The sequence below is a fragment of the Methanolobus profundi genome (assembly GCF_900114835.1).
In the GTDB taxonomy this organism is placed as follows: Archaea; Halobacteriota; Methanosarcinia; order Methanosarcinales; family Methanosarcinaceae; genus Methanolobus; species Methanolobus profundi.
Map to the genome: position 1 here is coordinate 346029 of NZ_FOUJ01000003.1, position 57671 is coordinate 403699.

The following is a 57671-nucleotide window of genomic DNA, read 5'->3' on the forward strand; positions in this document are numbered from 1 at the left end:
TCAAACGCATTACGCATCTGCAGAGGAGCCACTATAAGATGTTTATAGTCATAGATCTTGTAATTGTGACTGAAGAAATCAAAGACCTTTTCCACCTCGTTGGTGATATCCCTGTCACATGTCATGAGCATATGGTCACAATAGAGCTTTGCCGTGGATTCGTTGAAGTTACCGGTACCTATACAGGAATAGTGTACGGTCTTGTCACCTTCTGTCCTTGTAATATGACATAGCTTGGAATGTACTTTCAGACCCGGCACACCATCGATTATCCTTGCTCCTGCATCCTCAAGCTTCTGGGTCCAGTAGATATTGGACTCTTCATCGAACCTTGCCTGAAGCTCGATAACTACCGTGACACTTTTACCATTCGTTATCGCATTGATGAGAGCATTGATAACATTGGAATTCCTTGCGACCCTGTAGAGGGTCACCTTTATGCTCGATACATTGGGATCGATAGCTGCCTCTCTTAACAGATCTATAAAATAATCGAACGATTGATACGGATAATGTAGAAGTATATCATTTTCCCTGATAGCTGCAAATATACTTTTATGGGTCACAAGGTCCTTATGAGGTAAAGGATTTTTCTTTTCATAATAGAATGAATCAGGGCCTACATCCGGGAAACCCATGAAATCCTTTGCATTATGATATTTCCCTCCTGGAACAAGATTCTCGAACTTCTGGATACCAAGTCTTGTCAATGCAAAATCAAGAAGGTAGTAGGGCATTTCCCTGTCATACACAAAACGGACCGGCTGGCCTTTCTTCCTCTCTTCCAGACTCTCGGATACCTTTTCAAAGAAGCTTTTTGTGACATCATCATCAATATCAAGCTCAGCATCTCTTGTGAGCTTAATAGTGTATGCACCGATCGAATCATAGTCAAAGGTGGAGAATATATCATCAAGACCGAAACGGATCACATCATCCAGCATGATAACACATTTTTTATCACCGGAATCAGGAAGCATTATAAAACGTGGAAGGACATCCGCCGGGACCTCTATAAGAGCGAATTTTGATGCCTGAGGGTTCCATTTCTTCCGGACATCGATCAGTAGATAGATAACCTGGTTCTTCAGGTATGGAAAATCAGGAATATCCTTGAGCATCACAGGAATAAGACGTGGACGTACCTTTGTCTGGAAATATACTTTGAGGAAGGACTTCTGAGCATCATCAAGCTGTGTCTCATCAACTATGAAGATATTATGCTTTTCAAGTTCCTGTGTCACTTCTGTGAAAGCCTTGTCAAAATCATCACGTAACCTCAGCACATTGCTATGTACCTGTTTCATGACCTTTTTTGGGGAAACACCGACCATGACCTTTGATCGTACACCGGCATCTATCATACGCTGCAGAGTACCGACCCTTACGCTGAAGAACTCATCAAGATTGGAAGAGAAGATACCAAGGAACTTCAAACGTTCAAGTAAAGGGACCTTATCGTCCTTTGCTTCCTGTAGCACTCTTTCATTGAATGAGAGCCAGCTTATTTCCCTGTTAATATAATCGTCTACTTCTCTTGACATAAGACTCATTTTTTTCAATTTTAATGACGTAAGAAGATTTCCGTATGCGGATGAAAGTAAAGCCATTCTGATATTTAAGACTTCATATAGATTCATATATAGTTGTATATAGCACAATATAGTTTCATATGGTCGATACAGACCCCCAAAATACAACAATATCAGGAATTATAGATACCTGCTATTGCCCGTGAGAAACTGACACTGAAATCAGGTTCGATGACCCTTGACCAGGCCTCCGGGAAACCATCCACAAGATCCTGTAGTTCCTGCTTCCTATATTCTATATAGGCATCCACCCCCGGATGATGGCGAAGTCCTGTGGAAGAGCTGACCTGCTTCTTGTTCTCTTTACCCCACCTGCCATATTTCTCGAAATTCTCAAGAAGGTCCAGTGCTACAACCGTGTCATGCATATCTCCAAGATTATCCTGAAGGGCTTTCAGGTCCTTTATCAATCCTTTTGATTCCTGACCGAGTACCTCCTTGAAGAACTCCAGTGTGTAGCGTAATATCTTCACATCGATCCTGAGCTGATGATATTTTTCAAGATGGGGATCCATTGCCTCGTTTGCAATGATCTCATTATATGACCTGACAGTTGCTAACTGTGTGTATAACAAAGCCGGAAGGATATCGACAACCCTGCATGGAACCGGTTCACCATTCTTCTTTACAGACCTCATCTTCCATGACTTTTTGCTCAGCAGATGGTCAGCAAAATTATTCTTGAACTTGTTGTATTTCACATCGTCCAGATATACAAGCATATTTCCACGCTGTTTTGCCCTTTCTATCATTAGAGCATCAGTCAGCGGATCCATACCTATCCTAGTCCCCATTGGTTTATCCTCAAGATAACGATCGATGACCTCAAGGAAAACATCCAGATCACGTACCGAACCAAGTACCCTTCTTGTCATTTTGATGTTCCTGTAATGAGGATACATCTTCTTCATGTCTATGTGATCCTCCAGGACTTCCACAATAGAACGCATCCGCATTGCAGCAACCCGCATATCGTGAAGTTCTTCAATATCCCTGCCTACTTTGGTACCTCGCTCATGTTCTATCATTACTCCAAAATGGAACATGAGGATCTTACGGGCAGCCTCACGCATTGTATCCGTTGCCTTGACATCGGTCTTTTTCATGGAACGGAACTCAGAGAATGGAAGAGGTTGTTCCGCGGCAGACAGTTCACTGGTCTCTGTAGAGGAAGCTACCATTACATCCTGATCATCATTTGATGTATCATCGAATATTTCAGTATCATCAGTTTCCGGAACATCGACTATTTCAGGGAATTGTGTTGTTTCCATCGCAGTGGGTTCTGCAGGAATCTCTTTTTCCTGGCAGTCATCCATTTCTATAATTTCATCACTAGTTGCAAGGGGTATAGTAGTTCTCCCGGTCGTTTCCATTATTTGCGACTCCGAATGTTTTTCTTCAGAAGCAGTATCAGTTAGAATAAAGGTATCATCGCTCCCATTAGTACTTGTCAAAAAAGAAGGTTCGTATGAACCAGCAGTTATGTTCGTCATCATTATACCTGCAAATGTTGCAAGCATAGAGTGATCATTGTGACCTTCCGGCCTTTCATTACTATTTATGCTCTGTTCACAGACAACAGTTCCCAGATCACCTGATCCTGAAGATGCCTGCAGGAAATAGTTAACGAATATATTGATCAATAAAAGGAATATACCCAGGGAATAGAACACGATCACATAGGATACTCTTGGATACAACCAGTTGTCAGGGAATGAGAAAGCAAATACAAGAAGTCCAATTGAGGATAACAGCATTCCTGCTATGAACGAATAACTACGTGAGAGCTGCTGGCGTATCCCTGCAATGTTGATACCTGCAAGTATGAGCAATATACCGGCACCCAGCAGGAAACATACGGTCAGTATCACCTCTGAACCGGAACCACGGTTAAGCCTGCTAATAATAGCAAAGAGCAGGCCTGTCATGCAAAACACCAGACCTGCCAGGAAACCAATAGATGCTATAAGAGAATATTTCTTCACTAGCATATTCGACAACACCGGCTCCCCCTCACAATATGATCATAATTTCAAACGTTTCAATTCCTTCATCATTCCCCGAAGGACCTGCTGCTCTCTTTTAAGTTGACGCATTCTGCTTCTGATCACTCTTTTTTTGGCTTTTTTATTCTTACTATCAGAAAGAGAATCCTTTACATCATTCATATTTGATGATATCAGGAATCTGACAACTTCCCTGTCCTTAAGAATGGCCTTTACCGGACAGATCTTTATGCATTTCCCACAATTTATGCACTTATCCTCTTCTATCACGGCTTTTCCCTTTACCATTTCAATGGCATCTACAGGGCACTTTTTGACACATTTCTTACAGGATACACATTTGCTCTTGTTTACCAATGGCATATTCCTGTCCTCATTACTAATAATGGGTCACGCAGATATAAAAGTATATACAGTGAACAATAATATACTATAATAACTTTCATTTAAAACCTGTACTGACCAGACAAATTATTTCTACACGAGGTGAGACCATTATCCAGGCTATCCAGTGGGGTATCGACCCTTTACATATAATATTGCTCGAAAAGATAATACTCTCTTTGATGATAGGGATACTTGTTGGTCTGGAAAGAGAACACTGGCGACTGGATAAGAAAATATTCGCTGGTGTCAGGACATTTGCAATAACCTGTATGACAGGGACCATTGCCACCATACTTACAGACTATACAGGAACATGGATACTGGTAGTTGCAACCCTGTTAGTGGCATTTGCTGCAGCAGCCATCATATATGCGGTCAACGTCCTCAAAGGAAAATCAGGACTCACAACCGCCATAGCACTCTTCTGCACATATCTGATAGGAATACTCGTTGCGTTCGAACTGTACCTTGTAGCTATAGTTTCGGCACTTATCCTGACATTCCTTCTGATAGAGAAGAGACCTCTGCATCTGTTTGCTGAACATCTTTCCGAAAGTGACATCAGCAGTGCCCTCAAATTCCTTGCAGTTGCATTCGTACTTTATCCTATCATGCCGGAAGAACCTGTTTACGGTATCCTTCGACTCAAATCTGCGATACTTATAGTGGTGCTTGTATCACTTATTACCTTTATCAGCTACCTGTCACTGAAAAAAATGGGACCACATGGCGGGATACCATATTCAGGACTTTTTGGTGGTTTCATAAGCAGTGAAGCCACAATTGCCGCACTTTCCGGGATCTCAAAGAAAAGACCGATACTCAAGGACTCCATCCACATCGGTGCAATGCTCTCTGTAGTATCCATGATAATAAGCAATACGATAATAGCGCTCATTGCTGACCCCAGCACAAAGACCGCCATGATGATGGCACCGCCTTTCATCATAATGGGACTTATTGCCCTCACCGTTGTAGCTCTTAAATGGAAAAAGACACTGAACCTGGAAGAAAGCATAGAGATCGGATCTCCTTTTGCACTTGGTCCTGCATTCAAGTTCGGTGCGGTCTTCACAATACTTCTTGTAATTGCCAACTTCGCAAATGAATATGCAGGAGCAGGAGGAGCATACGCAACAGCCCTTGGAGGAATTGTAAGCAGCTCGGCCGTGACAGCTTCCGTTGCAGCACTGGCATTCTCAGGCAACCTCTCAGTAGAAACAGCTGCAGAGACCGCTATTCTTGCAGGAATTGTTAGCACCATCAGTAAACCGTTCTACATAAAGATAAGCGGCTCACCGGAACTGTTCAAAATTTCACTTTATTCATTCATTGCAATAGTTGTTGCTGGTGCTCTGAGCCTTATTATATGGAGCTTTTACATACGCACACATATTGCCTGACATTGTGGTCTCTATAACTATATATATAGACCAGCACTATTTTTATTGATGATATATGCTTGAAAATGTGGACCTCACTAAAAAGATGAGTAAAGAGGAGTATGACAACGTCATCGAGGAGCTCACGATAAATATAGGAGAACTGCAGAGAAAAGCATGGAAAATGGGCATACCAATAATGATAGTCTTTGAAGGATGGCATGCTTCTGGAATGACAGACATCATTAACAGATTCCTTTTGACCCTTAATCCTATGGGATGTGACCTGTACACTACAGGCAAACCCTGTTATCAGGAAGAGCTTAAACCTCTTCTGTGGCGTTTCTGGACAAAGATACCTAATGCAGGAAGGATCGCCATATTTGACAGAAGCTGGTATCGAAGGGCCATAATAGAACATAACAGCAAGGGCAGGGCAGACAAGGATATGTCAAAATGCCTTGATGGGCTTACATATTTTGAAAGGCAACTTACCGACGGAGGTTATCTGCTGATCAAGTTCTTCCTGCACATAAGCAAAGAAGAACAGAACAAAAGATACACGTCCCTGAAGAAAAAGGGAATACCGCTTTTCATAGTAGAAGAAGAGGAACAGGAATATATTAACGACTATGCCCGGTATCTTCCCCTGATAGAAGGTATACTTGAAAGAACAGACAGAGCCTCTGCACCCTGGAGTATCGTGGAATCTGATGACATGAACTTCTCAACTATCAAGATCCTTGCCAAAACAATAGAGTCTATTGAGAACAAGATCAGTGATGTTGAGAATGAAAGGAAACTTGCTTCAGGGAAACATAATGAGAGTTGTGTTATCCCGAACATAGATTCATCGATACTTGGAAAGGTAGATCTGGATAAGAGCCTTACTTACAAGGAGTATAAGAAAGAAAAGAAGGCCTGTCAGAAGAAAATAGCTCAGCTCCAGTATGAGCTTTTCAAGAACCGTATTCCCCTTGTCATAGTATTCGAAGGATGGGATGCCTCTGGAAAAGGTGGAAGTATACGAAGACTTGCACAGAAACTTAATCCCAGACTTTACAGGGTAACACCAATAGGAGTTCCCACAAGGTCCGAACTTGCACATCATTACCTGTGGAGGTTCTATAATGAGATACCTGAAGCAGGTCACATAGGCATATATGACAGGAGCTGGTACGGAAGGGTCCTTGTGGAAAGGGTCGAAGACCTCTGTAACATGCATGAATGGAAACGTGCCTATAGAGAGATCAACGAGTTCGAGGAAACACTGGCAAATTACGGAACCATAGTTATCAAATTCTGGACCCATATTGACAGGGAAGAACAATTAAAGAGGTTCAAACAGCGTGAAGCCACACCCCACAAACAATGGAAGATCACATCTGACGACTGGCGGAACCGCGATAAATGGAAACTGTACCTTGAAGCAGCGGATGAGATGCTCCAGAAGACAAGCACCTCATGGGCACCATGGACAATTGTGGAAGCGAACGATAAATACTACGCAAGGATAAGGATACTCAAGACCGTTATTGAACGTATAGAAGAAGAGTTAAAGGAGAGAGGACTTCAGTAGTCTTCTCTGAAATATATATCCTTTTCAAATATCAGGCGCCAAAGGTCGGCCTTTGTGTCAGCACGGTCAGCATCAATAGCAGCAGCAGAACCCCGTACCTTGATCACAATATCTTCTTTTTCAAGGTCAACATCAACTATTGTACTGTTCTTCCTGCTAATGTCCAGTCCATCTGCTATCCGCAAGATCGATGCCATTTTAATAATGTCGTCCTGCATCTGTAATGAAAATCTGGAGAACTTCTTCTTCTGGGATAGTTTGAATAATTTATTTCGGTCCATTCTTTTCTTGTGAAGGAAAGTGGTCCATGGCAGGAACATGCATAGAGGTTGAGGCAATTCCTCCGGACACAGTTCCAGCAGGATATCCCGTCCAACCTTGTGATGGGTCTTCATATCGGTCATCACACCGATATCATGTACAAGAGCTGCAAACCTCATTGTCTGCCGAAGCCTTCTGTCCAGATGATGGACAGGTTCAAGAGCATCGAACAACTGCAGGGCATTCTCAGTTACCTTCCGGGCATGGTCCTGTTCTATATTATATTCATCTAACATCTCCATAAGGGGGAGAGAAATACCTTCCCCTGATCTGGGAATAGTTCCTGCATAAAGAGTACTGGCATCTGTCCTGATATTTTCCATATAGAGTTTGAACCCGTTATCGAACTTTGAACTGCTTCCTACTGCAAGACCGATCTCATCCCTGAAAAATTCTGCTATCCTGTGGATGTCTGCCTCAGTACCTTCACCCATAAGCTCTACCTCCAGCTCAAGATAGCTTTTCTTATTATCGTCACAAACAATGGAAACATCATCAAAACTTAATTCTGCTATGTGTTTCTCTCCACTGTATATCTGAAGGTCGGTCCTCTGGTGCTCCACTGTAAAAAGAGGATATAGCTCACCTGACCCTATGAATCCCAATACTCTTTTCCTGAGTATACAGTTGTCCCATTCCCTTACAGGAAGCTTCTCTGACATACTGAACTCTGTCTCTTCCCTCATGTGGATAAGTGAACCGGAACCTTTGAGGGACTTAAGAGTATAAACGACCTTGTCCTTTTTCTCCCTGCATCTGAATGAAAAGCCAGCCCCGTAGATAGCCATATCCACAGTATCAAGATAAGTATCCACGAACTCTTTGAGCACTGCATCCCGAACATCAAGATCACCAATCTTATCGATATTCATAAGACTGTCAAAGAGGATACGGTCCGATACAATGAACTTAGCTTCTATTTCCATAAAGAAAGATACTAAGTTATAAGTTAAAAGTTTTCTATTCAGGAACAGCGCATTTCACTGTTGAATATAAAGGATCCATCACCATTATCAAAAAAGCCCATCTTCTGCCAGAAACCCACTGCTGTTGGTCTGACCCTGTCTGCAACTATGACATTGAAACTTTCTTTGAAGACTTCGATGGTCTTGCGACCATATTTCCTTCTCTCGAACTCAGGGAAAATTGTAATTGAATGGATCACAAGGATATTTCCGTTGACCTTTCCCCTTACCTTTCCAACTCTGATACCATTCCTGTCGATGTTCAACCACCTGTGTTCAGAACCCTGTACAGGAGGAAGCAGATTGAATGTCAAGTCATCTGGCATGTTAAGGACATCCGTTTTTCATTTAACGTAGCTCAGGCTACTTTTCGATATAATTGTGCGTTGGCCACTACCGGTTCAAAATGATCCTGTAGCTCGCCAGGTATCTTCTGGGTCTGTTCGGTAGCAAAGTAACCACCGTCAAGTGAATCATGGAACATACGAAGGACCTCTACCCTTTCTTCTTCCTTGAAGTGCAGGAGAACGTTCTTACAAAGGATCAGGTTCAGTCCGGTCCTTACAGGGTTCATGTCAAGAAGATCATGCTTTGTGAATTCAACGCACTTCCTGATCTCATTAGCTATCACATAGTGGTCAGGTTCATCTGCCGGAGAGAAATATTTCTCGAATATAGGCTTTGGTATCCTCTGGACCATTTCCCTGGGATATATACCTTCCTTGATAATATCACCAAAGAGATTACTATTATCGATATCTGTTGCATGTATCCTTACATTCCTGAAGGTCATACCCATATTCTCCCGAAGTACCATAGCAAGGGAGTACGGTTCCGGACCCATGGCACAACCTGCATCCCATATATGTATATACCTTCGACTTCTGAGCTCAGGGATAACGTAATCCCTTATCATCTCCAGTGTTTGAAGATCCCTGAAAAAATAAGTAAAAGCCATAATTCATCTCTCCTACATTAAAATAATTGCATGTTCATAAATATATATATGATGTTCAAGAGATAGCTGGCCAGCGCCAAACCTGTAAATAAACCATAGCGGACCAGACCCATCAAAACAAAGCTAAGACCGGGCACATATAAATACTAAAAAAAAAGAAAAGATCGCCTGAATATCAGGCAAGCTTAGCTATATCATCTACTTCCTTCTTGCCCATGACCTTGCCAAGGTCAAGAAGGATCAGAAGACGGTCATCCATTTTACCTACACCTGTAATGTATTCCTTACTTACGTTTGACATTACAAGTTCAGGTGCCGGATCAACGCTGGAAGCAGGTATCCTTAATACCTCGTTCACAGAATCTACGATCATACCCACCACGTGATCACCGATCTCGACCACGATGATACGTGAGTGTTCGTCCTCTTCCTTGGATACTAGATTGAATCTCTTATCAAGGTTGATAACTACAATGATCCTGCCACGAAGATTTATGACACCTTCTACAAATTCAGGAGATTGTGGGATCTGAGTGATCTCAGGCATCCTTATGATCTCCTGTACTTTCATGATCTCTACACCGAATTCCTCGCCTCCGAGCTGGAAGACGACCATCTGTAATAATTCGTCTGTAGATCCTTTCTCTGATATTGAAACATCATCCATATTTTATCATCTCATTAAACAAGAGCATGCTCTGTCTTTACATCACTTGCCGGTTTTTCCGGACTGTCAGCCCTATCACTGGATATTGACTTTGGGTCCAGTATGAACTTGTCAACAACCATCTTCATGTCACCAGCAAGTCCTGAAAGATCTTGTGCAGACCTTGAAAGCTCCTGCATTGTAGCAGTCTGCTCCTGCACTGCTGCAGATGCTTCTTCAGTTCCTGCTGCAGATTCCTCTGAAATAGCACTGACCTCTTCGATAGATGATGTAACCTCTTCGATAGAAGCAGACTGTTCCTGTGAAGCAGCTGCAATATCCTGGACCATATTTGCGATCTGATTACCTGCAGCAACCACGTCTTCAATTACGTTAGCTACTTCATTGATAGCAGATGCACCGGTCTCAACTTCCTCAGAGCCCTGCTGCATGGAAGTGACCGCATTCTGCGTACCTTCCTGTATCTCACCGATAAGTGTTGAGATCTGTTTGGCTGCATTACCTGAATCCTCAGCAAGTTTCCTTACCTCATCTGCAACAACCGCAAATCCACGACCATGTTCACCAGCACGTGCTGCTTCAATAGCTGCATTGAGTGCAAGCAGGTTGGTCTGGTCTGCAATGTTGGTGATCAGATTGACGATCTCACCGATCTGCTTGGACTTTCCATCCAGTTCCATTATGACACCGGAAGATGATGAGGTCGCAGTCCTGATGGAATCCATCTTGACAAGAAGGTCCTTTGCAATTACACCAAGGTTGTTGATCAGCTCATTGGACTCCTTTGCATTCTCAGCTGCTCTCTGTGAATTCGTGGCAACTTCCTGCACGGTCATGGTCATATCGACCATTGCACGTGAAACCTCTTCGGTCTTTGATGCCTGGCTCTGTGCACCTCTTGAGATCTCTGAAACCGTATCAGCTACCTGATAGGATGAAGAGGACATCTGTTCAACAGAAGCTGACATCTCTTCGGCTGTTGATGCAACATTCCTTGAACTGTCATGTACCATGGAGACCACATTGTTCAATGATCTTCTGGTATTCTCAACATTATCTGTCAGTAATTTGAACTCACCTACTCCCTGGACTGAAACTGCCTGACTCAGGTCATTGTTTGCAATTGATTCCAGTACATGGGAAGAATCAGCTATAATTGCCTGAAGGCTATTTCCAAAAGAGTCGACCGTATCAGCGAATACCTTGAAGTCACCTTCTGTCTCAAAGCTGAATCTTGCATCCAGTTGACCCTCTGAGAATTCATTCACTATACGCATTGCTTCGTTCATAGGCGTAATAAGTGCATCTATAGCACCGGTCACAGCGTCCATTGAATCCTTGAATGCACCTTCGAATTGAGCAGAATCAGCTCTGTAATCAAGATTTCCGCTCTTTGCAGCATTACCAAGTTGGACGAATTCAAGACCCAGATTCTCGATGTTGCTCATCATTGAGATGTAACATGGAATAAGTTCATCGTTCTCTGAACGTTTACCGATCTTCTTGAGTCCCTCAAGAGCACTGAGATCACCAACAGCGATCATCTTGTTCACACCCATGGTGGTCAGGATCCTGTCACGAACACCGTTGGTAGCTGATGCCACTTCAGCAAAGATACCCTGATAGTCTCCTTCAACTTTTCTTGTATGGTCATTGTCAACCATAAGCTGCAGGATCTCATTGGACTCTACAAGGCCACCAAGACCATCAACACAGCTGTTGATGTTGTTCTTAAGGATATTGAAGTCACCATTATATTCATCAGTGATCTTTTCAGGTATCTCACCCTTGGAGATCTGCGCAACGTAATCTGCGGCTACATTGAGAGGATCGATAACTGCATCAAGAGTATTATTAAAGCCTTCTATGATAGTCTTATAATCTCCCATATGCTTGGATGCATCTGCTCTTGTTTCCAATCTTCCTTCTACAGCAGCTTTTGCAAGCATATCTGCATCTTCGATCATCTCACCAACTGCTGATTTGACCTTGGTCAGGTTGTCGTTGATCTTCACGAAATTGGCTTTTGCCTCTGCTGTATTTTCATTAGCAACCCCGACATTCAGATTCATGTCAAGGTTACCTTTTGCCAGCAGGTCAAGATTTGCTGATAAGCGGTCTACTTCTACTTTAGTATAGTCGCTGTTCTCAAGGATCGCTGTGAGATCGGTCACTGTCTCAACATAACCGATCTTTTCACCCTTTCTATTTTTGAGGAAAGCGGTATCCTGTTTACATCTTAATCCACACCAGTCGAAGTAACTCTCGGAAACTCCCTTCTGTAACTGTTTGATACCACAGCCTTCTTTGTTACAGATATTCGCATTTGCACTACTACATGGCATTCCTTTTGCCTGGGTCCTCTCATTGACAACTCCCTGGTCCACCATTAGAGCTTCAAATGCCTTGTTCAGGAATACCCAGTTCATATCATTATCAATTACATGTATTGGGAATGGTACTGCATCGATAATTGCTTCATACCAATCGGTCTTGTCAACCACTGTATCAAGGGTTCTGTTCACACCATTAACGACCTTACGGAAGTCACCATTATGCCTGGTCTCATCAGCACGAACATCGAACTGCTCATTGATAGCAGCTTCTGCAAGCATCTCAGAATCTTCTATCAAAGCCTGGACCGCATCGATACACTGATTGAGATTATCTTTTATAGCGTTGAAATCACCATTATATTCCGCTGTGATCTTTTCAGGTATGTCACCTTTGGAGATACTGGCAACATAATCAGCAGTCATATTGAGCGGATCAATAAGTGCATCAAATGCACCATTTACTGTACCAACAGCTTCCTGGAAAAGACCATTGAACTTTGTAGGATCGACCCTGTAATCAAGCTTTCCTGCTTCAGCAGCATGTCCAAGTTCAATGAACTCATCGGCCATTCCTTTGACGGTTTCCATGAGGCCGACTGTGTATGGTAAAAGCTTATCGTTCTCAGAGCGTTTACCAGCCTGTTTATATCTTGGAAGGTCACTGAAGTCACCTCTTGCCATGAACTCGAATGTACGCTGTATGTTGAGCAATCTGTTACGAACCTCGTTCACAGCATAGGAATTGTCCTTGAAGATGCCGTTATATTCACCTTCGACACCGGTCTCAAAGTCATTGACAGCCAGTTTAAGAAGGATATCTGTACTTTCATTCAGTGGTTTTGCAATTGAATCAAGAGTATTATTAAGGTTCTCTATGATAGTCCTGAACTCACCGCCATGACGTGTTGCGTCGGCGCGCATGTCCACTCTGCCTTCGGAACCTGCTATTGCAATACTTTCTGAATCCTCAAGAAGAGCATTGATAGCATCAACACAGATGTTCAGATTGTTCTTGAAATCATTATAGTCGCCCTTGAATTCCTTTGTGATCTTAGGTGGGATATCTCCCTTTGAAAGACGATCCACATATTTAGAAGCTGCAGTGAACGGTCTGATAATAGAATCAAGCATTTTGTTGATCCCCAGAACAAGGTCTTTGAAATCACCTTCGAATTTCTCAGGGTCAGCACGAACATCAAGCTTACCTACAATAGCAGAATCGACAAGTATATTGATCTGATCTGAAAGCTTTTTCTGTTCATCTACCTCATTCTTCCATCCGGTAGCCTTGTCCAAAAAAGCATTAAAAGCAACTGATACTTCCTTTTCTGTTCCACTGGAAGCAAGGCTGAGCCGTGACCCCGCATTCCCAGACTCGATCGATCTTAAGACATCAAGCATTTCATTATAAAATTTCTGGTTTTTCCCTAACATGTTTTCACCCTACAACATCAAAATTGACGGTTTAGTAAGTTTAACATTTGCACACATAACCACATTAAATTACACTCAAGCATACAATTCAGTATAATTATAATTAGGCAGAGTTAAAGATGCATTTAATTATATAAAAATATATCATTGGAAAATATATGAAGTTTTTCATCATAATATTTTCTATAAATATCATACAAATGAAAAATGAGAGGCTGATAAAAAAAGTAAATGGAAACGGAAGGATAATGAACTAAGATCACTCCTTCCTGATAGCCATATACCACAATGAAAAACTGCCATCCTTACACAAGAACAGCGCTCATCTCCTCGTTCTCTTCCTCGGTACTATCCTGGTCCACCTGATCAGTTGATACCGAACATTTGTCCAGTATGAACTCATCATAAACACAGATATGGTCCATAAGTCCATGTAGTTCTGTAAAATTATGGTTTCAATTATTTGGAGTGACCTGAATGCATACAGAAAGATTGTCAGTTTCTTCCACATAAAAGGCCATTTGGAACTTACATTCAAACGTGACTGACGAGGGTCAAATTGTCATGATGAACAGAATAATTTTAAAAATATGAAAATGCCCCATGTCTGGGGCACAAACAAAAAGCTCTTTGCAGTTTTCTTATCTGCTACATTGAGCATCAAGAAAGAGATTTTATCATATCAGCGCTGCCTTATCAATATCATTGATCATTGAAGGTCCATTTATATCAGAACCACTGATCATTCTATAATCAGCACCTGACTGAGTACACATATTCTCTTCGACCCTGAACTTGTCCACGAGTGATTTCATCTCCTTTGCAATATCAGCCAGGCTATCTGCAGAGTTTGCAAGTTCATGCAATGAAGATGTCTGTTCCTGAACCGCTGCAGATGTTTCCTCTGTACCTGCTGCTGTCTCTTCGGATATTGATGCAACCTCTTCAACAGAAGACGCGATCTCTTCCATTGCTGCAGACTGCTCTTCAGAAGCTGCTGCAATATCTGTGACCATCTTTGTTATGCTATCAACAGAAACGATTATGTTCTCGATCTCACTGACAGCCGTGTTCAGGGACTCTGCTCCCTTTGAAACTTCTTCGGTGCCCATTTCCATGGCAGTGACAGCTTCACCGGTACCGGATTGTATCTCCTGTATCAGATCAGCGATCTGTTTTGCAGCATTACCTGAATCTTCGGCAAGCTTTCTTACCTCATCTGCAACAACAGCGAAACCACGTCCATGCTCACCGGCCCTTGCAGCTTCTATCGCTGCATTGAGAGCAAGAAGATTTGTCTGGTCTGCAATGTTGGTAATAAGGTTCACGATCTCATCGATCCTTCTGGATTTATCTTCAAGGTTATTGATCGAACTTGCTGACTTTGAAACAGCCAGACTGATCCCTTCCATCTTATTCAGAAGATCAGTGGTGACCCCTCCAAGATCTGCCATTTTCTTGTTAGATTCACTGGCATAGTCTGCAGCACTCTGTGAGTTACTTGCAACTTCCTGTATCGTCTGTGTCATGTGCTGCATGGTACGTGATACTTCTTCAGTCTTTACAGACTGTTCCTGCGAGCCTCGTGATATCTCTTCAACAGTACCGGAAACCTCTGCTGCTGAGGTCGTTACCTGTGTGGTGGCTGCAGACATACTGGCAGCAGTGTTCACGACCATATCGGACACCCTCTTTACATGGCATACTATATCATTTAATGAGGATCTTGCATTTTCAATACCATCAGTGAGCTGGCCGAACTCTCCAACACCCTGTACAGATACACAACGTGTAAGGTTATCATTTGCTATTTCCCCAAGGACCATACTGCTATCTTTAATTAGAGCCTGAAGATCGTCTCCGAAAGAATTCAACTTATTTGCAACATTATTGAACTCCCCATGCATTTCTGAGGTGATCCTGAAACCAAGGTTACCTTCTGAAAAGGCGTCTATAACAGTACATGCTTCCTCGAACGGATCAACAATAGCATCAAGTGTCCTGTTCACACCATCAACGATCCTGTAGAAATCACCACCATGCTTTGAAGCATCTGCCCTCACGGATAACTGACCATTGATACCAGCTTCTGCAAGCATCTGTGAATCATCCACAAGTGCATTGATAGCATCGATACAGAGGTTGATATTATTCTTGATCTCGTTGAAATCACCATAGTAGGCGTCAGTGATATGTGCAGGAATATCTCCTTTTGAGATCCTGTCTATGTACTCTGCAGCTACATTCAGCGGAGAGATGACGGAGTCAAAAGCTGTATTCACATCCACAATAACCTCTTCATACGCACCTTCAAATCCTGATGGATCTGCTCTCTGGTCAAGCTTACCTTCTTCCACTGCTGCACCAAGTTCAACGAACTGGTCCACAAGACCCTGTATGCTTTCCATCATCCTGGTGTATGCAGGCATGAACTCATCGTTATCAGATCTCTTACCTATGCCCCTGTATACATCGAGCATCTGCAAATCACCTGCAGCTATCTGCTTAGTAGTGTTCTGAATAACTACATTATGATCAAGAGACTCATTGGTGGCCCTTGTGATCTCCCCGAATATGCCCTGGTATTCATTCTCGACCCGGACAGTAAAATCATTGACACTCATATTCTGAAGTACATCGTTACACTCTACAAGTGCACCCAGACCATCGATACAATGATTGAGGTTGTTCTTGATCTCATTGAAGTCACCTCTGTACTCATCAGTTATCCTGTCAGGTATCTCACCCTTGGATATCCTGTCAACATATTCTGCTGCAACGTTCAAAGGACCGATGAAAGCATCAAGGGTTGCGTTTATTGCATCGACTATATCCCTTGGGTTCCCTTCGAACTTACTTGCATCTGCACGTGCATCGAGCTTTCCATTGACTGCTGCATCTGAGAGCTGAAGTACTTCTTTGGTAACATTCACTTCAGAGGTCATGTCCATGACATATTCAAGACCTCCGATTATCTCTCCTTCACTGTTCTTTAAAGGAGTTGCAGTGTAACGGATAGGCAGTTCACCAGAAGGAAGATGGGCTACAGTATCTGCAGAGGAGATACTACCATCTTTCATAGCCCTTGCAACACGACATTCCTCTGTGTTACAGTGAGGAGTATTGAACAGGTCATAACACTTCATACCAGTACATTCAGCAGTTGACTTGCCTACCGCATTTGCACCTGCCGGATTGATGAAAGATACATTGAACTCTTTGTCCACGGCCATGACAGGTGCAGGTATCCTGTTAAGGAGCTCGACCTTTGAACCTGAATCATCAAGAGCATTCTTTATCTCGGTCTGGTCCATGAATATCTCAAGGGAACCTATGACCTTGCCTTCTCTGTCCTTCAGTGGAACACCACTACAATTGATAGAAACATCCTGTCCAAGATCAGCAACCGCTTCCCCGTGTTCTATATTCTGCGTGATCATTGACCTTGTACATACACAATTATCAGTCTTGCAGACATTTGTCTTGTAGTGATCATAACATTTTGTTCCCAGCATGACATTTGATGCAAGACCTGCAGCTTCTGCAGCCTTGCTGTTGACATAATTGACATTGTAGTCCCTGTCGATGATCATGAAAGGAACGGGGATACTATCTATATGTCCCACAAGTGTGGCGACAACATCATTCATACCTTCCACAAGCCTGGCGTATTCCCCACTGAACTTGGCGGTGTTGCCTCTTGTACTAAGCTTACCTTCTATTGCCGCATCTGTTAGGAACTCGGCCTCTTCCAATAAGGAATTGATAGAATCGATACAAAGATTGAGGTTGTTCTTGATCTCATTGAAATCACCACTGTATGAGTCAGTGATCTTTGGAGGAATGTCTCCCTTTGAGATGCGGTCGATGTATTCGGCAGCTACGTTCAATGGACCTATGAAAGCGTCAAGACAACTGTTCACACCTTCCACTACTTTTCTGAAATCACCACTATGCCTGCCGGAATCTGCACGAGTGTCCAGACGTCCCTCAACACCAGCCTGTGCGAGCATCACAGCATCATCAACAAGTGAATTGATAGCATCGATACACATGTTAAGATTGTTCTTGATCTCATTGAAATCCCCTTTGTATTCATCTGTGATCTTCTCAGGAATGTCTCCTTTGGAGATACGGTCGATGTATTCGGCAGAAACGTTCAATGGACCCATTACAGCATCAAGAAGTTGATTTATGCCACCAAGCACTCTGTTACAGTGACCGGTATATCCGGAGACATCACCACGAATGTCAAGTTTACCTTCAACTACCGCATCGATAAGTTTGAGCACTTCACTGGCAAGTTGCTGATTCTGAACTTCTTCATCTTCTTTTTGAGTAAGTATCTCATTTTTTTGAGCTAATTCATTTTTCAATGATATGTATTCGTCAAGTAAACCATTAAAGGATTGAGCGACTTTTCCATTAAAAGTACCATCCTTTGCAGACAACCTGGCATCTACATCTCCATTTTTCACAGTATCAATAACAGCAATAATTTCAGATCCGATCCTATCATTCATTCCTAGCATAATTTCACCCACCGTTGTAGTGAGCTGCTTCAAACACAAAATGTGAGGTTATTGCACGGGCATCACATATATGAGTGGCAGCTTTGCATTGCAAAAGGATATTATAGAGTTTAATTATATAAATATATCTACAATATAAAATTATCTAGCCACTTTCGTACTATTGAATGAACAAATGGACAATATTAGTTATGTATTTGCAAATGGTCTACATACCACTATCAACAGGTCCGTTAACTATATATGATCCCCAACGATATGAAGTATATAAATGGAAATATATAACGAGGAAACCACCAGAATAAAAGAAGTCCTCAGATCAAATCCCAGAGGGCTCAGTGTCACTGATATTTCCAGAAGTATAGGGACTAATAGAAATACAGTAGCAAAATACCTTGAGATACTCAGGATCAGCGGACACGTTGAGATGGATTCCATAGGGACCGCAAAAGTATATTTCCTCTCTCAGAGAGTTCCCGTTTCTACTTTACTTGACTTTTCCTCGGACTACATTATAGTAATAGATAGTGAACGTAGAGTAGTCCAGACAAATGATAAATTTGCAGAGATCATCGGGCTCCCTAAAGATGAGATTATCCGAAGGCTTATAGATGACATCCTTCCCCCAATGATATCAAATAAAACATTGCTTGAAAAGATAGATAATGCCATGAAGGGAGAAGAAACAGTTGAAATGGCTGATATCATAATAAATAATGAGCTCTGGTTCCTGAAAACAAAACTTATACCTTCCACATTTGATGATGGAGGATCTGGTGTAACACTTATAATGGAGAACATAACCGAAGAGATCAACAACCAGAATTCACTGAGAGAGCAACAAAAAAAGCTGGAAGAACTTGTTTCCAAAAGAACAGCTGATCTCGAAAGAACCAATAAGATGCTCCAAAATGAAATTATTGAAAGAAAAAAGATGGAAGAAAAACTTCAGGAAGAATATTCAAAGACCCAGAACTATCTGGATGTTGCCGGAGTACTTATTATAGTGCTGGACGAAAATGGAAAGTGCACACTTATAAATAAGAAAGGAACTGAGATCATTGGTTGCAAGAGCGAAGATGTGATCGGGAAAGACTTTATTGATACTTTCATAGAGGAAGGACAAAAGAAAAAAGTACAGCAAAAATGTCAGGAGCTACTGAAGGATGATATAGAGATCAACTGTGAAAGCACTATAGTCACACCTTCTGGAGAAAAGAAACTGATCAGCTGGACGAACGTATCTTTAAAGGACAAAAATGGAAAGGTCATAGGATTTATTGCATCCGGTAAGAACATCACTGAACAAAGAGAGATCGAAGAGAAACTTAAGGAAAGCGAGAAGAAATACAGACTCCTTGCAGACAACACACTTGACAGCATATGGAAAATGGATGAGAATCTTGTTTTCACTTATGCAAATCCGGCTACAATAAATATAATAGACATTGGATCGGAAGACCTGGTTGGAACAAGACTTAGTGACCATTTCCCCATGTCAGAGACTGAGAAAATGCTGATGATCATGGGTCCCAAGATCAAGAACGGTGAGAACAAAGAATTCACACGAATGGAAACTGCCATGTATGACAGGAAAAAGAACCTTGTACCCATAGAGATCTACGCAAAGGTAATTTTTGATGAGAATGGAAAGTTTCAGGGATTACAGGGAACTACAAGAAGAATATCAAATAAAGAGAGAACAAACAAATGAACATGTTGCTTTGCTCAAAATAAGAAAACTTACCTTTAACATTTAAATTTAAATTATATTTAGCCTCTTGATCACTTTTTTAAATAGAGTTCTTTTAACTGTAGTTGCTATATAAACGCTCACCAGAAACTACATAAAAGAACATGATATATAGAATACAATTCCATCTGACACGGAGTTAGATGATTCTCTATTATAATAATCATTCATGATCATACAGATTCCCGGAGGATTCCCATGAAAGTAAAAATAACCGAAACTATTCTTCGAGATGCGCATCAATCTCTCATTGCTACCAGAATGCGCACCCGCAACATGCTTCCTATTGTTGATAAGCTTGACGAAGTAGGATATTATTCTCTTGAGATGTGGGGCGGTGCAACATTTGACAGTTCCATCAGATACCTCAATGAGGATCCATGGGAAAGACTGAGAGAACTTAAAAAACATATGAAAGAGACCCCTGCACAGATGCTTCTCAGGGGACAGAACCTGGTAGGGTACAGGCACTATTCCGATGATGTTGTAGAAAAGTTCGTGAAGAAAGCCTACGAGAACGGAATTGATATCTTCAGGGTCTTCGATGCTGTAAACGATGTTCGTAACATGGAAAAGGCCATCACAGTGGCAAAGAAGGAAGGGGCACATGTACAGGGTACCATCGCATACACCATCAGTCCTGTTCACACTATTGACAAATATGTCGAGCTTGCAACCAGTCTTGCAGAACTTGAATGTGATTCGATCTGCATCAAGGATATGGCAGGTCTTATCTCACCACAACAGGCATACGACCTGGTAAAAGCACTTAAAGCAGAGGTCAATCTCCCTGTGGACCTGCATGCACACTGTACATCAGGAATGGCACCAATGAGCTACACTGCAGCATGCAGAGCAGGTGTTGACATTCTTGACACAGCACTTTCCCCATTCGCATGGGGAACATCACAGCCACCAACAGAATCTATTGTGGCTTCACTTGCAGAGACAAAACGTTCTACAGGACTTGACCTTGAGCTTATCTCTGAGATATCACAGTATTTCAAGGAGATCAAGGAACAATACCGCTGCATACTCGACCCGATCTCAGAACAGATCGACACCAATGTATTGCTCTACCAGATACCAGGAGGTATGCTCTCAAACCTTGTGTCCCAGCTCAAGGAGCAGGATGCACTCGATAAGTTCGATGAGGTCCTCAAGGAAATGCCACAGGTACGCAAAGAGCTTGGATATCCACCACTTGTCACACCTACAAGTCAGATAGTAGGTACACAGGCAGTGCTCAATGTGCTGATGGGCGAAAGATACAAGGTAATTCCAAAGGAAGTCAAGGACTATGTTCGCGGACTTTACGGAAGACCACCACAGGCGATCAGCGCCGAGATAATCGCAAAGATAATCGGTGACGAAGAGCCTATCACCTGCAGACCTGCAGACCTTATCCAGCCGGAATATGAGAAGGCTAAGAAGGAAGCAGAGGAAATGGGGATCGTGAGCAAGGAAGAGGATATCCTTACATATGCACTTTATCCTGCAATAGCACCTGCATTCCTCAAGGGTGAGCTTGAAGAAGAGGAACTTACTCCGATAATGGAGAAGAAAAACCCATGTGCTACCCCTGACCTCTCTGGCATACCAACTGATTATGAGGTTGAGATCGATGGAGAGGTATTTGCTGTGAAGGTGAACCCTGTAGGCGGATCTGTCAAAGTAGTGTCAGCAGAAGAGAAGCCTTCCGCAGACTCAGTGGCAGGAGCTGTAACAAGTCACATGCAGGGAATGGTACTTTCCATTAAAGCGAAGATAGGAGACACCATCGAAGAAGGCGACACTGTCTGTGTCATCGAGGCCATGAAGATGGAGAATGCTATCCATGCACCACATGGCGGAACCGTGAAAGCTATACTTATAGCTGAAGGGGATGCAGTAAAGTCCGGCGATGTACTGATGAGTATAGAGTAGGTGAGCCTGCATGTTCAAGAAAGTACTAATAGCCAACAGGGGTGAGATAGCCATACGCGCAATGCGTGCATGTCGTGAACTTGGCGTCCAGACCGTGGCAGTGTACTCTGAAGCCGATAAGAATGCTCTCTTTGCAAAATATGCAGATGAAGCATACCTTATAGGTCCTGCACCTTCAAGCCAGAGTTACCTGAACGGTGACAAGATAATAGAAATCGCACTTGAATGCGGAGCAGAAGGTATCCACCCAGGATACGGTTTCCTCTCCGAGAACAGTAAGTTCGCCCGCAAGTGCGAGGAAGTAGGTATCACATTCATAGGTCCATCAAGCAAAGCTATAGAGCAGATGGGAAGCAAGATCGCTGCAAGGAACACAATGATAGAGGCAGGTGTTCCAGTAGTACCCGGTATCAATGAAGCTATATCTGACCCGGATAAAGCAACAGATATTGCTGACGAGATCGGCTACCCGGTCATCATCAAGGCATCTGCCGGTGGTGGCGGAATAGGAATGAAGATAGTTCATTCCAGGGATGAGTTCAAAGGTGCACTTATTTCGATCCAGTCTGTAGCAGAATCTGCATTTGGAGATTCTACCGTATTCATAGAGAAATATGTGGAAGAACCAAGGCACATAGAGTTCCAGATACTTGCCGATAAATACGGTGATGCGGTCTACGTTATGGAAAGAGAATGTTCCATACAGCGCAGACACCAGAAACTCATCGAAGAAGCACCGTCCCCTGTGATCACACCTGAGCTTCGTAAGAAGATGGGTGAGACCGCGGTGAAGGCTGCAAAGGCTATCGGATACGAAAATGCAGGAACTGTCGAGTTCCTCTATTCTAAAGGAGATTTCTATTTCCTTGAAGTGAACACCAGACTCCAGGTAGAACACACCATCAGTGAGATGATCACAGGTATCGACCTGGCAAAGCAGCAGCTCCATATCGCATGCGGAGAGAGATTACCATTCAAGCAGGAAGATATCAGCATCAGGGGATGGGCTATCGAATGCCGTATCAATGCTGAGGACCCTCTCAATGATTTCGCACCATCACCAGGCAAGATCAGAAGATACAGATCTGCCGGAGGACCAGGGATCAGGGTCGACAGTGGAGTCCACATGGGATATACCATCTCCCCCTATTATGATTCCATGATCTCAAAGCTCTGTGCCTGGGGAAGTGACAGGAATGAAGCTATTGACAGAATGCAGCGTGCACTTTACGAGTACGTTGTAGTAGGTGTTACAACAAATATCCCATTCCACAAGGCAGTCCTCAGACATCCTGCGTTCAGGGAAGGAAAGCTCACTACCCACTTCATAGATGATCACAATATCATAGAGGAAGTGAAGAAGGTAGTAGAGGAAGATTCCGAAAGGGGCTCCACACTCGCATCCGCACTTGACACAAAGGACAAAAAAATAGCTGCTGCAACTGCTGCAGTTGGTTCTTATGTGAATGCTGCCAAAAAACAGACAAAGTAATAAACCTTTGGCTACAATAGATTACATAGGTATGTACGGAACTTTCGTATGGTGGAATGCCTGTGAATGACAACAAGAAAGAGATCATAAGGTTGCTTAGGGGATCAGAAGGAAATCCGGTCTCTGGTCAGGAGATAGGAGAGAAACTTGGTATTACCAGAGCAATGGTCTGGAAATACATAAGGGGCCTTCGAAGAGAAGGATATGATATCCGCTCTTCCCCTAAAACAGGATATATACTTGATGCATGTCCGGACATAATTGATCCTGTGGAATTGAAAGGACTCCTGAAGACGAGCCTTGTAGGTAGTGAGATCAATTACTATTCTGTATTGGAATCAACCAATAACACCGCCAGAGAGATCGCCCAAAAGGCACCTGAAGGCACTGTCATCATTGCTGAGAAACAAAATAAAGGACGTGGGCGCCTGGGGACCGAATGGCAATCAGCATCAGGAGGAATCTGGATGTCCCTTATATTAAAACCTTCCATTCCGCTTGAGAATGTATCGAGGGTCACACTTGTTGCAGGTATTGCTGTCACCAATGCCTTGAGGAACATGGACATTGACGCACATATCAAATGGCCTAATGACGTGCTTATCAGAGGCAAGAAGATATGCGGAATATTAACAGAAGTAAGTGCTGAAGTGCAGAAAGTAGACCATGTCATACTTGGCATCGGCATCAATGCGAATGTTAAGTTGTCTGACCTCAGTGAAGATATCAGAAGGAACTCCACCAGCATATCCAATGAGATGGGAAAAGTGATCGATAGGAATCGTTTTGTTGCCTCGCTCCTCTATGAGCTGGAACAACAATACATCATATTCAAAACAAAAAAATTCATTGACATTGTGGATGAATGGATCAACCTCTCTGATACCATTGGCAGAAATGTCAGGGTCACAACACCTAATAGAATAATAGAAGGTAAGGCAGTAGGGATCACTGAAAAGGGAGCACTTGTCATCCTTGATGGGAACCATGAACGGCACGAGATCATCGCAGGTAACTGCCGTTACATCAACTGACCGGTGAAGTGATCATTGTATGCCATCCTTAAAAGGAAATTGCAAGATAATCATTGCATTCCTGCTTTTTTTTTCGTTGATGGGTATTGCACTTGCAGAACCTACGATCATTAGGAGCTATAGTGAACATCTTGTTGTAAGAGATGCGGATACATTGCTAATAAACGGAACAGGTATTTTCCTGACAACTGGCGATTCATGGGATTTCTATCAGGGATATACTCTGAACATCAAAAGTGTCAACCTTGATAAAAAACAAGTTTGGGTCAAACTGCTGAACAACGATGAGCTTCTAGAGGAAGGAATACTCAGCGAAGGAGAAATATTAGTATATTCAAAGGAAGAACAGGAGATCCTTAACATCACGGTGGATACCATATACATAAGTCCGGAAGGAGAACTTATCACTTTCAAACCTGTGTACCAGCACCAGGATCCAGATCTCCCGGACCCGAGAATAGAAGAGGTTGAGGATAACAGCAGTCAGAACAATGACAACGTCTCTATAGTTGAGGATAACAGCAAACAAAGCAGTGGGTTCACAATATTACAGGCACTGGCAGGAATATCATTGATACTGCTATCCAGAAGCACTTTTACTAAATAAAAAAATCAATAGAAAAGAAAGAAAGATGATCAGAACTTCAGATCTCCTTTCTCCATCAGAACCTTAAGGTCCTCAAGACTCAGACGTCCGCTCTTCTCAAGTTTCTCTTTGGCAACAACAAGGTGCTCTTCCTGTTTCTTGTCGTCCTTCTCTACCTGTATGTCATTGAGCTTCTCAAGGTAGATACCAAGCTCGTCCCTGAGCAGAGCGATCTTCTTCTTAAGCGGATCGATCTTTTCCCTTATAGGTGCAGTGACAGCATACTTCTCAGATATCTGAGCATGTGCAGTATCAGCTGCCTTTCTGAGCTCATCTGCCTGATTGTACAGGTCGATCATCTCAAGATGGTGTTTCTGAGATTCCTCTGCAAGCTTGCCGATCTCATTCCCAAAGTCATCCCTTGAGTCAAAGACCTCTTTTGAAGCTTCGTAGGTTTCCCTCAATTGCTGATGGATAGAGTTAGCATCGAATGCTGCACCAAGTCTTTCTTTAAGGTCAAGTAATTTACCAAAAAGATCGATCTCATGTTTTAATGGAATATCAGCATTCAGGAAAATATCAATATCAGCAGCATAAGCTTTGGAGAGGGTCTCAACGCTACCTTTCGACATCTTGTTCAGGTCGTCCCTCTTTGATTTAAGATCGCTTATATTATCTGAGAACTGACGGGTCTTAGCATTGACCTCATTCCTTGAGGATTTCAAAGCAGCGATCTTTGCATTTATAGAATCCCTTTTGGACTTGGCATCTCTTGCCTTTGTAACAAGCCCTTTTACCTGGGAATTCAGACCATTACGTTTCTCTTTCAGGTCATCAGTGTTAGTACGATGCAGCTTGAGCTCGCGATATATACCCTTAAGTTCACGTTCATTATGACCTATCTCAGCCCTGAGATCATTGACCTTGTTCTTAAGGTCCTTCTCGCTCATTGAAGAAACATCTATCTCAGTCATGCTTTAACCTCTTCAGCATCATCTACAAGTGGTTGAGCTTCCCAATACTTCAGTGCTTCTTGATGGCTCTCCAATCTGTTCTCCAGCCATTTGTGCCTTGGAGCTATTTCTGCCATTTCCTTATCGAATGAAGCAATTGTATTGTTATAGTCCTCTTCAGAACAATCGATCGAACTCAATTCTATTTTTGAACTTAAAGCTTCATTAATCCTTTCCTTCACAGTACCCAGGCTGTCGCTTATACCTGATGCCTTTGAAGCAAGTGAAGTAATTGCCTGGAGGATAGAATCCACCTGTGCTTTTTCTTCATCTACGGACAAAGAACCTTTCACCTTTGACAACTTCTCTTTTATGAGAGATACCTGTCTGGAAAGTTCCATGTCACTGGAAACCTTAGAATCGATCTCATCAAGGGTTTTTTCTGCCTGATGGTAGAACAACTGCCTCTTTTCAGTTAGTATCTCTAATTTTTCCAGGACCTCTTCTCTGTTCCTTTTGGAGGAATCGATACTTTCCTGAAGCTCTTTCAGCTTGTTCCCAAGTTGACCGAACTCATCATTATATTCGCCTAAGAGCTTCTTGTGCTTCTGCACAACTCCTTCAATTAGCTCTTTTCTTTCAAAGGTGCTTGGAGCTGTATTGTCTGCTCCTGTAACCGTCGTTTCATCGCTCATAACAAAACCTCGTAGCATTATATCCTGAATATCTGGGCGTGTGCTACTTCATTAATGATCATAACATTGCTTTTATCAACAGCTCCGCACTTGACAGCACATGATACTGCCTTTTCACCAAAGATGTTGATGTTCGTTGCCTTTGATATAACTTCAATGGCCTTTTCCTCAGATACGATATCTCCCTTGTAGAAATCCTCTGATACCGTAACAGAGATATTGCCTTCTTTAAGCGTTCTTCCTAACAGTTCTCTGTCACACAGAGCAACGATCGTGTTATCGCCTGACCGGTGGATCTTCAGATACATATGACCTCTCCTTCAAACTACCTTTACATGTTCCTTATCAGGTTTTATAAGATCACCGGAACGTCTCATCCTGGATATCAGGTCCTCTGCATGCTGACGGTCTATATCCTGCTTCTGGGCTTCTGCATAGACCTCTTCCAGCGGAGCTTTTCCTCCCGGGTGTTTCTCACCGACCATCTTAATAATGTCCTTTATTACCTTTATTCTGTCCCTCTGGCTCTTACTTGTTCCGGAAGCAATGACATCCACATCGAATGCACCGGTGTCCGGATCGACACCGACCTGCCTGAGACAGGAATAAACGATACGTGTTGTCCTTTTTGCATCTTCCATTGTAGCAATGTTGCTAAGCCTTAGACGTGCACTTGCTTCAGCAAGTCTGACAAGTGCTTCGAGCTGACGTGCGGTCACAGGGACAGGAGCATCCTTTCCCTCACCCATCCTACGCAGGTCCATGTAGAACTTGACAAGATGTTCACGTGCATCATCCTCCATCACCGGGAAAATGTTCCTTCTGGAATAGGCAACATACTTACGGAGGAAATCAGGATCAATAACAGGTTTTATAACCTCCATATGATCATCCACCTGCTCCTGTGTGATGATACTCGAAGGAAGATTCTTACGCTGTTCGGAAAGTTCACCTGCATAATGGGATTTAAGAATATGCTTTGCGATCCTGGAATCCATATCCTCGTTCGGAGTGTCCAGCATGACAAATATCATATCGAATCTTGATATCAGAGCAGGAGGCATGTTTATCTGCTGGGCTATACCCTCATACCTGTCAAAACGACCGTACTTTGGATTGGCAGCACCAAGAAGTGCACATCGGGATTTCAAAGTTGCAAGGATACCCGCCTTGGCAACACTGATCGTCTGCTGTTCCATTGCTTCGTGGAGCGCACTCTTATCTTCAGTGCTCATCTTGTCCATTTCGTCCACTGCGGCAATACCCATGTCTGCCATTACAAGCGCACCGGCTTCCAGTGTCCAGCGACCGTCACCAAGATCATCACGCACTGCTGCAGCAGTAAGACCACTGGATGATGCACTCTTACCTGATGCAAATACACCACGAGGAGAGAGTTTTACCATATAACGGAGCAACTGACTCTTTGCAACACCCGGATCACCCATGAAGAGCATGTGAATATCACCACGAACCCTGGAACCATCCGGCAGATGCTTGGCAACACCTGAGAATAACTGGAGTGAAAGTGCTTCTTTAACCTCATCGTAACCATAGATAGATGGAGCGATGGAACCGATCACCTTTTTGTACACTTCGGGGTCACGGCTCAGAGCAAGGATCTGTTCCTCTTCTTCCGGAGAGATCTCAAGCTCATCGAACTCCAGATCCATGTATTCGATGGAATTCGCATGCAGGACAAGATCATAGAAAGGAGATTTACCTTCCCTTGTGGTCCTCTGATGCGAACGCAGTACACCATTGATAATAACACGGTCACCTGGTTTCACAATACCTGCCAGATCATCCTCGATATCCACATCCAGACTCTGAGGCTGTGATCCTCCCTTGAGGTTCTCAGGTGATTCCTGTATCTGGAGCTTTTGGGCATCGACAAAAACAGATTGATTAACGAGTATCTTAAATGGACCTTTTCGACCACAGGTCTCATTCTCACACTCTACAGGTTCAATGAACTTGACCTCGTTCTGAGGAACCATTGTAACGTGTTCACATCGCATACACTGGAACGCAGCATTGAGAACCTTAGGACGGACCTCTGTAGCCTTACGGATCATACCTTCGATCGCAACGAACTGCAGAAGATGCTTACTTCGGAGATCCCTGTTAGGTATCTTATTAGGGACCTTTGTGAAACGTACCTTTGCATCGATAAGGCTCTTCTCAACAGGAAGATCTATCTGCTGGAGTGCATTGTCTGCACTGGGCAGCACCTCATCAGGATTGAAAAGCAGCTCATTGGCAATTTCCCTGTCGAATACCTCAAGATCGTAGAAATCTACTTCCAGACTGCGCTGGTCAGGATAGTTGTTAGCGAGCTGCAGGATACTATCCCAATAATATTTCTTAAGGAACACTACGAATTTTTCGTCCCACTTACCTTCTGTCATGTTTACACTAATTATTTAAAGATCATTTAGGAAATGCAACATAGGTTTCAAATGATATGAACATTTCGAAACGCATCCCTATCGGTCAATCATCATTCGCAGCCGACGTACCCTGTTGTTCATCTTCAGCTTGACAGGTCCTTTGTACCTTGCGCAGGATACCACGAAGTGTCTGTACTTCACGGGGCATCAGACATGCCCTTCCAAATATCCTCCTTAGCATAAGATCGGTCTTTTCCTTCTTATGCTCCGGATAATCAATATCATCCAGAAGCTCTGAAAGATGATCATATAATAGCCTGATATCGAACGGATCGGCAAGAGGAGTATCACCTGACACTATGGAACTGAACTCATAGAGAACAACTGCCACTGCATGGGACAGATTCATGACCGGATATACATCTGATGTAGGAATGGTCATTATCATATCGCACTTCTTGAGCTCCTCTTTTGTAAAGCCGTTATCTTCCCTTCCAAAAAGTACTGCTACCTTCCCATCAATACCTGACAGGCGATCTTTCATTTCTCCAGGAGTATAACCCGGAACTCTCAAGTGAAGATCGAACCTGGACCCTGCTATACCGGTAGTACCTATTACAATACTGCAATCTTCAATGGCCTCTTCGAGAGAGGAGACTTTCCTGGCACTTTCCAGCAGGTCCCTTGCATGAGAGGACATTGCTCTTGCTTCACCCTCCAGTTTGCAGGGATTTACAAGTATAAGGTCTGAGAAACCAAAATTCTTCATCGCCCTTGTGACAGAGCCGACATTCCCCTGATAAAGAGGTTCAACGAGTACTACTCTAAGGTCCATATTGTGCGTACAACCTACTGCTTCTTTTTGTTTTTTGCCTACATAAGCGAGTAACGGCATATAAGCTTAATTAAACCTCATAAGCCACTGTGTGAGATATGGGCACAACAATAAGCCTCCCGATATAGATTTTATCGATGAAAATGTTTAAATAATATCGAGACCACAATCATGCAAACCAAACCGGTTACTTATAAGTAAAAAATGAAATAATTTTTCTTGTAATAGTTATACTTATATCGATATCAGGAGAAAACTAAATGTCTATGGAGTATTTTGCAGGCGTGAGTGACGCCTTAAGACTTACTTTTGTGCAGGTAATGATCATGGCAAACCTGTCCATTGGTATTTTTATTATAGGAATGTATATAAACTTAAAGAAGTGGGGAATGGGCTCCACAGGCTATGGAGATGCACCTTCAAAAAGCATCCTGGCCTTCCCTAAGATGCTTATGTACCAGATGAGTGAACATGCCCATGTCCACAACCAATCTGTTCTGGAAACTTTTGTACTTGACATCGTCTTCCAGAGAAGGATCCTGAGAAGAAGCCCCCTCAGATGGTTCATGCACTTCACAATTTTCGTAGGATGGTCTTCACTTTGTATCATGTCCATCGCAATGTTCGCAGTAGAAATGATACACATGATAGGAGAAGCTGCAGGTATTCACGAGTTCCCAACCCTGTTGACACCTATATACTTCAGAGAATTCCTCTCATTACCAAATGACGTATTCAGTTACATCTTGCTTGTTGGTATCATCATTGCAATATACAGAAGATTGTTCGTTGTCAAGGCAAGAGAAGCAACCATTGCTTATGACTCCATACTTCTCATCGGACTTACCATAATCACCGTAACAGGATTTGTGGCAGATGGAATCAGGAACGGTACCTTCTGGGGCCTGGGACTTCACTATGAATATGCACCACCAGCAGCACTCTTCCACGTTGTGATCTCACTGCTGTTCTGTATCGCATACATCCCATTCAGCAAATACATCCACATGATCGCAATACCACTCGCACTCCTTGCAAACAAGGGAGGAGAATAAAATGGCAAAACGTGAACCTTCAATTAATACAGAGAACTTTACAGCAGTTCAGCTTATGGAGCTTGACTCATGCAGTCGCTGTGGCGAATGTGTGGAATGGTGTCCAACATACGATGCATCCGGACAGGATCCCGGACTTGCACCAAGGGACAAGATCCTCAGGTGGAGAGAGTACATGAACAAGTCCTACGGACTTCGTGCAAAGCTCTTTGGTCCAAAAGCAATTCCAGAAGAAGAGATCGAGCAGTTCAAAGACGATGTATACGGCTGTACAACATGCGGTATGTGTGCAACGGTCTGTGAATCAGCTATCAACACAGTAGAACTCTGGGAATCCATGCGTGCAAACCTTGTAAAGCGTGGAAACGGTCCATTCGGTAAGCAGGGTGCTTTCCTCAAGCTCATCGGAGAGTACAAGAACCCTTACATGGAAGACAACAAGAACAGAACCAACTGGTTCCCTGAGGACATCAAGGTCGAAGACAAGGCAGAGATCCTTTACTTCGGAGGATGTACCGCAGAGCTCAAGCAGAGAAAGCTTGCACTGGCAACAACACGTCTGCTCAACAAGCTTGACATAAAGTTCACAATGCTTGGCGAAGACGAGATATGCTGTGGTTCAGCACTTATCAGGACAGGTCAGTACTTTATCAACGACACTGCAAAGGTCAATGCTCAGAAGAACATCGACAACATCAAGGCAAAGGGTGCAAAGATCGTACTCTACGCATGTGCAGGATGTTTCAGAGCATCACTCATCGACTGGCCAAGACTTACCGGAAAGGAACTTCCATTTAAGGTAATGCACATCACACAGTACCTTCAGGGCCTTATCGAGAAGGGAGAGATCAACTGGGAGAAGTCCATTGACAAGACCGTCACATACCACGACCCATGTCACCTTGGACGTCACGTAGGTGTCTTCGAACCACCAAGAGCTGTACTTGAAGCAATTCCAGGTATTCAGTTCATTGAAATGGAAAGGATCGAAGAGAACCAGCGCTGCTGTGGAGCTGGCGGTGGTGTGAAGGCAGGTATCCCTGACCTTGCACTCGGTGTCGCTTCAACACGTGTCGAAGATGCACTTGCAACAAAAGCAGAACTTCTTTCAAGTGCCTGCCCATTCTGTAAGAGAAACCTCAGTGACGGAAGGGACGCAATAGGCGCAAAGGAACTTGAAGTTGAGGACGTTGTCGTTCTTGCTGCTGAAGCAATGGGAATCGACCTCAGCGACGCACCAGAGTGATCCCCATCACTCTACTTTCTTTTTATTTTTAGGGCAAGTTGAATATATCTGATCGTACAATTTACTTTTCTCATGCAAATCCCATATGAATTACTTGGCAAGGTCTTCATATTGCTGGCATTGGCTGCACTGATAGTGCTTGGAATAGCATTATTGCTTGGTGCATACAGTTTCAGGAAGCACAGGATATTGTTCCCAAATTTTGTCCTGTTCATACTCTATCTGTTCTACGGTCCTGCAAAATGGATATGCAGGGTATTTGGCATCAAGGACACCCTTGTTGATGAGATACTTGTAGAGGTCAGAAATGCCGTAATGCTTGAAAGGTTCAAGAAGATCAAGAACGGAAGAGTAGTATTTTTGCCACAATGCCTCAGACATCCAAATTGCAAAGCACGTTGTGATCCCGTTGTCGGATATGAATGCAAGATGTGTGGGCTCTGCGATATAGGGACCATATGTGAAGCTGCAAATAAAAGGGATTTCGAGGTATATGTTATCCCCGGAGGAAGCTTCGTCAAGAAGATCATAAAGGCCCACCGACCTGAAAGCTGTATCGGAGTAGCATGTTACCCGGAGCTTGCAGAGTCAATGCAGGGAGCATCACCATTTATGATAGTACAGGGAGTTTCTCTTTTGCAGGATGGATGCTACAATACAAAAGTAGATGTTGACGAGGTCATAAGGAAGATGGAGGAATGCGATGTATAGGACTATCGGAATACTTGTCACTGGCATATTCATAGTATCTGTACTGCTTGCAGCACTTGCACTTGCAGTAAGCCGTATCAGCCTTAACAGGCATGTATGGCTTTCAGGATTCTTTGCAGGCATACTTGACTTTTTCTACATGCCTCTGAAATACTTCTTCTATAAGTTCTCAGACCCACGTATCCTTGACAAGTGGATGGTATCCCTGAAGAATATTTCCAACAGGAACGATTTCAAAAAGACAACAAAGCGCATGATAATTGCACCTCATTGTATGCGGGCCATGGACTGTCCGGCATCATCCAAAAAGACAGGCATACAGTGCATCTCCTGTGGGAAATGTATCTTTACCAGACTAAAACAAGATGCAGCGAAATATGGATATGACCTTTACATTGTTACAGGTTCATCATTCGTGAAACATGTTCTCAAGGAAAAAGACTATGATGGTGCTCTGCTTATCGCCTGCGACTATGAATTGAACAAGGTGATGATGGGATTAAAAGGGAAGAACCTTATCACATATGGCATACCCATGCTCAACGACGGATGTTTCAATACAGAGGTTGAATACGAGGAAGTAATTGAGACACTGGAACTGCTTTCCAGTTGAATTTCTAATATATGGTGTCACAGATGTATGACCTTATGATCATTGGTGGAGGACCTTCAGGTTCGTCTGCCGGAAGGATAGCTGCAAAGAACGGACTGAAGACACTTTTACTGGAAAAGGAAGAGTTCCCCCGATACAAACCCTGCGGAGGAGCACTATCCGAACATGCGATGTCATATCTTGACTTTGAAATACCCCGGGATATCATAGAAAGAGATATCCATGGAGGAAGATTCCGCTTCGGTGACAAGGATGTCGAGTACTACAAGGACCTTCGGGTATCTGTTATAGTCACAAGAAGTATTTTTGATAATTTCCTGCTTGAAAAAGCAAAAGAAGCAGGTGTTGAAGTACATTGCAAAGAAAAGGTCAGGAATATCTCACAGAATGGAGATCATGTCAGTGTGACAACTGCCACCGGAACATATGAAAGCAGATATGCGATCATTTCAACAGGTTCTCAGGGTACTTTGAAGAATATAGTTCGAAGACCTGACAACAAGGAAGAATATGGTGTTTGCCTTGTTACAGAGATCCAGCGGACCGATGAAGAAGTTGATAATTACATAAAGGATGCTCTGGAGCTTCACTTTGGGATCTCCGGCCTGGGATACGGATGGATATTCCCACACAGAGGATACTTCTCTGTCGGTTCCGGAAGCGTTATGGCTAAACACCTTCCAGACCCAAAAAAAGCAATGCTGGATTACCTTGAACTTAACGGATTCACAGGAGAGTACAAGCTCAACGGACATGTGATACCATGTGGAGGCCACAAGAGGAAACTGGTGAAGGACAGGATCATCCTCAGTGGAGATGCTGCCGGCTTTGTTGATGCATTTACAGGAGAAGGATTAGCCTATGCGATAAGATCCGGGCAGATCGCAGCTGAGACCATTTCCCATAACCTGAAGAATAAAAAAGACATCAAGCACCTTATATCATACGAAAAAAGATGTCACTCCGAATTTGGAGAGCACTTGAGATACTCTCTTCTGGTTGCGAAGTTCATGCACAGATATCCAGAAAAAGCATTCAATGCATTAATAAGTAAAACTGATATCCTTGACATGTTCGTCGAGGTGGTCATATATAATAAGACCTACAAAGATCTCGTCAAATGGTTAATACTCAACTTCAAATTTGGCTGGTTGAGAAAATAAGAGTATGTTGAGTGAGGAGAGTAAGCTCCCTTCTGTTGATGCAATACATTCATCCCGCCTGGCAGGATGATGCGCTCCGAAGAGCTGCATTGACGGCATTCGGCTACGCGTACACAAACTTCGGGAATGGTCTAAACAACCATTGCCCCCTACTTCCGACTTGCACCCACGAGGATTCGCCGTTCCATCCGCGATCCATGCGACCTCAGCTTTTCAGCATCATAGCATTAACATGGTACGGTATCGTTTCTGTGCCAGCATGCGCCGTGCGCATGAGTTGCAAAGCAACTGCCCAGGCTCTCGCCAGATGCCCTTCACAGGCATTCGTGTGTTTAGAAGGTGGGGAGACTTTCCTCAGGTCAAAAGACCCGGCGGCCGTCCTTCCTCTCTCAGACACAGACAGTATATTCAACTGATATATATCTTGTGATAACGAGATGAATAACATCAGAGCTCAATTCTAAGCTGTTCTGTTTAATAACTAATTAAAAATTACAACAGCTTTTTAAAATACAATAGCATACTAAATTACTTCCCTATAAACCATAATATTTATAAATGATCCAATGAAACGTTTATCTGGTTGGCATGAAATATAAAATATTTCTAGTGGCTGGTATCACTATATTGACAGTAATGCTCTTGTTCCTGTTCTCAGGTGCAGTTGCCGGAAACGAAGCAGGACTGCTCGCAGATAATGGGATCGCCACATCAGAACATGGATATGGTACACTCTTACTTGGCATAGGGATCCCGCTAATAATAGCTACACTTTATGTTGTTGCGAGATCAAAAAAGAGTGGACCTTTGTAAAAAAGAAGGAAAATTGTTCTTATCAAAGCTTGAGCACACCACAGCCGCAGCCACGGTTAAGCAGGTAGTCAACTTTAGAGATGATCTCTTCCTGATGGAAGTCTGATAGTTCATCGAACTCTTCCTTGTGCTTATCCATCACATGTTCGATCATTCTTTCCTTAGCTTTTTTAGGATCGTTGTCTATTACAATGAAATCATCATTGAACCCAAGGTCCTTGCATCTGAGTATATGTACTATGATAAAACCTCCCTGAATAAAGTAGAAACTCCTGATTTATTAATTTATGTTTCAACTGCTGAAAATAGAGGTGTTATCGCCGTACTTCAAATGAAGAACGACGCACCGATAACAATGAACAGGATACCTGCAGCTGTAGAGATAGTCCTTTTGTTGATCCTCTCCATGAGCATCTTTCCAACATATACAGCCATCGAGGAAAGAAGCAGCAATGCTAATATGACACCTATGAACACAAGTACAGGATCATACTGTGTGGCAAAAAGAGCTGATGCAAGCTGGGTCTTATCACCCATCTCAGATACCAGTATAAGACCAAAACCAGAAATGAAAGGACTTTTAAGTTCATATGTCCCATCATCGTCATCATCTTCTCTTTTCAAAAGAGTTGTCAGACCAAAGATAATGAACAATATGCCTGCACCTATGCGAACATAATCCATAGGGATCCGATTTGCGATAAAATTCCCAAGGAGGATCGCAAGACCATCTGTCACGATAAATGCCAGCATTACCCCTGCAAGCAATGATGTATACTTCCTTGTCTTTGTGGACAGGACAAGAACTGCAAGCTGGGTCTTATCACCAAGTTCAGCAAGCCCCACTAACAGAAATGGGATGATGATGTCCGATATCATGTGAGATACATCACCAACTTAGTATTTAAAATATCCCGGATAGCCATGCCTCTGGAATTATCATGAGCGAACAGAGAACTAAGGAATGGATCAATGGCCATCCCAGGATACATATGCAGCATACATGTCAGGGCAAAATATATATTTATAATTAATATCCAAATTATCAGATACACAAATACAAATAAATACTAACAGTAGGCAAGAGGCTGCTGAATAGCGATATTAGCACCAAATATACACTGGAAAATAAGAAACTTTATATAAATGCACAAGCCAACCGTTATCCTACTATTACTATCCAGATGGTTAGGAACAGGGCGGAGGTAGGAAGACCGGCCTGTAACAATAGTATTATAGAATAGAGGAAGTGACAGCATGGGTAACCTTAGGCAACCAAATGCAAATGATGCCACTCAGACCTTTAACAGGTCCAAGAGTGTAGTACCGATGTCAGGGCTCTGTACACGTTGTGTGGACGGATGTCGTGGAAACTGCGAAATATTCAAATCTTCTTTCAGGGGACGTGAAGTACTGTACCCCGGACCTTTCGGAGAAGTGACCGCCGGTGCGGACAAGAACTATCCGATCGATTACTCACATCTGAACATACAGGGATATGCCGTTGGAGCTATCGGCATGCCAGAGGATATGGTACCGGGACCTGAAACAGCGAGGTTCCCAAATGTCAGTACTGAGACCGAGTACGGCTGGAGTAAGAAAGTAAAGATGAAGGTCCCCATATTCACAGGAGCACTTGGTTCCACAGATATCGCAAGGAAGAACTGGGAACACTTTGCGATCGGTGCAGCAATTTCAGGTGTCACCATCGTATGTGGTGAGAATGTATGTGGTATCGATCCCGGCCTTAAAAGAGGTGGAGACGGACTTGTTACCGAATCCCCGGAAATGGACCGTAGGATCGAGCTTTACAGGAAGTTCTATGATGGCTACGGTGAAATGCTGGTCCAGATGAATGTAGAGGACACGAATCTCGGTGTTGCAGAATACCTTTCAAGCAAGCATGAGATGGATACGATCGAACTCAAATGGGGACAGGGTGCAAAATGTATCGGCGGAGAGATCAAGGTAAGAGATCTTGACCGTGCCATCGAGCTCAAGAAAAGAGGGTATATCGTAACCCCCGACCCGGAACTGGCATCGGTACAGGAAGCATACAAGGTAGGTGCTATAAGGGAATTCGAGAGACACTCCAGACTTGGTTTTGTTACTGAAGAGGGATTCCACGCAGAATGTGACAGGTTAAGAGACCTTGGTTTCAAACGTATAACCCTGAAGACCGGTGCATACTCCATGGCTGAGACAGCAATGGCCATTAAGTACAGCTCCGATGCAAAGATCGATCTGCTCACCTATGACGGTGCTCCTGGTGGAACAGGAATGAGCCCATGGCCAATGATGGAGGAATGGGGAACGCCAACATTCTACCTGCAGTCACTGGTCTATGAATTTGCAGAAAAGCTCAGTGCAAAGGGCAAGAGAGTACCTGACCTTGCAATGGCCGGTGGATTCTCCACTGAGGATGGGATCTACAAGGTAATGGCAATGGGTGCACCATACTTCAAGGCAGTATGTATGGGACGTGGACTCATGATCCCTGGAATGGTAGGCAAGAACATCGGAAAGTGGCTTGAGGATGGCGACCTTCCAAAGACAGTGTCTGAGTTCGGACACAGGAAGGAAGAGATCTTCGTGCACTACGAGGAACTCGAAGAGCGTTACGGAAATGAGATCAATGACATACCACTGGGTGCCATCGGTATCTATTCCTATGCTCAAAAGACAAAGGTCGGTCTGCAGCAGCTCATGGCTGGTTCCAGGAGATTCAACACATCTACACTCTCACGTAAGGATCTCATGGCACTTACAGAAGAAGCAGCAAAGATCTCCGGGATATCTTATGTGATGAATGCCTACAGGGATATTGCAGAAGAGATACTTGACGGATAAACAAAATGAGCATGTAAGTGTAAACTTACATCCCTTTTTTTATTTTTGAATGATAAACATCATTCATTAAAAATTAAATATAAAAGAAGTTGCTCAATCCTCAACTTCCAATGCCTGGATTATGTCGTGAACTGTAAATTCACCTTTGGCAACCCTGAGCACCATGGGATAGATGAAAGAACAATCATCAATTGCATTCCAGCGTTTCTCCCCAACAGTCCTGATAACCTCATCCATTACCTTGCCGCACTCATTACAATATTTTGTTTCACTTTCAATACCACAAACGATACAGTTCATGAATTTACCTCCACATTTTTATCTACCACAGGGTTGAATCTATGGTTATTTGAAATGTTTGTATTGATAGTATATAGTCTTTGAGTTACAGAGAAATGAAAGTATACATAACAACACCCTTTAGAGATAGCTTATCTTTACGATATCTTTTAGTAGATTAGCATAACAACATCAAATAGACATTTTTCCCGGGGGTACATTAGTTATGCAGAACAATATCGAAAGAATCCACTTTGACAGCATGAATACATGTAACATGTGTATGATGGAGCTGGAGAATGTTTATGAGACGCTTGTCCTTTCTCCTGAAGAGATAGATCTGCTCGATATGCCAAAACGTACCTTCACCGTACATTTTCCGGTCCATATGGACTCAGGTGAAACAAAGATGTTCATCGGCCACAGGGTCCAGTACAATGATGCCAGAGGACCTACAAAGGGCGGCATCAGATACCACCCTGAACTTGACCTGGATGGACTAAAGAACCTTGCATTTCTGATGGCTATCAAATGTGCCCTTGTGAACATACCCTTTGGCGGATCAAAAGGTGGCATTATCGTTGATACGAAGAAGATAAGCAGAGGAGAACTGGAGCGCATAACAAGAGCTTACGTCCGCGAGGTCTCGGACATAATGGGCCCGTTCAAAGATATACCGGCACCTGATGCATATACAGATGAGAGGGTCATGGTCTGGATACTGGATGAGTTCGAACGAATAAGAGGAAGGCATGTTCCTGCTATTGTCACCGGCAAGCCGATCGAACTGGGTGGCAGTCAGGTAAGGAGAATTTCCACGGCACTGGGAGGGGTCTATGTACTTGAGGAAGCATTACAGACGATCGAACAGGAAATGAGATCCCCCTGTGTAGCTATCCAGGGCTTTGGGAATGTTGGCAGGAACGCTGCAAAGATACTTCATGAAAAAGGATACCGGATCTGTGCCATCAGTGATTCCAGTGGTGGGATCCGTAATGTGAACGGTATCGACATACTCAAGCTCATGGAACACAAGGAACAGACAGGATCTGTACTTGGTTTCCCTGATACTACAGAGATAAGTAACGAAGAACTGCTAGTATCCGATTGTGACATACTTATCCCGGCAGCCCTTTCAAAGCAGATAGGAAAGGATAATGCAGCAGATATAAAGGCAAAGATAATACTTGAGCTGGCAAATGCGCCTACGACCCTTGAGGCAAGCAGGCTTCTGGCGGAAATGGGCATAATGGTGATACCTGATATTCTGGCAAATGCTGGCGGAGTGGTCGTAAGCTATTTCGAATGGATACAGAACCTCAACCAGGATTACTGGAAAGAAGAAAAAGTACTGGAGAGGCTCAAGTATACAATGACGACAGCCTTTGCAAATACGCACAATATATGTGCCGACGAAAAATGCAGCATGAGAAAAGCAGCTCTGCAATTTGCGGTCAGGAGCATATTGCATGCTGAAAGGCTAAGAGGGAATCTGTAACTGATAAAGCGTTATATTAATAATAGAACCAGCCATTATTCAGCGACATATATGACCGATAACACAATTGATATTTACCTGAGGTAAAAACGTGTCTGATGATCTATTCAATATTAAGGTAGGAGATATCTCTTTTAGGAATCCCATTGCACTTGCGCCAATGGGTGGAGTGACCGATAGTAGTTTTGCTAACGAGAAAGCAAAGGATGCAGGGCTTGTGATACTTGGAGGATACAACCTCGATGAAGCAACACAAAAGGCAGCATCTGAGATCGTTGCAAGGGGCAGAGAGGAATTCGAGTCAGAAGAACCACTGAAGCTCATCGAAAATGAGATCAATGCAGTAAATCCAGGACCTGTTGTAGCAGTTAATGTCAGGAGCACAACAGTTGAGCCACTCGTTGAAGCTGCAAAGGTTGCTAAGGAAGCAGGTGCGATCCTTGAGATCGATGCACATTGCAGACAGAAAGAAATGACAGATATCGGTACAGGACAGGCATTGCTTGCAGACCTGCCAAAGCTCTGTGACTGGATAGGTCAGATAAAGGAAACAGGAGTAACACTCTCTGTCAAAGTACGTGCCAATGTAGTGGATGATATAGAACTTGTACAGCAACTCGAGAACGCTGGTGCTGATATACTTCACCTCGATGCAATGAAAGAAGGTGCAGGTGCCGATCTTAAGCTCATAAAGGATATCCGTGACTCTACAAGGATGTTCATCATATGCAATAACTCCGTGACTGATATCGATGCTGCAAAGGACATGTTCTCAAGAGGTGCTGAAATGGTATCTGTTGCAAGAGGAGTCCTTGAGAATGACGGTCTTATCACCAACCTTGTGAATATGATCTCAGCTCAGCAGGAAGATGTTGGATGGTACAACGCACCAAAACATGTTTGCAGAGGAGAAGGAGACCTCAGAGGACTTGCTTTCTGTTGTATGCCTGTAAAACCATGCCCTGTTCATAATGTGATCGATAAACTTGGATACAACGCACAGGAATTTGCAGATACCAAGATGGAATTTGCAAAAGGAACAATGCTCGAATATGGGGACAGTACATGCTTTGGCAGCCTTGTATGGTGCTGTAAGATCTCAAAGCCATGCTATCTCAGGGATGGAGTTCTGGAAACACTCGGTGTTTCAGATTCCGAATACATGAACCTCAAGAAAGAGCTTGCTGATCACATACTTGACCATGCTAAAAAGCCTGTCAACGCTAAGAAATAAACAGACATGAAAGATGCACTTTATACAATAGACAGAGGACACTATCCTCTTGCAGCCTATGTTGCACGCTGTGCTCAGCTTGCCATGTGCCTGGAAGTATCAGCCTATCCAAAACCTGGAAACGTTGACAGGCATGATGACTATGAGGATACACGTTACGAACATTTCCTCAGCTCAGCTACAGCTGTCTATCCTGTTATAGAGGAAGCATCATCGAACACGAAAGGTGTTGGCAGGTTCATCAAAAAGGCTGCCACCGAGAGTGTGAACTGGCAAAGTGGTGGTAACACACACTTTGGAGCATTCATTCTGCTCGTCCCACTGGCAATGGCATGTGGAGAGATATTCGAAGAAGACGAGACCTTTACGATCCAGCAACTCATAGAATGTGCATACAGGATCGTAAAGAATACTGATACCACCGACTCGGTTAACTTTTACAGTTGTTTCGATGCAGCAGGGGTAAAGGTGAACCCTGTTGACGAGTTCGACCTCCAGAACAGTGAAGCTATCGATGAGCTTAACGAGAAGGATATGACCCTTTACAAGCTCATGGATGTTGCCAGAGGTTACGACATCATCGCCAATGAATGGGTAACCGGTTTTAAGAGATGTGCACAATGTGCTGAGATCATCATCGACGGGATGAACGGACTGCTTGCTCCTAAAATAGAAGCAGACATCAACAATATCACAGTCTATACATTCCTGAAGATACTTTCAGAGAACGAGGACACATTCATCAGCACTAAAACCGATACCGAAACAGCACTGGAAGTATCAGCAAAAGCAAAGGCAATAGTAGAAAAGATATATACTAGCAATGAGAACTTTATTACTGCATTACCTCTAATAGAGGAACTGGACAGAGAACTTCTTGAAAAGAGAATAAATCCGGGATCCACAGCTGATATTGTTATTGCCGGTCTGTTCATTTCACTGCTTACAGGAGTCAGATCCTAATGCTTAAGAACCTGAACCTTGATGATTTTGGTATTTATGAAGGCATATCAGAGACAATAGTCACAACCAATCATGGATGGACACCTAATGCTGCTCCCATGGGTATCATACGCAAAAAGGACAAGCTTTTTCTGCGTTTGTTCAAAGGTTCAACTACCTACAAGAACGTTCTTTCCGAGAAGATGATCGTTGCAAATATAACATGGGACCCTATCGTTTTTGTGAATTCTACTTTTACAGACCTTGAGGACTCTGATTTTGAAACAGAACACTTCAATGGTAAGAATTTAGTCTCACTAAAAGAAGCACAGTGCTGGATAGCTTTTGAGTGCACCAACACAAAGCTCACATCAGAGGCAATGGTCACAGAGCTCATACCCATAAGGACACATATCGACAAATGTATCCTGAGAGCTCCTAACCGTGGTCTTTTCGGGGTCATCGAAGCATGCATACATGCCACCAGATACCAGCTCACAGGCGAGGACAAGTACCTCAGACTGATAAAGGCATACGGTGACATCGTGGAAAAATGCGGCGGAGATGACGAGAAAGAGGCAATGAAGTTGCTTTACGCTTATCTCTGATACTCAATGAAAAGAGTATTAATAAGAAAAGAACTATTTTTCCCCTATGACAAAAACGATAGCATGGGGAATTACCGGAGCAGGCCATTTCCTTACATCCAGTTTTGGGATATTCAGCCAGATAAAAAGTGAACATGATGTCAGAGTGAATACTTTCCTTTCCAGTGCAGCCGAAGAGGTTGTCAGAATGTACGGACTGGAAGATGAACTGGAAAAGATATCCTGCGGTGAATATCTGGAAGAGGTATTCCTTGAGACACAGCAAGGAAAGAGCTGGCCAAAGACCGGGCGTTTTCTGCTTGACAAATATGATGCACTTATCATCACCCCTGCAACATCAAATACCGTATCCAAAATTGCACACGGTACCGCAGACTCACTTGTCAGCAATGCAGTTGCACAGGCAGTAAAAGGAGGAGTGCCTGTCTATGTCGTCCCTGTAGATATAGCAGGTGTTGTCATATCGGAACTTCCGTTCGGCATCGCAAGGGAGCTTTGCCAGAAATGTGACCCATGTCCGCCCAGGGATAACTGTCCCAACAATGCGATCACAGACCAGATCGATCTGCTCAAATGTACCGGATGTGCAATATGCAAAGATCTCTGTAACTTCAATGCCATCAAAGGCGGACCTGTGGAACTGAAAGTAAGGGATATCGATGCAAGGAACGTTGAGATCATCAAAGAACTTGAAGGTATAACTGTACTTGAGAAACCAGAGGATATACTGGATATACTTAAAGATATACTGTGAACATACAGTTCATCTTTTATCTAATTCCCAGCTTTCTTCCAAGTTTATTCAGATGTCCGATGAACATCTGTTTTACCACAAAGGATACAGGTGTCTTACAACCTCCAGGGCTGGTGCGTCCCGCACGTATAGCATCAAGAACCGATCCAACACTTCTCTCATCGACATGGATCTCGGTGTATGATCTACCAACCATTTCAGCCTCATGGGAATCACTACCACCCACCATTGGAAAACCAAGATCAATGGCAGCTTCCTTAGCCTTTTTATTGGGACCATCGGTCACACAACGGGAATTGAGAACCTCTATGGCATCAGCATCCAGACCTTCTATATAGCCTATACCATGTGATGTCAGTTTGAAAGGATGAGGGATTATCACAACAGCACCCTGCTGACGTGCTCTTTTTATCGTTTCCTCAGGAGTTAGTCCGGACTCGATCGGTTCATTTATACCAAGAGCAAGGATATGTCCTTTTGAAGAGCTGACCTCCACACCCGGTATGATAATAAGTTTGGAGCCGATCTCCTTTGCTCTTTTGGAACAGGCGAAACCGCCTTCTATTCGGTCATGGTCACATATGGCAAGACCATCCAGTCCGTTCCTGACCGCATGTTCGAGAATATCATCAAGACTGGCATTGCTATCCTTTGAATAACAGGAATGGACGTGAAGATCGAACTTCATGCAAATACCATAGTCCTCAGAGTTAATAAAGATATTTTAAAAAAGTTGGATAGGAGTTGCGAACGGGCAATAGAATTTTGGTGGTTGGGTGGTTGGATAGGATTGGTGGTACATTAGAGAAGTTAGCACCGTTCGCAAATGTACTAACGACCTTATCGCATATATATATATCGCCAGCTATAAAATTATTTACTATTAAATGAAAAGTATCTCAGGATAACGTTTTCACCAAAGAGATAGCTTTGTTAATTATCTTATCCCGTGCTTCAAGATCGATCGATATACCATCTTCATAGTTGACACTGTGGACAACACCCTCCTCAAATATCCATGCTACAAGAGACATAGCTTCCTCTGACATAGGGAATGACAGGGTGATGCGCTTCCACTCAGGAAGCAGGTCATGTATACTGGCCTTAAGTTCATCGAAACCCATACCGGTCCTCGCAGAGACAGCTACCGGATCCGGTGCCAGATAACCAAGACTTAACATGCGTTCCTGAAGTTCCTCTTCGGATATCATGTCCATTTTATTGAAAACTGTTACAATACCAACATCTTGCAACTGGTCCCACATTGTCTCATGACAGACAAGCAATTTCTTGCGTATGAGCTCCAATGGTTCAGATGAATCCACAACAAGAAGAACAACATCAGCAAGGAATATCTCATCAAGAGTTGACCTGAAAGCATCGACCATCCAGTGAGGGAGATCTTCGATAAAACCAACGGTATCTGTGAGAAGAACATCACGACCCTGCACATTCAGCGACCGGGTCGTGGGAAGCAATGTTGTGAACAACATATCTTTTGACTCTACAGCCTCATCCACAAGTGCATTGAAAAGAGTGCTTTTTCCAGCATTGGTATATCCTGCAAGTGCAACAAGAGAGAAGCCACGGGAATGCCTGTGAGCCCTGAGGGTTTCATTGTCCTTCTGTATGGTCTCAAGTTCTTTCCTGATGCGTATCATCCGGTTCTTTACATCCTGTGCGTAAGAGTCCTCATAACCACCAAGTCCCATGAAACCAGGTCTTTCATCTTTCTTCAAGAGGGATATTACAGCCCTGGCACGAGGGAGTTCATATTCCAGTCTTGCAAGTTCCACCTGTAACTTTGAACGGTGTGTGGTAGCCCTGGTAGCGAATATTTCAAGGATAAGCTGGAACTTATCGATAGTTTCGCAGCGACATGTCTCAGATATATTGTATATCTGCATTGTTGTGAGTGGGTTATGGAAAATGACCTTATCCGGCCTGAGGTCAGCCACTATCTGTGCCAGCTCTTCGACCTTGCCCCTTCCAAGATGGTACTTTCTGTCAGGATGCCTGGTCTGTGTAAGTTCACCAATTATCTCATAACCTGCGGCTCCTGCAAGCTCTCTTAGCTCATTCATCTGAAGCTCGTTCTTCTCATCTTCAGACCGGGGTTCATTTCTTTTTACCAGAATAGCACGCATCATCGACATCCCGGGTTCCTGCATGGACCCCTTATTTCACTGGATATCCAGTTCTTTGAGAAGTAGTTTTCTTGAGCTGAGAGAAACATGATGAGCGATCTCGATACATCTTCTTTCGCTCAAGGATTCCTGATATTTAAGTTCATGAGAGAACATACTATCAATTAACCATTGGGGCTTATTGTAGAAATCACCTGCTTCTGTAACTAGGGTCCCGCTGAACTTCAGTTCGGAAACGGTTTCTTCCACCATCTTTACAACATCAGGAACCTCAGGTGCGGACCTGCTCCTGAATGTCCTTATAGCGATCTGGTTCACTTTCTCCACATGGTCTGCAGTAACTGAAGCAGAGACAGCAGCACACACCATGAAGTATCCGTCCTTTACCTTATGGCGTCCTGAAATGTCCACTGCAATTATATCAAACATCTGCTAAAGCAAAGTCGGCGATATTATATAAATTTGAGCAGTTCATAGAGATAATATCTGATCTTGATCTGAAATTACATCTTTATCCTGCCAATATCGACATACTCGATACCACTGGCATATTCCACAGCATATAACATCTGCTTCCTGACACTGTTAGCAAGTCTTACAGCCCTTGACATTACAGGGAGGAAGAACTCATAGTCCTGAGGAATAGCATGGATGAGATACTCGGAGTGAGGAAGTTTGCTGATAGACTGCACTTCATTGTAGACCCTGAAATGCGTACCGAACTTGAAACCTGTCTTTGGAACAAAACCCCTGCTGCGAAGATCGACATAGGTGTTGTACTTTCGCATGAAATCAGGTTCAATAGAATAGGCCATTTCAGAGAATTGTGTCAGGTCGACCATATCTTCCTTTACACTGTCCTTTATCTCTATAACTCCCTGTTCCAGCAGATATGCAGATTCAACAAGCGATAGCTGCAGACGTTCATTGTCCAATGGTTTACCATAGAATCCGTTCTCATGGAGCAGGTGTGATGCCTGTTCATCCCAGATAAGCACACGGTCCTCAAGCATGGTAGCAGGGATCGTGCTATCTCCTGGAAGAGATGTAGCCATATTACCTTTTATGTCGGCCTTTTTGACCTCATAATATGTGAGATCACTTTCTTCATCAACGATAGCAAGCACCATCTGTTTGCGAACGTTCAGTGCAGCATTGTACTGGGAGATCAGATCATTTAGGAGCATTGGCACGCGTTCGGACCTGACATAGACGAACATCTTTGCCTGGGTCTTACCCGGATGTCCACCTCTTGGGTATACCCTGAAATCCGTTACGCTTGGCTGCACATAATAACCTCTCTCACGGAGATCCTTGTAAACGATGTATTTCAATTCGAAGAACTGCTGTCTTTTTGATGCTTCGGTGAAGAACTCCTCAAAACCAAGGGTCCTGTCATCCAGAGTTATCTCAAGCTTGTTCTTATAAAGCAGATATGCTGCCTCAACTAATGTGAGTTCAAGAACATCGCCCTTTGGACGCCCATAGTATCCGGTGTTATAAAGCTCATTGATAGCCTGCTTCCCGGACTTTACCCTATCTTTGACAAGTTTTCCGATCAAAAAGTTCACCTGAATTGAATAAGAATATTGATACAATGTATATGGGTTCAAATATGGTACTACCTATTTAACCATAGTGGAGTGAAAAATAAAGGATATTCTAAATGAACGTTTCTGATTGAAAAATAAAAGGAAGATTGGCATCAGCCCTTCTTCCTGTGGGCCATACAGTAGCCTGCAAGCAGGAACGCGAGTATAGATACAACACCTTCGAATGCAGGAATGCTCTTTGAAGCTGGTCCTTCCAGATTATCAGTTGATACTGCCTCATCGTCCGCAGATCCTGTTGATATTTCTGTATCTCCCTGATCAACTGACCCTAGTTTTGAATCACCTACTATCGCAAACGGAGAGAATCCCGATGTCGTTGCTTTAAAGTGAAGATACTCATCATCCTCATCAACAAGTTCAGTATCAAGCTCTTCCCATTCTCCATCAGAATAATGAAGAAGTCTTACGCTACCTTCATCAACCTCATTCTCTGCAAGCCATTCCTTACTGACCTTGAAACCTATGACACAATCCTCTATGTTCTCAGAGAAACCTGATTTCCCGACCCATATATTGAGATTGCGATAGACCGTTCCTTCTGGTTCCTTATCCACAAGGGCAGATGTATCATGCAGACACTCCACAGTTGCAGATATCTGTCCCCAGTTTCGGGAAGCTGTGAACTGGATGTATTCTAATTCGTTGTCCTCATCCGTAAAGTCATAGGATGTGACAGAGTCCTTTGTCACGAACTCGGATCTTACGTCCTTGAATGCGATGTTCTCGTAGAGTTCGCCTGTGGTGCCTCCACCACCGCCTCCTCCGCCACCGCCGCCGGAGCTGGTGGATGTTGAAGTAGTAGGTGAAACGGGATTTACCAGGATATTTTCTGAGTTCTCATCGGACCAGTCACCATTGTCATCCTTGACCTTGAAGTAAATTGTGTGATTGCCTACTGAAAGATCAGAAGATGTGAAACTCAGCTCTGTGCTCAACTGACCATCGATATTAGAACGCCAGTTGCAGGCAACTATGGAGCCATCTTGATCGGTTCCGTTTCCTGAGAAGGTCACAGATGATCCGTAGTTTAAAGTGTTGGAAGAAATAACAAAATCTGATACCGATGGTATCTGATTATTTTTATTTACTGTTATTTCATACTCTCTGTAAGGGTAAAAAATCCATGTATCCGTATCTGCCACTCTAAGTTTAATATCATCTGCAAGGTCAACATCTGAACCTTTATCAAGAGTGATGATCTTGTAATTGAACATTCTAATTTCTGTCCATACGGTGTCGACCATAAACACTCCATAGGTATCTCTACTTTTTACATCAAAATAATCATCATAACCAACCAGCCATATACCACTCAGTATAATATAGCTATCAGATGAAGTGGATTTTATCTCATTAATATTTGTGCGGAAAACTGTGATATTCTCAAGAGGTCCGACATCAGTTTTGTATTCCCAGGTTAATTCATCTGTTGAACTGCTAACGTTCTGAATGAACAACATTTCGCCATCTTTGCGAATTTCAATATTAGCTGTGGTGTTGGTATCGACATCGGTTACGATCAATTCATAACCTAGTGGCAATTCCAGTGGTGAACCTATATTAAGAGTATACTCCGAATCAGAATCAATGATCAATCTGGCCAGTTTAGAAGGCACAGTGTCATTAAAAGATACATATCTGTCTCCAAATAAACCTATCAATGTATAGGTCATATTGTTCACTTCATTATTTTCTGGGTCAAAGTCTGCTTTATAGTCTATCTGAACCGGTGATGTTTCATACCACATATACTCAAATTCAATTGTAGAGGATTCAGAGTTAGAATATATCCATGGATGCGTAATTGATAACCGTTCCGTACCAATATTAGTATCTAAATCATATACAAATCCGGCAAAATCCTTGTAATCCCAAGATAGTTCATCATACCACGAAAATGGACCTGAGATTACTGTTCCACGAACTTCATAGTTTTCAGAGGACAGAATATCCTCTTTTAAATAGAAAGATGGTTCATCTGAGTTCGCAACTTTGAAGTCAAATCCTTCACCAAGATATACTTCTGAATTAGACGTTAAATTTAGTTGTTCAAAGTTATACATGGAAATAGAATTTGTGTTTACTTCAGCAACTTCAAGCTCTCCAAACTCGTCTCCTTCTTCGATCTCCAACCAGTCACTCTTATAATCACGAATCCAGATGCCTCCTACTACCGCAAGTCCATCGATCTGGCCCTGGAATACATCAGTTACTAGTAATCTGAAAACTACTATATCATTTTGTTCAGGTATATCAACGCAATATTCCCATGTAACTGAACCATCACTAACATCGATTATTTCAGATGCAATGGACTCACCATCTTTAGTGAATTCCATCCATACTTTGTTATGTTCAACATCAATCATTTTTGCAGTAATAGCATAATTATTAGTGAGCTCAATTGTCGAATTATTTCTAAGAGTATATTTGTCATCTGAATCAACAAGTAATTTAGTCAACTTTCCTGGATTAGTGTCTGAAATTGGTACAAAAAAGTCTCCAAAAAGACAAAATCCTGGATATGTCTGGTTATTTTCAAATGAATTTTCATCTGCAAAATTGGCTGCATAGTCTACTTGAGATATTGTAGTAGAATATTGTACTTCCCCTTCATTAATAGTCCAACCTGTTAAATTTGAACCGTTAATAGCGGTTATGTTGTAGATTCTCAATATTTCAGTTGATATATTCTTATCTATGTCATAGTAGAAGCCTGCAAAGTTAGATCCATTTATCTCAATATACTTTCCATTAGTTTCAATTGATGATATTTCTTGACTATCATATACAGGGCTTCTGATTTCAACATCCATTCCTGCAGGATACGTTGGGAAATATGGAACAACAATGTTCCATTTCCATTTCATAATTGCTGTATCATTTTCATTTGAAACAACAGCAGTAATGGAATGAATTCCCGAATCGGAAATTGTGGGATAGTATGAGGCCGTTATTACCGATTGGTTGATTTGTTCATATTTTCCATCAAGATACCATGTAATATTTACATAGTCGCTTGCATTTATGTCAAAAACAGGGATATCTCCTCGATAACTGATAATTTGCTCAGATAAAGAAGAATCAATATCCAATAATTGATTATTGTCTGTAATACTTTCTTCCCTAAGTAAGCAATAACTTAACGAATCATTTTTTGCAACTTCTATATACAATCCATCTGCAAGCTCAAGGCGTTTATTAGATGTTAAACTCAGTTCATCTTCATTCACGAATATGATCGAGTTATTGCAGATTGTTGCATAGAAATTCCCAAATTCTTCTAGATTATAAATTCCAATTACATCTAAGTAGTCAGCAAGCCAGATTCCGTCAACAATAAGTTGTCCTGATACTGGACTATTCTCTACTGTTCTCAGATGAATTTTCATTACAAGAACATCGTCAATGCCAATTACATTGGTTCTAAACTCACAGGTTGCATCACCTGATACTTCATCCAGTACTATTTGTTTGCTGAAGTTTTCATCGTAAACATTATTGCCTTTTAAAAGTTCAATTGTAAATTGATTATTGTCAAGATCATACGACCTATAGTGTAGCCCATATCCATTCGTAAGTTCAATTTTGTCTCCTGCACAAAGAAGATATTCTTTGTTTGTATCAAGGAGCAATTGCATCAGTTTTCCAGGATTATTAGATTCTAAAGGTACGTAGGTCTTTCCAAACATTCCCAAGACTTCATACTTTTCATTATCTGAATTCAATTCATTACATGAGAAATTAATGTTATGAATTGTAGTAGTATATGTGATGTTACCTGAGTCAATAGTACGTTGTAAATCGCCCAATGGTTGTTTGATAACCAATTTCTCTGTAGAAATATTTTCATCTAAATTATAGTAAAATCCTGCAAAGTTAGAATAGTCAAATGAATCAGGGCCAGTTGCGGTATGACTTGGTATATAATAATATCCCGATCTGTACGAATAATAACTCATATTATGGTTATTTATTTTGATAAGGCAGAAACGAAGGTCATTATCATCAGCAATTTTGAAGAATAGATTGTTTGCCAATTGTAGATTTTTATCTTTTTGCAAGTACAAGGAATTCAAATTAGTCATTGTTATTAAATTGGAATCAACCATTAGGACTTCCATTTCATTGAATGTATATCCCGCTTCTACATTGATAATATTTTCAAAATCAACTAACCATATACCTTCAACAACTACAAGGTCATCGACTTGTCCCGCGAATAGATCAGTAATAAGTAATCTAAAAACGATGACATTATCTTCATCACCAATATCCAAATCATACTCCCATGTTGCAGGACCACCAGAAATATCGATAACTTCATCTTCTAGAAACTCTCCATTTTGGGATAGTTCCATCCAGACTTTATCTCCTTCAACATCTATTTGTTTTGCAGTAAGCGCATACCCTTCCGGGAGCTCTAAAGCAAAACTCTTTCTAATTACATATTTATCGTCACTATCTAAAAGTAATTTTACAATTTCATCTGGATTTTCATCAGAAAGTGATACATATCTCTCACCAAAGAATCCTATTGATGGATAGGTGGTAGGATATGTCGAACCATACACCTCTTCATTATCAAAATCTGCCTCATATGCTACCTGAAGTATGCTTGTATTATACAATATCTGCCCTTCTTCAATGGTCCTGCCATCCGATGATCCGCTAATATTGGTATAATTGAATATTCTTAAGAATTCACTGCCTGCATCAGTATTAAGGTCATAATTGAATGCTCCGAAATTAGAGGAATTTATCTCAATAGCATAGTTACCATTTTCAACATATACTGCATTCTGACCAATAAGAGTCTGAAGGTCAGTTCCATTATATACCTGACTTCTGATATATGCCTCATTGTCATTTTCAACAATCAATAATTCCGATACTTCAGCAGACCATTCATCATCATTATCCTTTACTTTGCAATAGATAGTATGATTTCCTGGTGATAGAGTGTTTGCAGTGAAATAAGCGTCATTGCTCAGTTCTCCATCTATACTTGATCTCCAGTTATATTCCTGAATGTATCCATCATGATCGATACCAATTCCTGCAAAGTGAACTAACTCACCGGTCTTTACATAACCCGGTGAAATTGAGAATATTGAAGCTTCTGGAAGTAGATTCTGATAAGAGTAAAGTGGTAACTCGTCTACATTGTACGAATCGATCGCATACGACCCATCACATATCCCATCATCATTTAGATCCACATGCGTCTGACTGAAATCCGTACCTGAAGGATTGGTCCAGCAATTTCCCCCAAGATATGGGCCACCTGCAATATTTTCACCTGGTGTTAGGGTTATATTCCAGATATTGGTATTGTTGTAGTACTGATAGAAATTATCTGTATTACTGAAGTAATTGTCATAAATAATATTTCCTGAAGAACCGTATCCAAAGTACATTCCACGAATGTAACTGTTCTCAACAACATTGCTTACTATTATGTTCCCCGTATTATCCTTGTTAAGAAATAGACCAAGCCCACCATATACACCAGGAGCGGTGCTTGTTGATGACTGATCATACTCAGAAATTGAGAATTCGTTCAGCATTTTTTGGCTGCTATCTGCAAAAAGATATACATCGAATTCTTTGTTCTCATTTGATGAGATAGGTTCCATACTTGCTGAAATTAAAGTACTTGCTCCAAGAGGTTCAAAATCATAAGTATTGCTAATATTATTGTGCAATATGGAATTGTCATGTGAATATTGATGGAAGTATATCCCATAGACCCCATCACTTTCGAGTGTATTATCTGAGAGAATATTATTACATGAACTTACCAGATCAAAACCAATGAAATTGCCTGATGAATAAGTCGAACGAACAGAATTGTCATCACTTTCAAAAAGACAGAGACCTATAAAGTTGTTTGAAAGCAGGGTATTGTTAACAACCTCATTATTATCAGAGTTGTTCAGGTATATTCCATATTTGTTTGAGCTAACTATATTGTTCTCTATCAAACATCCAGAAGATTCATAGAGGAACATAGCCTTTGACGCATTGGCACCAGTTACAGTAAAGCCATTAACCACTACATTGTCTGCATTTATGCTTATCAGTTTTTCAGTGAGATTGGAAGGCTGGATCACCGTATCTTCTGGATTCCCTGAGCCAGAAGCGATTGAAACCGACCTATCCACCAACAGGTTCTCAGCATATATTCCCGGCATTACGATAATGGAATCACCGGAACTTGCATTGTCTATAGCAGATTGAATTGAAGTATAATCTCCTGTGCCATTACAATCAACGGTTACATTTACAGCTATTGCATTTCCAGTCAGAAGTATGAAAGATAGACACATCAAAATAAAAAATATCGTTTTATAAGTACAGATCTTCAACTAATTACCACCAATTAAAAAATAGTTTCTTTGTATATAACATTAATTAATTTTGATTGTTATATACTAAATTCTTATTATATACAAATGAAATTTATCCGCCCTAAATGGCTCAGACCAATAAATAAAAACAAATGACAGGGCATAAGACCACTTATCCCTTTGCTCACAAGTAAGCTTCTGTAACGTAACGGTGCATCATCCGATGAGTATTGAAATAATATGCGATCATCTCTATTGAATTGTTCATCAGGCTGATCCATTCATCCTTTCTGCAATAATACTTTGGGATCATGATATATTCCAGTTTATTGTAAAGATCATCAAGCTCTATCATCTCGACCTGTTCCGGGGATTTATCAACCTCTGGTTTTGGACCTATGGAATAGCCTGTGACCCCTTCCACACATCCCTCCAGCCACCAGCCATCCAGCACACTGAAATTAACAACACCATTATGGGCCGCTTTCATTCCACTCGTACCAGATGCTTCCAGTGGTTTCTTGGGATTGTTGAGCCAGATGTCAACACCTGATACCATCTTGAGCCCAAGCTCCATATTATAGTTCTCCAGAAAAGCTATCTTTATCTCACCCTTAAGCTCATCTATATACTCAAAGATCCTTTCTATCAGCACCTTTCCCATAATATCTCGCGGATGGGCCTTTCCCGCAAATATCAACTGGATATTTCCTGCCTCATTTACCTTTCTGAGCCTGTCAAGATCAGAGAAGATCAAAGTAGGTCTCTTATATTCAGTAAATCTTCTTGCAAAGCCGATCGTCAAAGTGTCATAATTCATACCAACACCACATTCGGCATTCGCATAGTCAATAAGATCCTTCTTTGCACGTTTATGAGCATCCCATATCTCATTGTCAGGTATACTCCTAACCCTAACAAGAAGCTCCGGTTCATTCGCCCATCCGGGAAGATAGGTATCATAGAGATCCCTGAAATGCTGACATACCCATGTATACGAATGCACACCATTGGTAATAGAAGAGAACTTGTACCCAGGGAACATCTTTTCTGATATCTGCCTGTGTCTCTTTGCCACTCCGTTCACATAATTAGAAAGATTAAGGCCAAGAAGGGTCATATTCAACTGATGTTCACCCCCATATTTCTTGAGAGTCTCAAGATCAGAGTTCTCCCCGATCAACTCTGCCACAACATCATGTGAGAATACATCGTGTCCACTTTCGATAGGTGTATGTGTAGTAAATACACACAGTTCCTTTACTTTATCAACAGACATACCGTTCCGGCGCAATAGCTCGATCCCAAGGAGACTGGAATGTCCTTCGTTCATATGGTATTTGGTGATCTTAAAGCCCAGTTCATCAAGCATCCGCACACCACCGACCCCCAATACGATCTCCTGTTTCAGGCGGTATGACCGGTCTCCACCATAAAGGCTATCAGTGATCTTTCGGTCATCAAGTGAATTACCCTCGACATCTGTATCCAAAAAAAGAACCGGAACCACTTCCTCGGTGAGACTGTGGTGCTCATAAAGCCACGCCTGTACCTTAACATCATGCCCCTTGATAAGTACAGTTACCTCTGCAGGCAAAAGCTCCATGTAATCCGCAGGAGACCATTCCTGTGGATGCTCTGTCTGTGTGCCTTCCTCGTCAAGCTCCTGCATAAAATAGCCTCTCCTGTTAAGGAGAGTAACACCTACAAGTGGCAGACCAAGATCTGCACTGGCTTTTATTGTATCGCCTGCCAGAATACCCAGACCCCCACTGTAAGTAGGCATCTCGTTCTTCAACCCGATCTCCATAGAGAAATAAGCTATCTTGCGGTGTTTTGCACCCATGAAGTGAACCATTTGTCCACACACCCTATATTCTGTAAAACGTTAAACTATAGTAGATATTGTTTTTGACATTAAAAGACTTTTTGATAACGGACTATATTTATGTCTTTAAAAGCTCAAGGTCCTTTAAAGCTGCATTCCTTACCCGTTGCCTGAAATCAGGTACTGCTGAAAGAGCCCTTTTCCAGTCCGGGACCCGTATACTAAGAGAAACATCCAGATATGAACGGATGCCCCGTGTCAAGTTCATCCACGTAGACCTCGATCTCAGCCTTGGTCTTGCTGGTACAGAATACTAGAGGTATCCCCTTCTCTTTCAACATACCTATTGCCGGTAATGCTGCTTCATATGAGTCTGTGTCATGGTCTACCAGAGTGCCGTCTTGATCTGTAAAAACAATGTATTGCATGTGTCCTACTCCCCGAAATGATGTAATGGTATTTTGTCGAGAATTGTTGTTAAAATGATTGGGTAAAGAACGAACAGATAGAGTACTATAGTGGCAAATAAAACAGATAACCAGCCGGACCTGATTTTTTAGGCTCTTTTACATCCTGCTAATTACAACTTTGGACACAGCATTCCTTATGAGCCATTAACAACTTCAGTATTTCAATTGTTTTCAGGATGATAGCAAAGGAACGTGCCGCCTGCGGCGGGTGGTAGTATTGATTTTTGTCTGTTATTGATTTTACAGATCTTAGAAATACAAGGCAGAAGGGTACAATAATTTTAACTAAAAAAGTCATGAATTACTTTAACCATCCCGAAGGGTCCGGCGAAGCCGGCACTATTCCAAAAAGCTGAATAGGATCCTATTGATCGCCCTGAACTCATTTTCTACATACCGACCATTAAAACCAGAATGTTTCCCATATGATCGATATTCTGCAACAATAGCAGGCATAAGCATTCTTACGAGTATTTACGTGAGGAATTCTGCATAGCTAATTGTTTGCTTTTTGTTTTCTGAAATATCTATGTTATCAAGATATTAACTTCAATTGTTTAAACCATTAACATATAATAAACATTCTATTATAGCAATATAAATTTAAATAGTAGTTGCAAACTTCTAATAAATATCAAACAAACTAGTAATAATTTATACTTCATCTCCTATTCACAGATATACTAACGGAAAAGAGAACATGCAAGCAATATTCATCAAATTTCTCGCACTGACAACCATTTTACTCTTTTTGTTCACTGGAGGATGTACTAATCATCCCAGTACTTCTAACAGCGCAAAAGGAACTGAAGAAAATGAGATATTCACACAATACTATTATCTTGAACCACTGGACATTGAACTTCAGGCAGCACAATACGAACTGCCACTTGACACACAGAACATAGCTAATTATGATGGGTTCATCTCAAAAATATCTCTTAATGATGATGCTATTGAAAAGCTTCAGAAGAATGGTTTTGTGGTCATAGAGAATCCTTTCAACCCGGAAGAAGATATCATCACCGACATGTACGGAACACTGGAAAATAATGATATTCCCGTATTCATAAGCTCCGACTCCCTGCTGCATTTATACCATATCCAGTTCGATGGGACACTGCAACGTATAGAGGAAAAAGAGTTCTACAACAGCATCTGGGAAATAGACTACGAACTGCTCCAGAGATCTATTGAGGATCATGATACATCCACAGGAGAAAAAAAGGAAGCGGCTAGAAGGAATATGGCTTATTTTTCAGTGGCACTGAGCCTGCTTGAGCCGGATGATGAACAAATTGCGCTCGATGAAGAAGATGCCTTTTTCTCAGAGGAAGGAAAGTTTAGTCCTGAAGAGGCCGGAGAGTATACATTCGAGATCCCCGAAGCTGTAAAGGAAGAAGTAGAAACAGAACTTGCACTTATAGAAGCCCATGAAGGATATGCCCTCTCACCTATATTCAGCTACCAGGAAGATTATTCCCAGTATGTTCCACGGGGGCACTATACATACTCGGAAAAACTTAAAAACTATTTTAAGGCATTCATGTGGCACGGCCGTATGAGCATGTTGCTCGAGGGTGACCTGATAGGATCAGATGATCCTGAAAAGGATGCCAGGATACAGACCCTGAGTGCCAGCCTTATAGCCTCCCATCTGGAAAA

General features: G+C 42.4%; 45 protein-coding genes and 1 other RNA gene (2 of these 46 cut by a window edge). 20 read left to right on the plus strand and 26 right to left on the minus strand.

Going from position 1 to position 57671, the window contains the following annotated elements; genetic code table 11:
- The 3 genes from ppk1 to BM008_RS09070 form a co-directional block, all read right to left on the minus strand.
- On the minus strand, positions 1-1640 hold the 5' portion of the coding sequence (gene ppk1, locus BM008_RS09060) for a polyphosphate kinase 1 (protein ID WP_342707569.1). It extends 529 nt beyond the left edge of the window; the window shows 1640 of its 2169 coding nt (coding positions 1-1640); its start codon is at positions 1638-1640; its stop codon lies off the left edge, out of view.
- A gap of 65 nt (positions 1641-1705) precedes the next feature.
- Positions 1706-3586 carry a CHAD domain-containing protein gene (locus tag BM008_RS09065; RefSeq protein WP_091936217.1) on the minus strand — a complete coding sequence of 627 codons (1881 nt, stop codon included), beginning with the start codon at positions 3584-3586 and terminating at the stop codon, positions 1706-1708.
- Between the two features lie 33 nt (positions 3587-3619).
- Positions 3620-3964 carry a 4Fe-4S binding protein gene (locus tag BM008_RS09070; protein WP_091936219.1) on the minus strand — a complete coding sequence of 115 codons (345 nt, stop codon included), beginning with the start codon at positions 3962-3964 and terminating at the stop codon, positions 3620-3622.
- Positions 3965-4140: 176 nt separating this feature from the next.
- Here BM008_RS09070 and BM008_RS09075 point away from each other — a divergent pair, with 176 nt between their 5' ends.
- Positions 4141-5391 carry an MgtC/SapB family protein gene (locus BM008_RS09075; RefSeq protein ID WP_342707570.1) on the plus strand — a complete coding sequence of 417 codons (1251 nt, stop codon included), beginning with the start codon at positions 4141-4143 and terminating at the stop codon, positions 5389-5391.
- 55 nt (positions 5392-5446) lie between these two features.
- The gene (gene pap, locus BM008_RS09080) at positions 5447-6949 is read left to right on the plus strand and encodes a polyphosphate:AMP phosphotransferase (protein ID WP_091936220.1); all 1503 of its coding nucleotides are present in this window, start codon (positions 5447-5449) and stop codon (positions 6947-6949) included.
- On the opposite strand, the gene BM008_RS09085 is transcribed toward pap, so the two are convergent.
- The 6 genes from BM008_RS09085 to BM008_RS09110 all read right to left on the minus strand — a co-directional run bounded on the left by BM008_RS09085 (position 6943) and on the right by BM008_RS09110 (position 18162).
- Positions 6943-8196, minus strand: coding sequence for a CYTH domain-containing protein (locus BM008_RS09085; protein WP_091936222.1), 1254 nt, complete (start codon positions 8194-8196; stop codon positions 6943-6945). The two genes, pap and BM008_RS09085, sit on opposite strands and share 7 nt — an antisense overlap.
- A gap of 38 nt (positions 8197-8234) precedes the next feature.
- Complete coding sequence (locus BM008_RS09090) at positions 8235-8561, minus strand: GNAT family protein (protein WP_091936224.1); 327 nt, start codon at positions 8559-8561, stop codon at positions 8235-8237.
- A 32-nt stretch (positions 8562-8593) separates the two neighbouring features.
- A complete protein-coding gene (locus BM008_RS09095) occupies positions 8594-9193 on the minus strand; it encodes a CheR family methyltransferase (RefSeq protein WP_091936226.1) in 600 nt (199 codons plus the stop codon).
- 175 nt (positions 9194-9368) lie between these two features.
- Positions 9369-9860, minus strand: a complete 492-nt coding sequence (locus tag BM008_RS09100) for a chemotaxis protein CheW (RefSeq protein ID WP_091936228.1) — start codon at positions 9858-9860, stop codon at positions 9369-9371.
- Between the two features lie 14 nt (positions 9861-9874).
- A complete protein-coding gene (locus BM008_RS15110) occupies positions 9875-13630 on the minus strand; it encodes a methyl-accepting chemotaxis protein (RefSeq protein WP_091936229.1) in 3756 nt (1251 codons plus the stop codon).
- Positions 13631-14307: 677 nt separating this feature from the next.
- Positions 14308-18162, minus strand: coding sequence for a methyl-accepting chemotaxis protein (locus BM008_RS09110; RefSeq protein WP_091936231.1), 3855 nt, complete (start codon positions 18160-18162; stop codon positions 14308-14310).
- 271 nt (positions 18163-18433) lie between these two features.
- Here BM008_RS09110 and BM008_RS09115 point away from each other — a divergent pair, with 271 nt between their 5' ends.
- The 5 genes from BM008_RS09115 to BM008_RS09135 all read left to right on the plus strand — a co-directional run bounded on the left by BM008_RS09115 (position 18434) and on the right by BM008_RS09135 (position 24974).
- Positions 18434-19876 carry a PAS domain-containing protein gene (locus BM008_RS09115; protein ID WP_091936233.1) on the plus strand — a complete coding sequence of 481 codons (1443 nt, stop codon included), beginning with the start codon at positions 18434-18436 and terminating at the stop codon, positions 19874-19876.
- Between the two features lie 237 nt (positions 19877-20113).
- Positions 20114-21841, plus strand: coding sequence for a sodium-extruding oxaloacetate decarboxylase subunit alpha (oadA, locus tag BM008_RS09120; RefSeq protein ID WP_091936235.1), 1728 nt, complete (start codon positions 20114-20116; stop codon positions 21839-21841).
- 10 nt (positions 21842-21851) lie between these two features.
- Positions 21852-23333, plus strand: coding sequence for an acetyl-CoA carboxylase biotin carboxylase subunit (locus BM008_RS09125; protein WP_091936237.1), 1482 nt, complete (start codon positions 21852-21854; stop codon positions 23331-23333).
- 62 nt (positions 23334-23395) lie between these two features.
- Positions 23396-24367 carry a biotin--[acetyl-CoA-carboxylase] ligase gene (locus BM008_RS09130; protein WP_245747988.1) on the plus strand — a complete coding sequence of 324 codons (972 nt, stop codon included), beginning with the start codon at positions 23396-23398 and terminating at the stop codon, positions 24365-24367.
- Between the two features lie 19 nt (positions 24368-24386).
- Positions 24387-24974 (plus strand): S-layer protein domain-containing protein, encoded by a 588-nt coding sequence (locus BM008_RS09135; RefSeq protein WP_091936240.1) that lies wholly within the window; start codon positions 24387-24389, stop codon positions 24972-24974.
- A gap of 29 nt (positions 24975-25003) precedes the next feature.
- Here the strand turns inward: BM008_RS09135 and BM008_RS09140 are convergent, their stop codons facing one another.
- The 5 genes from BM008_RS09140 to BM008_RS09160 all read right to left on the minus strand — a co-directional run bounded on the left by BM008_RS09140 (position 25004) and on the right by BM008_RS09160 (position 29829).
- On the minus strand, positions 25004-25927 hold the full coding sequence (locus tag BM008_RS09140; protein WP_091936242.1) for a coiled-coil protein: 924 nt from the start codon (positions 25925-25927) through the stop codon (positions 25004-25006).
- Positions 25924-26601 (minus strand): hypothetical protein, encoded by a 678-nt coding sequence (locus BM008_RS09145; protein ID WP_091936244.1) that lies wholly within the window; start codon positions 26599-26601, stop codon positions 25924-25926. The genes BM008_RS09140 and BM008_RS09145 overlap by 4 nt, the downstream gene beginning before the upstream one ends.
- Positions 26602-26618: 17 nt before the next feature.
- Entirely contained in the window at positions 26619-26909 is a 291-nt protein-coding gene (locus BM008_RS09150) for a DUF424 domain-containing protein (protein ID WP_091936245.1), read from the minus strand.
- Positions 26910-26921: 12 nt separating this feature from the next.
- Positions 26922-29012, minus strand: a complete 2091-nt coding sequence (locus tag BM008_RS09155; RefSeq protein WP_091936247.1) for a minichromosome maintenance protein MCM — start codon at positions 29010-29012, stop codon at positions 26922-26924.
- 85 nt (positions 29013-29097) lie between these two features.
- Positions 29098-29829, minus strand: a complete 732-nt coding sequence (locus BM008_RS09160; RefSeq protein ID WP_245747989.1) for an RNA methyltransferase — start codon at positions 29827-29829, stop codon at positions 29098-29100.
- 266 nt (positions 29830-30095) lie between these two features.
- Here BM008_RS09160 and BM008_RS09165 point away from each other — a divergent pair, with 266 nt between their 5' ends.
- From BM008_RS09165 to BM008_RS09185, 5 genes are all read left to right on the plus strand, one after another.
- Positions 30096-30884, plus strand: a complete 789-nt coding sequence (locus tag BM008_RS09165; RefSeq protein ID WP_091936356.1) for a disulfide reductase — start codon at positions 30096-30098, stop codon at positions 30882-30884.
- A 1-nt stretch (position 30885) separates the two neighbouring features.
- Positions 30886-32130, plus strand: coding sequence for a (Fe-S)-binding protein (locus BM008_RS09170; RefSeq protein WP_091936250.1), 1245 nt, complete (start codon positions 30886-30888; stop codon positions 32128-32130).
- A gap of 72 nt (positions 32131-32202) precedes the next feature.
- Positions 32203-32841 (plus strand): DUF116 domain-containing protein, encoded by a 639-nt coding sequence (locus tag BM008_RS09175; protein WP_091936251.1) that lies wholly within the window; start codon positions 32203-32205, stop codon positions 32839-32841.
- The gene (locus BM008_RS09180) at positions 32834-33454 is read left to right on the plus strand and encodes a DUF116 domain-containing protein (RefSeq protein WP_091936252.1); all 621 of its coding nucleotides are present in this window, start codon (positions 32834-32836) and stop codon (positions 33452-33454) included. The genes BM008_RS09175 and BM008_RS09180 overlap by 8 nt, the downstream gene beginning before the upstream one ends.
- 23 nt (positions 33455-33477) lie before the next feature.
- Positions 33478-34617, plus strand: coding sequence for a geranylgeranyl reductase family protein (locus BM008_RS09185; protein ID WP_091936358.1), 1140 nt, complete (start codon positions 33478-33480; stop codon positions 34615-34617).
- A gap of 9 nt (positions 34618-34626) precedes the next feature.
- Here BM008_RS09185 and rnpB read toward each other — a convergent pair.
- An RNA gene (gene rnpB, locus BM008_RS09190) (RNase P RNA component) lies at positions 34627-35008 on the minus strand.
- Positions 35009-35205: 197 nt separating this feature from the next.
- Between rnpB and BM008_RS09195 the strand changes: the two genes are divergently transcribed.
- Entirely contained in the window at positions 35206-35430 is a 225-nt protein-coding gene (locus tag BM008_RS09195) for a hypothetical protein (RefSeq protein WP_091936253.1), read from the plus strand.
- 22 nt (positions 35431-35452) lie between these two features.
- Here the strand turns inward: BM008_RS09195 and BM008_RS15230 are convergent, their stop codons facing one another.
- Together BM008_RS15230 and BM008_RS09205 are read right to left on the minus strand one after the other, a co-directional pair.
- Positions 35453-35584 carry a hypothetical protein gene (locus BM008_RS15230; RefSeq protein WP_281246273.1) on the minus strand — a complete coding sequence of 44 codons (132 nt, stop codon included), beginning with the start codon at positions 35582-35584 and terminating at the stop codon, positions 35453-35455.
- A gap of 173 nt (positions 35585-35757) precedes the next feature.
- Positions 35758-36309: a TMEM165/GDT1 family protein gene (locus tag BM008_RS09205; protein WP_091936255.1), complete on the minus strand. Its 552-nt coding sequence runs from the start codon at positions 36307-36309 to the stop codon at positions 35758-35760.
- 378 nt (positions 36310-36687) lie between these two features.
- Between BM008_RS09205 and BM008_RS09210 the strand changes: the two genes are divergently transcribed.
- Entirely contained in the window at positions 36688-38280 is a 1593-nt protein-coding gene (locus BM008_RS09210; RefSeq protein ID WP_091936256.1) for a glutamate synthase-related protein, read from the plus strand.
- Between the two features lie 93 nt (positions 38281-38373).
- Here the strand turns inward: BM008_RS09210 and BM008_RS09215 are convergent, their stop codons facing one another.
- Positions 38374-38580, minus strand: a complete 207-nt coding sequence (locus BM008_RS09215) for a hypothetical protein (RefSeq protein WP_091936257.1) — start codon at positions 38578-38580, stop codon at positions 38374-38376.
- A gap of 205 nt (positions 38581-38785) precedes the next feature.
- Here BM008_RS09215 and BM008_RS09220 point away from each other — a divergent pair, with 205 nt between their 5' ends.
- From BM008_RS09220 to BM008_RS09240, 5 genes are all read left to right on the plus strand, one after another.
- Positions 38786-40057 carry a Glu/Leu/Phe/Val family dehydrogenase gene (locus BM008_RS09220; protein WP_091936258.1) on the plus strand — a complete coding sequence of 424 codons (1272 nt, stop codon included), beginning with the start codon at positions 38786-38788 and terminating at the stop codon, positions 40055-40057.
- Between the two features lie 91 nt (positions 40058-40148).
- Positions 40149-41291: a methanogenesis marker 9 domain-containing protein gene (locus BM008_RS09225; RefSeq protein ID WP_091936259.1), complete on the plus strand. Its 1143-nt coding sequence runs from the start codon at positions 40149-40151 to the stop codon at positions 41289-41291.
- A gap of 6 nt (positions 41292-41297) precedes the next feature.
- Positions 41298-42254 (plus strand): triphosphoribosyl-dephospho-CoA synthase, encoded by a 957-nt coding sequence (locus BM008_RS09230; protein WP_091936261.1) that lies wholly within the window; start codon positions 41298-41300, stop codon positions 42252-42254.
- Positions 42254-42841: a DUF447 domain-containing protein gene (locus tag BM008_RS09235; protein ID WP_091936263.1), complete on the plus strand. Its 588-nt coding sequence runs from the start codon at positions 42254-42256 to the stop codon at positions 42839-42841. Before BM008_RS09230 ends, BM008_RS09235 begins: the two co-directional genes overlap by 1 nt.
- Before the next feature lie 46 nt (positions 42842-42887).
- Entirely contained in the window at positions 42888-43595 is a 708-nt protein-coding gene (locus BM008_RS09240) for a dihydromethanopterin reductase (acceptor) (RefSeq protein WP_091936265.1), read from the plus strand.
- 16 nt (positions 43596-43611) lie between these two features.
- Here BM008_RS09240 and BM008_RS09245 read toward each other — a convergent pair whose 3' ends face one another.
- The 8 genes from BM008_RS09245 to BM008_RS09275 all read right to left on the minus strand — a co-directional run bounded on the left by BM008_RS09245 (position 43612) and on the right by BM008_RS09275 (position 55964).
- Entirely contained in the window at positions 43612-44283 is a 672-nt protein-coding gene (locus BM008_RS09245) for a CehA/McbA family metallohydrolase (protein ID WP_091936267.1), read from the minus strand.
- Positions 44284-44494: 211 nt separating this feature from the next.
- Positions 44495-45745, minus strand: a complete 1251-nt coding sequence (hflX, locus tag BM008_RS09250) for a GTPase HflX (protein ID WP_091936360.1) — start codon at positions 45743-45745, stop codon at positions 44495-44497.
- Positions 45746-45778: 33 nt separating this feature from the next.
- Positions 45779-46171, minus strand: coding sequence for a DUF2209 domain-containing protein (locus BM008_RS09255; RefSeq protein ID WP_091936268.1), 393 nt, complete (start codon positions 46169-46171; stop codon positions 45779-45781).
- Between the two features lie 74 nt (positions 46172-46245).
- A complete protein-coding gene (gene endA / locus BM008_RS09260; protein WP_091936270.1) occupies positions 46246-47304 on the minus strand; it encodes a tRNA-intron lyase in 1059 nt (352 codons plus the stop codon).
- Positions 47305-47447: 143 nt separating this feature from the next.
- Positions 47448-53726, minus strand: coding sequence for an S-layer protein domain-containing protein (locus BM008_RS09265; RefSeq protein WP_143072328.1), 6279 nt, complete (start codon positions 53724-53726; stop codon positions 47448-47450).
- A 166-nt stretch (positions 53727-53892) separates the two neighbouring features.
- The gene (glgP, locus tag BM008_RS09270) at positions 53893-55566 is read right to left on the minus strand and encodes an alpha-glucan family phosphorylase (RefSeq protein ID WP_245747990.1); all 1674 of its coding nucleotides are present in this window, start codon (positions 55564-55566) and stop codon (positions 53893-53895) included.
- Positions 55567-55654: 88 nt separating this feature from the next.
- Positions 55655-55798: a hypothetical protein gene (locus tag BM008_RS14910; protein WP_177188012.1), complete on the minus strand. Its 144-nt coding sequence runs from the start codon at positions 55796-55798 to the stop codon at positions 55655-55657.
- Positions 55758-55964 (minus strand): HAD hydrolase family protein, encoded by a 207-nt coding sequence (locus BM008_RS09275; protein WP_143072329.1) that lies wholly within the window; start codon positions 55962-55964, stop codon positions 55758-55760. Before BM008_RS09275 ends, BM008_RS14910 begins: the two co-directional genes overlap by 41 nt.
- Positions 55965-56757: 793 nt before the next feature.
- Here BM008_RS09275 and BM008_RS09280 point away from each other — a divergent pair.
- Positions 56758-57671, plus strand: partial view of a DUF3160 domain-containing protein gene (locus BM008_RS09280; RefSeq protein WP_342707571.1) — the 5' portion only. It continues 1258 nt past the right edge of the window; only the first 914 of its 2172 coding nucleotides appear in the window; it begins with the start codon at positions 56758-56760; its stop codon lies beyond the right edge, outside the window.

What these genes read in the sequence shown, in the direction of transcription:
- BM008_RS09065 (WP_091936217.1), bottom strand. Translation starts at nt 3,586, where the DNA reads ATGCTAGTGAAGAAATATTCTCTTATAGCATCTATTGGTTTCCTGGCA.
- BM008_RS09070 (WP_091936219.1), bottom strand. Translation starts at nt 3,964, where the DNA reads ATGCCATTGGTAAACAAGAGCAAATGTGTATCCTGTAAGAAATGTGTC.
- pap (WP_091936220.1), top strand. Translation starts at nt 5,447, where the DNA reads ATGCTTGAAAATGTGGACCTCACTAAAAAGATGAGTAAAGAGGAGTAT.
- BM008_RS09085 (WP_091936222.1), bottom strand. Translation starts at nt 8,196, where the DNA reads ATGGAAATAGAAGCTAAGTTCATTGTATCGGACCGTATCCTCTTTGAC.
- BM008_RS09090 (WP_091936224.1), bottom strand. Translation starts at nt 8,561, where the DNA reads ATGCCAGATGACTTGACATTCAATCTGCTTCCTCCTGTACAGGGTTCT.
- BM008_RS09095 (WP_091936226.1), bottom strand. Translation starts at nt 9,193, where the DNA reads ATGGCTTTTACTTATTTTTTCAGGGATCTTCAAACACTGGAGATGATA.
- BM008_RS09100 (WP_091936228.1), bottom strand. Translation starts at nt 9,860, where the DNA reads ATGGATGATGTTTCAATATCAGAGAAAGGATCTACAGACGAATTATTA.
- BM008_RS15110 (WP_091936229.1), bottom strand. Translation starts at nt 13,630, where the DNA reads ATGTTAGGGAAAAACCAGAAATTTTATAATGAAATGCTTGATGTCTTA.
- BM008_RS09110 (WP_091936231.1), bottom strand. Translation starts at nt 18,162, where the DNA reads ATGCTAGGAATGAATGATAGGATCGGATCTGAAATTATTGCTGTTATT.
- BM008_RS09115 (WP_091936233.1), top strand. Translation starts at nt 18,434, where the DNA reads ATGGAAATATATAACGAGGAAACCACCAGAATAAAAGAAGTCCTCAGA.
- oadA (WP_091936235.1), top strand. Translation starts at nt 20,114, where the DNA reads ATGAAAGTAAAAATAACCGAAACTATTCTTCGAGATGCGCATCAATCT.
- BM008_RS09125 (WP_091936237.1), top strand. Translation starts at nt 21,852, where the DNA reads ATGTTCAAGAAAGTACTAATAGCCAACAGGGGTGAGATAGCCATACGC.
- BM008_RS09135 (WP_091936240.1), top strand. Translation starts at nt 24,387, where the DNA reads ATGCCATCCTTAAAAGGAAATTGCAAGATAATCATTGCATTCCTGCTT.
- BM008_RS09140 (WP_091936242.1), bottom strand. Translation starts at nt 25,927, where the DNA reads ATGACTGAGATAGATGTTTCTTCAATGAGCGAGAAGGACCTTAAGAAC.
- BM008_RS09145 (WP_091936244.1), bottom strand. Translation starts at nt 26,601, where the DNA reads ATGAGCGATGAAACGACGGTTACAGGAGCAGACAATACAGCTCCAAGC.
- BM008_RS09150 (WP_091936245.1), bottom strand. Translation starts at nt 26,909, where the DNA reads ATGTATCTGAAGATCCACCGGTCAGGCGATAACACGATCGTTGCTCTG.
- BM008_RS09155 (WP_091936247.1), bottom strand. Translation starts at nt 29,012, where the DNA reads ATGACAGAAGGTAAGTGGGACGAAAAATTCGTAGTGTTCCTTAAGAAA.
- BM008_RS09160 (WP_245747989.1), bottom strand. Translation starts at nt 29,829, where the DNA reads ATGGACCTTAGAGTAGTACTCGTTGAACCTCTTTATCAGGGGAATGTC.
- BM008_RS09165 (WP_091936356.1), top strand. Translation starts at nt 30,096, where the DNA reads ATGGAGTATTTTGCAGGCGTGAGTGACGCCTTAAGACTTACTTTTGTG.
- BM008_RS09170 (WP_091936250.1), top strand. Translation starts at nt 30,886, where the DNA reads ATGGCAAAACGTGAACCTTCAATTAATACAGAGAACTTTACAGCAGTT.
- BM008_RS09175 (WP_091936251.1), top strand. Translation starts at nt 32,203, where the DNA reads ATGCAAATCCCATATGAATTACTTGGCAAGGTCTTCATATTGCTGGCA.
- BM008_RS09180 (WP_091936252.1), top strand. Translation starts at nt 32,834, where the DNA reads ATGTATAGGACTATCGGAATACTTGTCACTGGCATATTCATAGTATCT.
- BM008_RS09185 (WP_091936358.1), top strand. Translation starts at nt 33,478, where the DNA reads ATGTATGACCTTATGATCATTGGTGGAGGACCTTCAGGTTCGTCTGCC.
- BM008_RS09195 (WP_091936253.1), top strand. Translation starts at nt 35,206, where the DNA reads ATGAAATATAAAATATTTCTAGTGGCTGGTATCACTATATTGACAGTA.
- BM008_RS15230 (WP_281246273.1), bottom strand. Translation starts at nt 35,584, where the DNA reads ATGATCGAACATGTGATGGATAAGCACAAGGAAGAGTTCGATGAACTA.
- BM008_RS09205 (WP_091936255.1), bottom strand. Translation starts at nt 36,309, where the DNA reads ATGATATCGGACATCATCATCCCATTTCTGTTAGTGGGGCTTGCTGAA.
- BM008_RS09210 (WP_091936256.1), top strand. Translation starts at nt 36,688, where the DNA reads ATGGGTAACCTTAGGCAACCAAATGCAAATGATGCCACTCAGACCTTT.
- BM008_RS09215 (WP_091936257.1), bottom strand. Translation starts at nt 38,580, where the DNA reads ATGAACTGTATCGTTTGTGGTATTGAAAGTGAAACAAAATATTGTAAT.
- BM008_RS09220 (WP_091936258.1), top strand. Translation starts at nt 38,786, where the DNA reads ATGCAGAACAATATCGAAAGAATCCACTTTGACAGCATGAATACATGT.
- BM008_RS09230 (WP_091936261.1), top strand. Translation starts at nt 41,298, where the DNA reads ATGAAAGATGCACTTTATACAATAGACAGAGGACACTATCCTCTTGCA.
- BM008_RS09235 (WP_091936263.1), top strand. Translation starts at nt 42,254, where the DNA reads ATGCTTAAGAACCTGAACCTTGATGATTTTGGTATTTATGAAGGCATA.
- BM008_RS09240 (WP_091936265.1), top strand. Translation starts at nt 42,888, where the DNA reads ATGACAAAAACGATAGCATGGGGAATTACCGGAGCAGGCCATTTCCTT.
- BM008_RS09245 (WP_091936267.1), bottom strand. Translation starts at nt 44,283, where the DNA reads ATGAAGTTCGATCTTCACGTCCATTCCTGTTATTCAAAGGATAGCAAT.
- hflX (WP_091936360.1), bottom strand. Translation starts at nt 45,745, where the DNA reads ATGATGCGTGCTATTCTGGTAAAAAGAAATGAACCCCGGTCTGAAGAT.
- BM008_RS09255 (WP_091936268.1), bottom strand. Translation starts at nt 46,171, where the DNA reads ATGTTTGATATAATTGCAGTGGACATTTCAGGACGCCATAAGGTAAAG.
- glgP (WP_245747990.1), bottom strand. Translation starts at nt 55,566, where the DNA reads ATGGTTCACTTCATGGGTGCAAAACACCGCAAGATAGCTTATTTCTCT.
- BM008_RS09275 (WP_143072329.1), bottom strand. Translation starts at nt 55,964, where the DNA reads ATGCAATACATTGTTTTTACAGATCAAGACGGCACTCTGGTAGACCAT.